Raw genomic sequence first — 54,715 nt, forward strand, 5'->3', positions numbered from 1 at the left:
ACAAACCGTAGCCGCTCGTCCATGATCCCAGTTTCTCGCCAAACCATCGCCGGTCCTCCCGGCGGACAAGAAAACTGTCACCCATGCTATCGGTCCATTCTGTTACCTATCTATCCGGTTCGGACACAGCCTCCTTCTCCCCGTCCCTATACGGGGAGAAGTGCCCGGCAGGGCGATGAGGGGCAGCACCGACCTCGGCAATCAATCGTCAATTCCCCGGCGGCCGTGGACGCGGCACCGGCACGCCTACTTCGGGTGTCGCGGTGAAGGCGTTCAACGCGCTTGGCAGGCCTTCCGTGCTGCTGGCCGTGGTGGCGGGCAGCGACGGCGCTTCGGGTTCGGGCGCCGCCACCGCGACCGGCACAGCGCTACCGTTATAGGTCGCCGCCTCGGCCGAGGCGGGCCCGGGCGCGTCGAGCACGGCGCGGCATTCCTTGGGCAGGTTGGCCATCGTCATCAGGTCGCGGGCCTTGGGCGCATCGGGGTTCTTGTTGGGCCGCCACGGCTCCTGCGTGAACCACCAGGCCAGCGGCTTGCCGCAACCGTCATCATCCGGCGTCGCTTCCTGCCCCTTGCAGGTGGGCGAACCGGGCTGGCAGCCGATGCGCATGTGGAAATGGTAGTCATGGCCCCAGAACGGCCGGATCTTGCGCAGCCAGGTACGGTCGCCCTTGACCGTGTCACAGAGCTTTTTCTTGATGCCCGGATTGACCAGGATGCGCTCGACTTGCGGGTAGCTCGCCGCGCGCTTCAGCATCGCCGTGTGCTGCGGCGTCCACAGCGCATCCTTCACCAGATGGGTCTTGTCGTCGACCATCAGCGTGGCGCTCATGGTCTCGCGCTGCGCCCTGGTCATCGTGCGGTCGGGCATCGGTGTCAGCCAGATGTCGGCGTCGAGCCCGATCTGGTGCGAGGCATGGCCGGTCAGCATCGGGCCGCCGCGCGGCTGCGCGATGTCGCCGATCAGCAGGCCCGGCCAGCCATCGGCGACGGCATCGCGCGACAGTTTCTCGATCAGCGCGATCAACGCCGGATGGCCCCAGCGGCGGTTGCGCGAAGGCCGCATCACCTGCCAGGTCGGGCCATCCATCGGAATGGCGACGCCGCCGGCAAAACAGCCCTTGGAATAGAAGCCGAAGGATTGCGGGGCGGTGGCCGTCGGCAGCTTCTCCGCACCGAACAGGTCTTTCGCCCGCTCCTCGGCCGCTGCCGGCTGCGCGAGACCGGTCAGGGCAAGCAAGCCAAGGGCGGCCGCCAGCAGTGATCTCTTGCCAAAAGACGACCGCGTCGCTGTCTTCATGAAATCGGATCCCACCAAACCCCAAGCCCGAATCATAGCACGCAACATGCGACGCTTCGATCGCTCTAACCTTTTGGCGCAATTCCGGACGAAAAACCGTTTCACACTTTTCCTGGAATTGCTTGTCCCTTCATCGGGCTGCGCGGCGCGCCGTCGCGCCAGTCGCCGCTTGCCCACATATGGTCGAGGGCGGCGCGGTAGTCGGGAAAGCGAAACCGATAGCCCGCCGCCTTGATCGCCGCGTTGGCGACCCGCTTGTTCTCGCCATAGAAGGACCGCGCCATGGGCGAAAGTTGGGCGGTCTCGAACGGAATTTCGGGCGGCGCCTCGATACCCATCAGCGATGCGGCATAGGCGACGACATCCTGCGGCGGTCCCGGCTCATCGTCGGTGACGTTGAAGATGCCACCCCTATTGCCGGCGATCAGATGCCAGAGCGCGCCTGATATGTCGTTACAATGGACGCGGTTGAACACCTGGTCCGGCTTGACCAGCCGCCTCGCGGTACCGTTCTCCAGATTGACCAGCGCGTTGCGGCCCGGACCGTAGATGCCGGAGAGCCGCAGGATCGCCACCGGCCGGTCGATTTCCCGGCCGAGCTTCTGCCAGGCTTGCTCGGCCTCGACCCGCATGACCGAACGCTTTGATACCGGCCGGCACACGGCCGTTTCATCGACCCAGGCACCACCATAGTCGCCATAGACGCCGACTGTAGAGAGATAGCCGATCCACTCCAGATCAGGCATCCCTGCGATTGCCTCGCGGGCGGCATTCAGCACAGGATCGCCGGCGTCTTCCGGGGCGACCGAGATCACCAGATGCGTGGTTTTCTCCAGCACTTCGCCGATGTCGCTCGTCAACTTACCGTCGAACAGCAGCGGGGCGATGCCGGCCTGGCGCAGCGCCTCCAATTTCTCCGCCGATCGCGTCGTGCCGATGATCTTGGCACCATCCGGGTTGGCGCGGGCAAAAGCCTTGCCCGAATAGCCGGCGCCAAAGATGAAGACCTGTTTTTCGCTCATGCATGCGTCCTGGTTGGCCGCGCCAGGCGCCATTCGTCGCGCACCACAGCGTCGTCCTCGGTTTCCAGGCCGTTCGCGGCCCGTTCGGCATATTCGGTTTCCGGCACCAGCCGCGCCAGCGCCCAAATTGCCGCGCCCCGCACCAGCGGCGAGGCGTCGCCGAGCAGATCCCGGACGATGCCGGCAAGCACGGCCTCGCCGGAATTGCCGGCGGCAATCAGCACGTTGCGGACAAAGCGGTCGCGGCCGATGCGTTTGATCGGCGAACCGGAAAAGAAGGCGCGGAAGGCAGCATCGTGGAGGGCCAAAAGGTCGGCGAGCGCAGGCTCGCGCAAATCGTCGCGCGCGGCGAGCTTGGCCTCGGACGCGGCGCTGGCGAACTTGTTCCACGGGCAAGCGGCGAGGCAGTCGTCGCAGCCATAGATGCGGTTGCCGATCGCCTCGCGGAATTCATGCGGGATCGGCCCCTTGTTCTCGATGGTGAGGTAGGAGATGCAGCGCCGCGCATCGAGCCTATAAGGCGCGGGGAACGCATCGGTCGGGCAGGCGTCGAGGCAGGCGCGGCAGGAGCCGCAATGGTCGATCTCGGCCCGGTCCGGTACGAGTTCTGCCGTGGTGAAGATGGTGCCGAGGAACAGCCAGGAGCCGTGCTGGCGGCTGACCAGATTGGTGTGCTTGCCCTGCCAGCCGAGGCCCGCCGCTTCGGCCAACGGCTTTTCCATGACGGGCGCCGTATCGACGAAGACTTTGACGTCGCCGCCGGCGCGCGCGACGATCTTGCCGGCGATCTCCTTCAGCCGGCCCTTCATCACCTCGTGATAGTCGCGGTTTTTCGCGTAGACCGAGATCGCGCCGCGATCGCGCCTGGCCAGCACGTCGCGCGGATCCTGGTCAGGCCCGTAATTCATGGCCAGCACGATGATCGCGCGCACGTCGGGCCAAAGCGTCGAAGGCTCGCTGCGGCGCGCGATCGTCTCGGCGATCCACGCCATGGAGCCATGAAACCCGTCGGCGACGAATTCGGCAAGCCGGGCCGGCGCCAGCGGGATCGCATCGGGAGCGGTGACGGCGACGGCATCGAAGCCGGCGCGCCGTGCCTCCGCGTCGATCAGCGCACGCAGTTTTGCCGCGTCAGAAGTCGAGGTCCGCATAGTGCGACACCGGCGACAGGCCGCGCACGCGGTCGGTCAAGAGCGGCCGGAACGAAGGCCGCGACTTCACCCGCGTGTACCATTCGCGCGCAGCGGGATGTTCGCGCCAGTCGATCTCGCCGAGATAGTCGAGCACCGACAGCGTCGCGGCGGCCGCGAGATCGGCATAGGTGACCCTGCCACCGGCCAGCCAGTGACGGGTGCCGGCCAGCCAGTTGGTGTATTTCATGTGCTGGCGGATGTTGGCGCGCGCGGCGCGGATGGCGCCCGAATCGGGCGAGCCGCCGCCCGCGGTTTCCGGCATCACCGGCTTCAGCACGCGCTCGCGCACCAGGTGGCGGGTGACCTCGCTTTCGGCCTTGTTGAGATACCAGTCGATCAGCCGGCGGATTTCGGCGCGCTGCATCGGATCCTCGGCGAACAGCCGCTTGTCGCGCTTCAGCACACCGCGCGTCTCGTCGAGATATTCCGAGATCACCGTCGCGCCGATGATCGGCACGTCGCCCTCGGCCAGCAGGATCGGCAGCGTGCCGGCCGGGTTCAGCGCCAGGAACTCCTTGCGCCGCGTCCACGGCTTTTCCTCGATCAGCGCCAGCTCCTCGCCATACTCGCCAAAGGCGAGGCGGACGAAGCGGCAGGTGGCGAACATGGGATGGTGGAAAAGCGTCAGCATGGTTCCGCGATGATAAAGCGCACGAGTGTGGACTGGCGAATCGCCGGGCGCACCGGTAAGTCTTGGCCGCCCGGTTTGCGGGCCGTCAGGGGTGTTGCGACCTATAGGGGCACTTCGGCGCCATGACAAGCAAGCCATTCCGTTAGCCATCACGCCAATGCCGAGGTAGAAATGGAAAGCCAGACCATCGTCGAAGCCCTGCTGCTCGGCCTGCTGGAGGGGTTGACCGAATTCATACCGGTGTCCTCGACCGGCCATATCCTGCTCGCCGGCCATTTCCTCGGCTTCCAGTCGACCGGCAAGGCCTTCGAGATCCTGATCCAGCTCGGCGCCATCCTGGCGATCCTGAGCGTCTATTTCCGGCGGCTGTGGCAGATGCTGCTCGACCTGCCGCATGACCGGCTGACGCGGCATTTCGTCATCGGCATCCTCATCGCCTTCCTGCCGGCCGCGATCATCGGCGCGCTGGCGCACGACTTCATCAAGACGGTGCTGTTCGAATCGCCACGACTGATCTGCATCATGCTGATCATCGGCGGCGTGGTGCTGCTGGTGGTCGACCGCATGAACCTCAAGCCCGTCTATCGCGACGTCGAGCGGTTTCCGACCCGGCTTTACCTGCAGATCGGCCTGTTCCAGTGCCTGTCGTTGATCCCCGGCACCTCGCGCTCGGGCTCGACCATCGTCGGCGCGCTGCTTCTGGGCGTCGACAAGCGGGCGGCGGCGGAATTTTCCTTCTTCCTTGCCATCCCGACCATGGTCGGCGCCTTCGCCTTCGACCTGTTCAAGAACCGCAACGTGCTGACCTCGGCCGACCTGCCGATCATCGCCATAGGCTTCGTCGCCGCCTTCGTCACGGCGCTGTTCGTGGTGCGCCTCCTGCTCGATTACGTCTCGCGCAACGGCTACTCGCTGTTCGGCTGGTGGCGGCTGGTGGTGGGTGTCGTCGGGCTGGTGGCGCTGATGATCTGGGGGTGATTGCAGCGACCGGTTCGGTTGGAGCCGCCGAACGTTAGCGCTGCCCCTCACCTGCCTGCCGGCATCCTCTCCCCGCACAGGGACGGGGAGAGGGGCGCTGTCATCGGCGATTTCGCCAACTACAACGATTGCAGGAAGGTCGCCGTCGCTGCGGCCATCTCCCTTCTCCCCGTCCCTATACGGGGAGAAGTGCCCGGCAGGGCGATGAGGGGCAGCACTAACTTCAACGAATGGATTGCCTCCGGCAACGAGCCTAGCTCCTCCCATAAAACGCATTCGGGACATGCACGGGCCAACGCCAGGGCAGCACGGCGACCATGTCGAAGCGCATCGACAGCCTGCCATAGTCCGGCTGGCGCGACAGCCAGATGTCGGCCGCGCCCTCGATGCGGCGCTCCGATTCGTGGCCGATTGCCTCCATGGCCTCGATCAGCGTGCGGCGTGCCTTGACCTCGACGAACAGCACCAGATCGCCGCGCCGGGCGATCAGGTCGATCTCGCCGAAGCGGGTGCGATGGCGGCGCGCCAGGATCCGGTAGCCTTTCAGCATCAGCGCTACAGCCGCCAGCCATTCGCCGCGATGGCCGCGCCGGTAGGCCTTTTGACGGCTGGCGCTCGGGCGCTCAACCATCGCGGCCTTCTCTAAGTTCGAGCAGCCGCCGGTAGAGCGCCTGCTTCTGGCCGCCGGTCATTTTCGCGGCTTCCGCCGCCGCCTTGGAGGCCGGCATTTCAGCGGCAAGCGACAAAAGCAGGCGGTCGATGTCTTCCGGTTCGTCGGCCTTGGCCTCGGCGGGGCCGATGCAGACGACGATCTCGCCCTTCGGCGTGTCCGCCGCCGCGTAATGATCGGCAAGCGCCCGCAGCGTGCCGGTGCGGATTTCCTCGAATGTCTTGGTCAGTTCCCGGCCGATGGCGGCTTTGCGCTCGCCGCCCAGCGCCTCGACCATGGCGCCGAGCGATTCGGCCAGCCGGCGCGGTGATTCGAAGAATATCAGCGTCGCCGGTACCGCCCTCAGCGCCTCCAGCCGCGACAGCCTCTGACCAACCTTGACCGGCAAAAAGCCGGCGAACAGGAAGGCGTCGGACGGCAGGCCCGACGCCGTCAGCGCGGCAAGCGGCGCCGACGGGCCGGGAATCGGTACGACGCGAATGCCCTGGTCGAGCGCCTCGCCGACCAGCCGGTAGCCGGGATCGGAAACCAGCGGCGTGCCGGCATCGGAAATCAGCGCCACGCTCTGTCCTGCCGCAAGTGCCGCGATCAACTTCGGCCCCGCCTCGCCGGCATTGTGCTCGTGATAGGCCGTGGTGCGTCGGCGGATGCCGTAGCGGTCGAGCAGCACCCGCGACACGCGCGTGTCCTCGCAGGCGACGATGTCGGCGGCGGCCAGCGTCTCCAGCGCGCGCAGCGTGATGTCGGCCAGATTGCCGATCGGCGTCGCCACCAGATAAAGCGCCGGATCGAGCGGGCGGGCCGCGATTTCGGTCTGCCCGACCACATAGCTGCGCTTGCCCGTCTCGCCAGTCACCGATGCCGTCTCCGTTCAAGCCTGTTTGGCCTGCCAAATCCTGTTTGGCCTGCCAAAACTTGTTTGGCCTGCCAAAACTTGTTTGGCATGGCTGGCGCCGGCTTGCAAAACTCACGCCGATGTAAGGTGGCCGCCATTCCTTCGCCACAGTAGGGAACGAAACCGGTTTTGGCAGATTTAGCCCCTGATTCCCTTGGGGAGGACAGGAATGGACAGCCTGACGATTCAGGACGCTTTCGCGCCCTACTATGCCGGTCGCAGCCGGATTGCCGCACGCCAGGACAAGCGGCTGCCAGCCCGGAACGACACCAGCCTGACCAAGCAGGCCGCGAGTGCCTTGCCGACCAATGTCAGACTTTCCGACAACAAACCCGACAGCACGACGGAGCACTGACCGGACGATGCCCAATCGCTTCGATATCTTCATCACCCGTCTTGAAACGAAAAACGCCCGCAACGGCGCACCCCTGCCCTCTTTGGGCGACCAGCACCGTGGCCGCCGCGACAAGGACAACGCAAAGCCAGTCCGGAACGGCGAGGCGCACGCCGAGAAAGAGCGCGGAAAGCACCGCCACAAACACGACGCCTGATCTGATTCAGATCGGCGAGGCGGCCGCCCAAGGTGGCGAACGCTGGGCCAGGCGCTCAGTCCAGATATCGTGAAACGCGCGCTTTCAGAAGCTCGATCAGCTCCGGGTCCATGAATTCGTAGTCGTCCGGAATATCGAGGCAGATCACCTTGGCCGCCTTCAGACTGGCCTTGAATTTCTTCTGCAGCTTCGTGCGGTGGGTTTTCTCCATGACAAAAATGATGTCGGCCCAGGCGACCAGTTCGTGCGTCAGCGGCGTATCGGCATCATGATTGGTGCCGGCCGAGGCGACTTCGATGTCGCGCCGCGTGGAATACACCTGCTCGGCGGTCGGGCTGCGCAAGCGGTTCTGACTGCAGACGAAGAGGATGTTTTTCAATGAGTGGTGCTTTTCAGTGTGAGCATGATCTTGTCGGAAAACCGGGTCCCACTTTTCGGGATCATGCTCAGCGCGCCAGGTCCGCCACCACGGCGTCGAGCACGATCATGCCGGCGGGCGTGGCGCGCAGCCGCGTGTTGCCGATCGGCGCCACCAGCCCCTCGCCTTGCAGCACCGACAGCCGCGCGCTCGACAGGCCGCGCCCGGAAAACGCTTCGTAGCGGGTGAGGTCGATGCCTTCGGCGAGCCTGAGCCCCATCAGCAGGAATTCGTCGGCCTCTTCGGAGCGAGTCAGGAGCTCGCCGCCGGTTATGCCATGGCCCTTGGCCTCGACCAGGTTGGCCCAGGTTTCCGGCATTCTCTCAGCAATCGTCACCACCCGATGGCCGTTCTCGACGAAGCGGCCATGCGCGCCGGGGCCGACGCCGACATATTCGCCGTAGCGCCAGTAAGTCAGATTGTGCCGGCTCTCGGCGCCTGGCCGCGCGTGATTGGAAATCTCATAAGCCGGCAAACCATGCGCCGACGTGATCTCCTGCGTCAGCGCATAGAGGTCGGCGGCGTGGTCGTTGTCGGGAATGGTGAATTTCTTCGCCGCGTGCAGCGCATGGAAAGGCGTGCCTTCCTCGATGGTCAGCTGGTAAAGCGACAGATGGTCGGCGGCATGGCCGATCGCCTGTTCGAGTTCCGCCTGCCAATCCTCGGGCGTCTGTCCCGGGCGCGCATAGATCAGGTCGAAGGACAGGCGCGGAAAGATTTCGCGCGCGAGCCCGATGGCGTGCAGGGCTTCCTCGACATTGTGCAGCCGGCCGAGGAAGCGCAGATCCTTGTCGTTCAGGGCCTGCACGCCGAGCGAGACGCGGTTGACCCCCGCGATCCGGTAACCACGAAACCGCTCCGCCTCGACCGAGGACGGGTTGGCCTCGAGCGTCACCTCGATACCGTCAGGCACCGTCCAGTTCTTGGCCACCGCGTCCAGAACCCTGGCCACCGTTTCCGGCTTCATCAGCGACGGCGTGCCGCCGCCGAGGAAGATGCTGGTCACTTCGCGCGGTCCGGTGCGCTGGCGCATCGTCGCAAGCTCGGCCTCGAATGCGGCGGCAAAGCGCTCCTGGTCGACCGGCTGGTGGCGGACATGGCTGTTGAAGTCGCAATAGGGGCATTTGGCTGCGCAGAACGGCCAATGCACGTAGACGCCGAAGCCGGGACTGTGGTCGAGCGCCATGGTGGTGCTGGACCCGATCATTCCGAACCGAGCCGAGCGCGCGCGAATTTCTGGAAGGCGCGGGCGCGGTGCGACAGCGCCGTCGCCTGGCCTGGCTTCCAGCCGTGCTTTTCCTCCGCATTCATCTCGCCGAAGGTTTTGTCGAAGCCATTGGGCATGAACACTGGATCGTAGCCGAAGCCGAGCTCGCCGCGCGGCGGCCAGACCAGAGTGCCCTCGGCCTCGCCGCGATAATATTCGGCCTCGCCGTCGGGAAAGGCGAGGCAGATGACGGCGACGAAACGGCCCGTGCGCCGTTCGGGCGTGGCCGCGCTGACTTCCTGCAGCGCCACTTCGGTGCGCTGCATGGCCATGGCGAAATCGCGCGATCCTTCCGGCGTCTCGGCCCAGTTGGCGGTGTAGACGCCTGGCGCGCCATCGAGCGCGTCGACGCAGAGGCCGGAATCGTCCGACAGCGCCGGCAGGCCGGTCGCCTTCGCGGCCGCGAAGGCCTTGATGTAGGCGTTTTCCTCGAAGGTGGTGCCGGTCTCGTCCGGTTCGGGCAGGCCATACTCCTTGGCCGACTTCGCCTCGAAGCCGAACGGACCCATCAGGTCGGCGAATTCGCGCAGCTTGCCTTCATTGTGGCTGGCGACGACGATCTTCTTGCCATGGAGTGAATGCATCAAAGGCCCCAGATTCTCGGCTCGGCGAATTCGATCGAATTGCCCGAGGGGTCGCGTATATAGATCGAACGGCCACCTTGCGGCCATTCGAATTCGCTTTCGATGGCGATTTTCTTCGCTTGAAGTTGGGCTTTCCAGCCGTCGATTTCAGCGGCGGTTGCGGCAAAGCACAGATGGCCTTCGCCAACCGCGCCGTGCGGCGGTACTTTCAGCTTCGCGTCCGGTGCGGGCGGAATTTTGGTCGCCTCGGCGTTGAAGATGAGCAGAACGCACGGGCCGCAGCGGAAGAAGAGGTGGCGGCCTTCGACCTTGCCGAGGAGGATGAGGCCGAGGATGTCGGTGTAGAAGCGCTCGGCGGCAGGCAGGTCGGTGACGTAGAGGGCCGATTCCAGGATTGCGGAAGGTGTCACGAGGCGCCCCCCTCTGCCCTGCCGGGCATCTCCCCCACGAGGGGGGAGATTGGCTGTATCAGTCGCTTTCGCCACTTTTCAACGTTGAAGGGCAGGCACGGCCAGCCAAACTGCCAATCTCCCCCCTCGTGGGGGAGATGGCCGGCAGGCCAGAGGGGGGCGCCCAGGCTCGGCATCAAAATCCTACGCCACCGCCATCTGCTGCAGGCTAACCAACCGGGAAATGCCCTTCTTGGCCAATCCCATCAAGTCCGCGAACTGCGCCTCGGAAAAGGGCTCGCCCTCGGCGGTGCCCTGGATCTCGACGATGCCGCCCTTGCCGGTCATGACGAAATTTGCGTCGGTGCCGGCCGAGGAATCCTCGATATAGTCGAGATCGATGACCGGCTGGCCGTCGTGAATGCCGCAGGAAATCGCCGCGACATGATCCTTCAGCACCTTCGAAACGCTGGCCATCTGCCGCGCTTCCATCCAGCGCAGGCAGTCATGGAGCGCCACCCAGCCGCCGGTGATCGAAGCGGTGCGGGTGCCGCCATCGGCCTGGATGACGTCGCAGTCGACGGTGATCTGCTGTTCACCCAGCGCCTGCAGGTCGACCACGGCGCGCAGGGAACGGCCGATGAGGCGCTGAATTTCCAGCGTGCGGCCGCCTTGCTTGCCGGCGGAAGCCTCGCGACGCATGCGCTCGCCGGTCGAGCGCGGCAGCATGCCGTATTCGGCCGTGACCCAGCCCTTGCCGGAATTGCGCATCCAGCCCGGCACCTTTTCCTCGAGGCTCGCGGTGCACAGGACATGCGTGTCGCCGAATTTCACCAGGCACGAGCCTTCGGCATGCTTGGAGACGCCGCGCTCGAAGGAGATGGCGCGCATTTCGTCGAATTGGCGTTTGGAGGGGCGCATTCAGGCTTCTTTCCAGTCATTTTTCGGAATCGTGGCCGGCTTGTAGCCCCACCAAGCCCATGGCGCAAAGGAAAATGGCCGAGCGATCCAGCACCGGGTGATCTGGCACAGGCACCGGGTGATCTGACACAGACACCGGGTTGCGCGCGGGTAACGGAAGTCTATATCCTTGAGCCGGAGGTTTTTGGCCGCAATGACCAAGGCAGTCGATCCCGCGTCGCGGTCGCCCGCGCTTCAATCGCTCGACATGCGCTCGCGCGACATCTTCCGGCGCATCGTCGATTCCTACCTCAGGGATGGCGAACCCGTGGGCTCGCGCAGCCTGTCGCGCATCCTGCCGTCCTCGCTGTCGCCGGCCACAATCCGCAACGTGATGAGCGACCTCGAGCATCTCGGGCTGATCTACGCGCCGCACATTTCGGCCGGGCGTCTGCCGACGCAGGCCGGCCTGCGTTTCTTCGTCGACGCCTTCATGGAACTCGGCGACCTTTCCGACGAGGAGCGCCGCACCATCGAGGCGCAGGTACGGGCCTCCGGCTCGGGCGCGACGCTGGAGCACATGCTGACCGAGGCCAGCCAGATGCTGTCGGGCATGTCGCGCGGCGCCGGCCTGGTGCTGGCCGCCAAGAACGAGGTGGCGCTGAAGCATATCGAATTCATCCAGCTGGAGCCGACCAAGGCGCTGGCCGTGCTGGTGTCGCAGAATGGCGATGTCGAAAACCGCGTCGTCGACCTGCCGGCCGGCATCACGGTCTCGCAACTGCACGAGGCCTCGAATTTCCTCAACGCCCATATTCGCGGCCGCACTTTGGCCGAGGCGCGCTCCGAGATCGCCCGCATCAAGGAAGAGACGAGGGCAGCGCTCGACACGCTGTCGCAGGACCTCGTCGAGAAGGGACTGGCGGTGTGGGCGGGCGCCGAAAGCGGCCTGCCGGCGCGGCTCATCGTGCGCGGCCGCGCCAATCTGCTCGAAAACGTCACCGCCCAGGCCGACATCGAATTGCTGCGCCATCTGTTCGAGGACATGGAGACGCAGGACGGGCTGATCCAGCTGCTCGACCTCGCCGAGGAGGGATCGGGCGTGCGCATCTTCATCGGTTCGGAAAACAAGCTGTTCTCGCTGTCGGGCTCATCGCTGGTGGTGGCGCCCTATCGCGACAAGGACGCGCGCGTCGTCGGCGCGCTCGGCGTCATCGGCCCGACCCGGCTCAACTATGCCCGCATCGTGCCGATGGTGGATTACACGGCGCAGCTGATTTCCCGCATGCTGCGCTAAGGTCCTAAAATCGAGACAGGCCGCAAAGGAGAAAAAGAATGGCGCTGGAATCATTAAAGGCCCAGATCAGTCTGCTGCTCGAAGAGATGGTCAACCAACCGGAGGACCAGCACGAAATTCAGGAACAGCTGCGCGAAAAACTGCGCGAAATGCGCGCCATGGGCCTGCCGTTGCCCGCCGATCTCGTTGCCCTGGAAAAACGCCTGGATGACGATTTTTACGCTGCCGGGACCTGATTCCTGACGTTTGCTTCGAACCATCGTGCGTGACGGAACCCAGGGACAGACCGATCGTTAATTTCCTTCACGATCGAGTGGAGGAAATGATGCGATTGGCCGGACTGGCGATGTCCGCACTGTTTCTCACGACCGCGGCTCTCGCCCAGCAGGCCGATCAGCCTGCGCTCAAAGGCGCGGCGGCTTTCGGCGACTGGCGGGCGGACAGGCCCGGTGTACGCCGGCTGATCAAGCCGGAAGACCTGCCTAAACCCTATGCCACCAAATCCGCCTCGAACGGCGCAGGCATTGTCGACATGCCGGCGAATGCGAAGCCACGCCTGCCGTCCGGGTTTTCGGCCGAGCTGATCGCCTCGGGGATCGACAATCCGCGCGTCGTGCGCGTCGCGCCGAACGGCGACCTGTTCGTCGCCGACAGCGAAGCCAACCAGATCCGCGTCTATCGCCTGACGAAGGACAGCGCGAAACCCGCCGAAAACGGCATCTTCGCCGGCGGCCTCAACCAGCCCTATGGCATTGCCTTCTATCCCTTGGGCAACGACCCGCAATGGGTCTATGTCGCCAACAGCGACAGCATCGTGCGCTTTGCCTATCGCAATGGCGACCTGAAGGCCTCGGGTGACCCGCAAACCATCGTCGACAACATTCCGGCGAATCACCACTGGACGCGCGACATCGCCTTCTCGCCCGACGGCAAGACACTTTACCTCTCCGTCGGCTCCGGCTCGAATGTCGCCGAGGATATGGGCAAAAGACCCAGAGGCGGGCTCGATGCCTGGGTCAAGTCGAAGCCGCTCGGCGCCAGTTGGGGTTCCGAAGCGGGCCGGGCCGAGGTGCGAGCCTTCGACCCCGACGGCAAGAACGGCCGCGTCGTCGCCACCGGGCTGCGTAACTGTTCGGGCATGACCGTGCAGCCGGCAACCGGCGCGCCGTGGTGCGTCGTCAACGAACGCGACGCACTCGGCGACAATGTGCCGGCCGAATACGCGACATCGGTCAGGGAAGGCGCCTTCTATGGCTGGCCCTGGTATTACATCGGCAACAATGAGGACCCGCGCCACAAGGGCGAGCGCCCCGACCTCGCCGGCAAGGCTGATATTCCCGACGTGCTGATGCAGGCGCATTCGGCGCCGCTCAACATCGCGTTCTATGATGGCAAAAGCTTTCCGCCGGAGTATCGAGGCGATGCCTTCGTGACCCTGCACGGCTCCTGGAACCGCGGCAACAGGACCGGCTACAAGATCGTCCGCCTCCTGTTCAAGGACGGCAAGCCGACCGGGGAATATGAGGATTTCATGACCGGCTTCGTCGCCTCCAATGGCGAGGTCTGGGGCCGGCCCGTGGGCGTGGCGGTGGCCGGCGACGGATCGTTGATCGTGAGCGAAGACGGCAACGGCACGATCTGGCGCGTGACTTATAGCGGCGGCCGATCCTGACCCGTCCTTGCGGCCGGACCATTGCCGTCTGGTGTAAGCGAATCCCGCGCGCAGGGCGTTCTCCCGGAGCCCGCCTCGTGCGACAAGGGCATACTCGCCCTTGGACGCCGACACCATGACCCTCACCGGGTTCCTTGCCTACAGCGCCGCTCTCGGCATCGCCGCCGCCATTCCCGGCCCCGGCATCACCGCCCTGGTCGCGCGTGCGCTGGGCTCGGGCTTTCGCTCTTCGCTGGCCATGTCCTTCGGCCTGATGCTCGGCGACCTCATCTATCTGACGGCCGTGGTGCTCGGCCTCGCCTTCGTCGCACAGGAATTCGGCATGGTTTTCCTGGCGATCAAATGGGCCGGCGTCGCCTATCTCGCCTTCCTCGGCTGGCGCTTCTGGACCGCCGGCATCACGCCCGAAACCATCGAAGCCAGGAAGGGCAAGGGCGGATTGCTGTCGAGCTTCGCCGCCGGGCTCACCGTGACGCTCGGCAATCCAAAGACGATGATCTTCTACCTCGCCATCACGCCGACCATCGTCGACCTGAAGACGATCACGCTTGCCGATTACGGCATTCTCGTCGCACTGACGGTGGTCGTCCTGTTCGTCGTGCTGGTGCCCTACCTGGCACTCGCCGCCAAGGCACGCTGGTTCCTGAAGTCGCCGCGCGCGCTCAAGGTGCTGAACCGCACCGCCGGCGCCTTCATGGTTGGCGCGGCGGCGGCGATCGCTGCTCGTCAGTAGGTCGTTTCGGCCAAACCATTCCGTGGCCCGGCTGTTTCGAGAAATGCCTTTCCGAGGGCTAGGCGTTTTCAGAACACGCCCCCCTCGGATATTTTCGAGCCGCAGCCTATCTTGCGCGGTTGAAAGCCCTATTCTGTCGGCTACTGCCAATTGCCTGAAATCCAGGGAGCGAAACCAATGAACAAGCCCGTCACTTCCGCCCGCGTGCCCGGCCGCGGCCGCATCTACAATTCCATCACCGACACGATCGGCGATACGCCATTGGTACGGCTAGACAAGTTCGCCAAGGAAAAGGGCATCGTCGCCAATCTGGTCGCCAAGCTCGAATTCTTCAATCCAATCGCCTCGGTCAAGGACCGTATCGGCGTGGCGATGATCGAGGCGCTGGAGGCAGCCGGCAAGATCACGCCCGGCAAGACCACGCTGATCGAACCGACATCGGGCAACACCGGCATCGCGCTGGCCTTCGCCGCCGCCGCCAAGGGCTACAAGCTGATCCTGACCATGCCGGAGACGATGTCGGTCGAGCGCCGCAAGATGCTGGCGCTGCTCGGCGCCGAACTGGTGCTGACCGAAGGCCCGAAAGGCATGAAGGGCGCCATCGCCAAGGCCGACGAACTGGCCGCGACGATCCCCAACGCCATCATTCCGCAGCAGTTCGAAAACCCGGCCAATCCGGAAATCCATCGCAAGACGACAGCGGAGGAAATCTGGAACGACACGCAGGGCGAGATCGACATCTTCGTCGCCGGCATCGGCACAGGCGGCACCATCACCGGCGTCGGCCAGGTGTTGAAGAAGCGCAAGCCCGCGCTGCATGTCGTCGCCGTCGAACCGGATGCCTCGCCGGTGCTGTCGGGCGGCCAGCCTGGCCCGCACAAGATCCAGGGCATCGGCGCCGGCTTCGCGCCCAAGATCCTCGACACCACGGTCTATGACGAGATCGTCAAGGTCTCGAACGAGGATTCCGTCGCCAATGCGCGCCTCATCGCCCGCCTCGAGGGCGTGCCGGTCGGCATCTCGTCGGGCGCGGCGCTGCAGGCAGCGATCGTCGTCGGTTCGCGGCCGGAGAACAAGGGCAAGACCCTGGTCGTGGTCATCCCCGATTTCGCCGAGCGCTATTTGTCGACGATCCTGTTCGAGGGGCTTGGGGCTTAGGGTTTCGAACTCCCGTCTTTCCTTCTCCCCTTGTGGGAGAAGGTGTCGCCGAAGGCGACGGATGAGGGGTGTTCCAGCGGAGTGAGACGTGGGTGTTCCCTGGAGCACCCCTCATCCGACCTCGCTTCGCGAGGCCACCTTCTCCCACAAGGGGAGAAGGAAAGGCCCCGTGAGCCTGGCCCGCAGAAAAACCTGCCGTGGCGCGCCGTACCCGACTTGAGCAGACCGCTGCTCCGGTGCAAACCTCCAGCGGCCCTGGTTCGGGCCGGGGGAGGATTTCATGTACAAGCTCTACACGCGCCCCGGCAGCGGCGGTTTCGTCGTCGAGGCGGCGCTGGCGCTGATCGATGCGCCTTTCGAACAGATCGACGTGCCGAAGAACGAGGCGCCCGATCCGGCCTTTCTCGCCATCAGCCCGTTGAACCAGGTGCCGGTGCTGACCTTGCCGGACGGGCGCTCGGTCACCGAATCGGCGGCGATCTGCATCCTGCTCGCCGAACGCCACCCACAGGCCGGCCTGGCGCCGGCGGCCGAGGAACCGGCGCGCGCGGAGTTCCTGCGCTGGATGGCGTTCATGTCCTCCGTGCTCTACCCGGCGGTGCTGCGGCTCTACTATGCCCATCGCTACACGGCGGATGCCGAGGGTACGAAGGCGGTGAAACAGGCTGCGGTCGCCGAGATGGACCGCGCTTTTACAGTCGTCGATGCCGCCTTGCGCGGCCGCGACTGGCTCGTCGGCGATCAGATGTCGCTGGCCGACATCTATCTCGTCATGCTGGTGGCCTGGCATCCCGACATCGACAGGGCGCGGGCGGCCTGGCCTGATATCGAACGCCTGTGGGCGCGGTTGCGCCAGCACCCGCTTATGAAGACGCTCAACACCTCGCACGAGATGTGGCCGGCCTGAACGGCCGAAAAGCCGCCCGCGCTCCGCGACCTCACTGTATAAGCGCGGTGCGTTTTGCCTGCAGGAAGCGGCGCACCGCCGGGTCGCGCTCGAGGCCGATCGCGCGATCATAGGCCTCGACCGCCTGGGGTCCCTGGCCGAGTCTGGCCAGGAGACCGGCACGCGCGGCCCAGTAGGGCTGATAGTCATTGAGCCGCTTGTCGTCACCCAGCACGTAAAGGGCGGCCAACCCCGCCACCGCGCCCTCGGTCTCGGCGATCGCCACCGCGCGGTTGATCGCCACCACCGGCGATCCCGCAATCGAAAACAGCGCGTCGTAGAGTTCGCGAATCGCGATCCAGTCGGTGCGACCGGTGAGCCGCCGCGCCGCATGGACGGACTGCACCGCCGCCTCCAGCTGGTAGCGGCCGATGACGCCCTTGGCGGCGGCGCCGCGAAGACATGCTTCGGCCTCGTCGACCAGGGCATGATCCCATAATGCATGGTCCTGCTCGGCGAGCGGCACATAGTCCCCGGCCGTGTCGCGACGCGCCGCGCGGCGCGCCTCGGCGAACAGCATCAGTGACAGCAGGCCCAGCGCCTCCGGCTCGTCCGGCAGCAGCGAGGCCACCAGCCGGCCGAGCCAGATGCCTTCGGTGGCGAGGTTGCGGTGCCGCGTCTCGGTACCGGTCGGATCTGACCAGCCCTCGGCGAAAGCGGCGTAGATCGCCTCCAGCACCGCATCCAGCCTTTCACCGAGTTCGGCCCGCTCCGGCACGCGGAACGGAATGCCGGTCTCGCGGATGCGGCTCTTGGCGCGCACCAGGCGCTGGCCCATCGTGGCCGGCGAGAGCAGGAAGGCGGAAGCGATCGTGGCGGCATCGAAGCCGAGGATGGTCTGCAGGATCAGCGGCGCCCGCACGCCGGGTTCGATCGCCGGATGGGCGCAGGCGAACATCAGCCGCAATCGTTCGTCGGGCAGGTCCTCGTCGGTCATGCGCGCCTCCGTCTCCTCGGCAATCAGCTTGAGATGGTCACGGCCGGCTTCGCTGGTCAGCCGCCGCCGCACCGCATCGACACGCCGCCGCCTGGCCACGGCGAGCAACCAGGCTTCCGGCTTTTCAGGCACGCCGGAGCGCGGCCAGCGTTCGAGCGCCGCGGCAAAGGCGTCGGCCAGCGCATCCTCGGCGGCGGCCACGTCGCGCGTGCGCGCGGCGAGCCAGGCGACCAGCTTGCCATAGCTCTGCCGGGCGGCGGCCTCGGCGACCGCCCGGGCGATCTCCGGGCGACTGTCCATCACGCCGTTACTTCTTGGGCATATAGTCGGCCATTTCCCAGATCGGCCGCAGCTCGACCGTGCCGGTGCTGGCCGCCGGACAGCGTGCCGCCCAGTCGATGGCGGTATCGATGTCGGCCGCCTCGATCATGTAGAAGCCGGCAAGCTGCTCCTTGGTGTCGGCATAGGGGCCGTCGATCACGTTGGTCTTGCCGTCGGCGATCCGCACCGAGGTGGTCGCCTGGGTCGGACGCAGCCTTTCGCCGGCCAGCCACGCGCCAGACTTCTTCAACGCCTCGGTATAGGCGGCATAGGCCGCGCTCATCTGCTGGGCTTTCTCGATCGGCGTGTTCGCCAGCACGGCTTCGTCGTTGTTGATCAAAAGCATGTATCGCATGGGTCTTCTCCCGTGGTTTCGAGGGCCGCGTCCTTGCGGGGCCAGACGTATGTCGCGCGGCGGTGGCCGATTTCGACAGGTTGCGGAAAAAACTTTCGTCTCCGGCCGCGCCTTGTGCAAGCGGGCATGCGTTTCAAAGGCTCGGGGGCCGGCATGGAGCCGCCGGAAGGTGCGGTGAGATGGCTGGTGGATTTATGCGCCCAAAATGGGCGCGCGGCGTCGCGTCATGCTCGCCGCCTCCGGCGCCACCGGCAATGGCTGGAAGCTGTACACGGATGGCTTGCATCAAAGGATGGGGAAGGCGGCTTGGGACGGTCGGTCACGCTGGCCTCGGCTGCTTATGTCCTGTGACACTAAGCCAGCCGATGGCGGTCTCAAAGACGCGGCGATGTCGCACGCTGTCTGCCGGCGAAGGCCGGACGTTCGGCGCGATAGGTCGTGGCGCGGGACGAGGCACCCGGCCTGCAGATGCGGCTGTTGTGGCGGCTCTCGAAAGTCATGGTCAGTGCGCGCCCAGCGAGGTGCCGCGACGGGCGCAGGCCGGACCGGGGCCGCGCATGTAGTAGCGCTCGGGCCGATAGGTCGGCGCGACGAATTCGCGGATGGCGGCGGCATAGCCGATGAGGTGCGTGAGGAAGTTCATTTTACCCGGTCCCTGTCCCGATTTTCGGATGTCCCTTCCGAATTGCGAGAACGATAGCATCAAGGCGTGAATACTCAGTGAACGCGATGTTAATTTTTGGTCGAAAACCCGTCGCTTCGTGGCCGGAATGCGGCTGATTCGGGGTGTTTCGGTGCTCCTTGTCGTCATTTCGGCTGGTGTGACTTTTGCATCACATATGTTTCGTTTGAATGTCGCCTTGGCGCGCTTTTGTTTCAACTTTCGAACCGTCGCTGGAATTTCCTTGCCGGATGGCCGGTGGGGTCGGAACCGGCCCGGGCAACGGACGTTGGGATCACGGCATTGCCGGCTCACAGGTGCTACCCGCCGGCAGGCCGGACTCCCGCCAAAAGCAAGAGCAATGGAAAGGCTGAAATCATGGGCTTCTTTTCGAAGGACATCAAAACACTGGACGATCTCTTCGTGCACACGCTGCGCGACATCTATTATGCCGAGAAGCAGATCGAGAAGGCGTTGCCGAAGATGATCGGCAAGGCAACCGATCCGCAATTGAAGGCCGGCTTCGAAAAACATCTCGAACAGACCAAGGGCCATATCGAACGCGTCGAGGAAGTGTTCGAGCTGCACGGTGTGAAGGCCAAGCCGGTGAACTGCCCGGCCATTGACGGCATTCTCGAGGAGGCCGACGACGTCAGCAGCGATGTCGACGACAAGGATGTTCTCGACGCCGCGCTGATCGCGTCCGCCCAGGCCGTCGAGCACTATGAGATGACCCGCTACGGCACCTTGATCGCCTGGGCCAAACAGCTCGGCCGCAGCGATTGCGCCAATGTGCTGGCCAAGAACCTCAGGGAAGAGCAGGCGACGGATCGCAAGCTGACCGAAATGGCGGAAAGCAAGATCAACCTGCAAGCCGCCGAATAGGGGCTGACAGCCGGGGCCGGCGGCAACCGCGCCGGCGCCGGCCGGATCGCGTTGGAACCGAGCGGGGTGGTCGCCCGTTCCAGCTGATCTTTCTCAAGGGGAAATCATCATGGCGCCGCGCCCGGCCTGGAAAGGCTATCTGAAGCTCTCGCTGGTCACGTGTGCCATCGAACTGACCAATGTCGTCACCCATGCCGAGAAGGTCTCGTTCCGTATCCTCAACCGCAAGACCGGCAATACGGTGAAGCGGATCTACGTCGATGCCGAGACCGGCAAGCCGATCGAGGATGGCGACGAGATCAAGGGCTACGAGATCGACAAGGGCGATTTCGTCCGTATAGAGGAGGACGAGATCGAGGCGGTGCAGATCGAATCCTCGCACACGATGAGCCTCGACGGCTTCGTCGACAAGGCCTCGATCGAGCAGATCTATCTCGACACGCCTTACTATGTCGCGCCGGCCGACACGGTTTCGGAAGAGGCCTTCGCCGTCATCCGCGACGCCATGGCGGGCAAGAAGATGGCGGGGCTTGCCCGCATCGTTCTGTACAGCCGCGAACGGCCCGTGGTCATCGAGCCGCTCGGCAAGGGCATGGTGCTGACGACGCTGCGCTACGACAACACGGTGCGCCAGCCGGAAAGCGTCTTCGGCGACATCAAGGCGGTGAAGACCGACCAGGAGATGACCTATCTCGCCGAACTCATCATCGACAAGAAGAAGGCGAAGTTCGATCCGTCGAAATTCGAGGACAAATATGAGGACGCCCTGCTCGAACTGATCCGCGCCAAGAAGGCAGGGCACAAGGCGCCGAAGGCCAAGGCCGCTCCCAAGCCCTCCAACGTCGTCAATCTGTTCGACGCGCTGAAGAAGAGCCTCTCGTCGGACTCCGGCCCGTCGAAACCATCATCCCAGGCGAAAGCCAAGCCGGCGACCAAAAGCGCCAAGGCGAAAAGCGTTGCGCCGAAGCGCAAATCGGCCTGAGGATACGAGATGGCAAGCCTCGAACAGTATCATTCGAAGCGCGACTTCAAGAAGACCGCGGAGCCGGCCGGCAAGGTTACGCGCGGGCAGAAGGGCGGCGGCATCTTCGTGATCCAGAAGCATGCCGCGACAAGGCTGCATTACGATTTTCGCCTCGAGCATGACGGCGTGCTGTGGAGCTGGGCGGTGACGCGCGGTCCTAGCCTCGACCCGCACGAAAAGCGGCTGGCCGTGCATGTCGAGGATCATCCCATCGACTATGCCGGCTTTGAAGGCACCATCCCCAAGGGCGAATATGGCGGCGGCTCGGTGCTCGTCTGGGACGAAGGAACCTGGACGCCCGAGGACGATCCCGCGAAGATGATGAAGAAGGGGCACATCAACTTCGAACTCGAGGGCCACAAGCTGCGTGGCAAATGGCATCTGGTGCGGCTGCGGCCGCGCCCGGGCGAAAAACGAGACAACTGGCTGCTGATCAAGTCCGACGATGCCGCCGCGCGCCCCGGCGAGGATATTCTCAACGACGAGCCGAAGTCGGTGAAATCAGGCCTGACGATCGAGGAGGTCGGCGAAGGCAAGGCGGCCAAGGGCGAGAAACCCAAAGTCTGGCACTCGAACAAGCCGGCCACCGGCAAGGCCAAGGCCGGGGCCAGGAAACTCGACTTCATCGAACCGCAGCTCGCCACGCTGGAGCGGGACGCACCGTCGGGCCAGGACTGGCTGCATGAGGTGAAGTTCGACGGCTATCGCATGCAGGCGCAGATCGCCGGCACCGACGTGCGGCTCTTGACCCGAACCGGCCTCGACTGGACGGAAAAATTCGGCGGCGAGATCGCGGCCGAACTCGCCGGGCTGAAATGCAGCGATGCTATCATCGACGGGGAGATCGTAGTGCTGGCCGACAGCGGCGTGTCGTCCTTCGCGCTGCTGCAGCAGGACCTGTCGGCGAAGCGGACGAACCGGTTCATCTACTATGTGTTCGACCTGATGCGGCTCGACGGCAAGGATTTGCGAAGGGAACCGCTGGTCGAGCGCAAGCAGGCCTTGCAGGACCTGCTCGGCGAGCAGGCCGACAATGCGGCGGTGCGTTTCTCCGACCATTTTGCCGAACCCGGCAAGATCATGCTGGAACATGCCTGCCGCATGGGGCTGGAAGGCGTCGTCTCAAAACGCTCCGATGCGCCCTACCGCGGCGGGCGCGGTCCGGCATGGGTCAAATCGAAGTGCACGGCGCGGCAGGAATTCGTCATCGGCGGCTATCTGCCATCTGACAAGACGGGACGCGGCCTGCGTTCGCTGCTGGTCGGCTATTACGAAGACGGCCGCCTGCACTATGCCGGCCGGGTCGGCACCGGCTTCTCCACCAAGGGCGCCAACGAGCTGAAAAAGAGGCTCGATGCGCTGACGTCGGACGCCTCGCCCTTCGATGCGGCGGTGCCGAAAGGCAAGGGCCTTGTCTGGGTCAGGCCGGAACTGGTCGGCGAAGTGGAGTTTCGCAGCTGGACCTCGGACCGTATAATACGCCATGCTTCGTTCCAGGGGCTGCGCGAGGACAAGCCGGCGGAGGAAGTCGTGCAGGAAAAGCCGAAGGCGGCGACAGGCAAGCCAGCGACAGGCCAGCCAGCGACAGGCAAGGGCCCGGCAAAGGCCAAGCCGGCGGCAAGCAGCGCCGGTAGGCCTGCCGGCGGGATGACGACCTCCGTAAAGCTCTCCCATCCCGACAAGCTTTTGTGGCCCGACGAGAAGATATCGAAGCAGGACCTGCTCGACCATTACGCGCTGGTCTGGCCGCGCATGGAACAGTTCGTCGTCAACCGGCCGCTAAGCCTGGTGCGCGCGCCGGACGGCGTTGGCGGGCAGCGCTTCTTCCAGAAACACGCCTCCCCCGGAATGAGCGACAAGATCGCCCGGATGAGGGACCCCGGGGATGGCGAGGAAATCCTGTTCATCCGGGATTTCGACGGGGTCGCGGCTCTCGTCCAGTATGGTGTGGTCGAGATCCACATCTGGGGCTGCACGATCGACAAGCTCGAACAGCCGGACCAGATCGTCTTCGACCTCGACCCCGATGAGGGCGTCGATGTGAAGGCGGTGCGCGAGGCGGCGCTCGACATCAGGGGCAAGCTCGACGAGCTGTCGCTGCCCAATTTCGTCAAGACATCGGGCGGCAAGGGCTTTCATGTCGTCGTGCCGCTGAAACCGTCGGCGGATTGGGCCGAAGTCAAAGACTTCGCCCATGATTTCGCCAGGGCGCTGGAGCAGGGTGCCCCCGACCGCTACACGGCGACGCTGTCGAAGAAGGCGCGTACGGGAAAAATCTTCGTCGACTATCTGCGCAATGGCAGCGGCGCGACCACCGTCGCACCTTACTCCTCACGGGCCAAGAAGGGCGCGACGGTGTCCATGCCGGTGACCTGGCCCGAGATCGAGGCCGGCCTGGCGCCGAATGCCTTCCCGATCGGCGACAAGACGACGTTGGCGAAGCTGGCGGAAGCCGATCCCTGGAAGGACTTTTTCAGGCAGGGGAAGGCTTTGAAGCGGGGGTAATTCGACACTTTCGACGCCGGGGCGCGCTGTCCCGCCGGCTTTGCGAAAATGAGCGCCGCCGACCTCTTATCCCAAAAACACCCTTTCGAACGCCTGCTTGCCCGGCGGCGAAAATACCACCGCGCGACTGTCCTTCTCGCGGCGCGCCCATTTCTCGGCAAGGATCTTGTCGAGGATCGCGGCGCCCAGCGTTCCAGCGAGGTGCGAGCGCCGCACGCTCCAGTCGAGGCAGGCGCGGCACACGGGCCGCCTAGGCTTGGTGTAGACATCGATGCCGATCGCCGCGAAGTGCGAGGCCGCGGACGGGCCGAGCCTGATCTCCTGGCCGTCGCGGACCAATATGTTCTTGTCGACAAGACGATCCAGCATCGCAACGGCCTGTTCGCCGGCAAGATGATCGTAGCAGACGCGCGCGATGCGCATCGCGCCGTCGCGGGGGCCCGGCCGCACGCGCTTTGGGCCGACGGCTTCGGCCACGCCGGTGATGGCTTCGATCATGCCGGCCACTTGCGGGCCGGCCAGACCGTAATAGCGATGCCGGCCCTGGCTGGCCACGGTCAGCAGTCCGCCCTCCATCAGTTTCGACAGATGCGAGGACGCGGTCGGCAACGACACGCCGGCCTCCAGCGCCAGTTCGCTCGCGGTCAATGCCGTGCCGCCCATCAGGGCGTTCAGCATGTTGGCGCGGGCCGGATCGCCGACCAGGCTGGCGATGCGGGCAATATCGGGTCCTTCGCGCATGGTTTGATCCTCATCGAAACATTCTTGTCAGATAACCAGTATTCTCGGCCCAGTTCAAGGAGCTGGCATGATGGCTCCTGACACCAGACTGACTAGCACAGAGATGCGCGTGACGTTTCGACCGCCCTCGAACCGTCGTTGCAAACCCCGAGGAGACCGAGATGACCATCACCTGCTTCATCCGCTATGAGATCGACCCGTTCGGCAAGGCCGCCTTCGAGGAATATGCCCGCAATTGGGGCCAGGCCATTCCGCGCTGCGGCGCCGATCTGATCGGCTATTTCGCGCCGCACGAGGGCTCGGCCACGACGGCCTATGCCGCCTACAACATCGAAAACCTGGCGGCCTACGAAGCCTATCGCGCCCGGCTTGCCGCCGACCCCGCCGGCAAGGCAAACTACGAGTTCGCCCGCCGCGAACGATTCATCCTCAAGGAGGACCGCATGTTCCTGAAACTGGCGTCCGGCCCGCACGCGCCGCTGGTGAAGGTATGATCGCCGTCATCTTCGAGGTGCAGCCCGCGGAAGGCCGGCGCGAGGCTTATCTCGGCATCGCCGCCGAGTTGCGTCCGCTGCTCGACGGCATCGATGGATTCATTTCCGTCGAGCGCTTCCAGAGCCTGGCCGACCAGAACCGGGTGCTGTCGCTGTCATTCTGGCGCGACGAGGAGGCGGTCAAGGCCTGGCGCAATACGGAAGAACACCGGCAGGCGCAGCAGGCCGGGCGCGGCGGTATCTTTGCCGGCTATAGATTGCGGATCGCCCATGTGGTGCGGGACTACGGGCTGGCCGCGAGGGACGAGGCGCCGGCGGACAGCCGGGCGGTGAATGGGTAGCGCCTTCCCTTCTCCCCTTGTGGGAGAAGGTGGATCGGCGCGTCAGCGCCGAGACGGATGAGGGGTGTTCCAGCGGAGTGAGACGTTGGTGTTCCCTGGAACACCCCTCATCCGACCTCGCTTCGCGAGGCCACCTTCCCCCACAAGGGGGGATGGAAGAGGCGCGCCTCACGCATTCCCGATCAGCACGCCGGCCGCGAACACCAGGGCGCCGCCCAGTACCACCTGGAAGGCGGCGCGCAGGAACGGGGTCTGCATATAGCGGTTCTGGACGAAGGCGATGGCCCACAATTCGAAGAACACCACCACGGCGGCAACGGCGGTGGCCGTCCAGAAATGCGGGATGAGGTAGGGCAGCGCGTGGCCGAGCCCGCCCGCGGACGTCATGACGCCGGTGGTGATGCCGCGTTTTACCGGCGAGCCCCTGCCCGACAATTTGCCGTCGTCGGACGCCACCTCGGTGAAGCCCATCGAAATGCCGGCGCCGATCGAGGCGGCCAGCCCGACCAGAAAGGTCTGCCAGGTATCATGGGTCGCAAAGGCGGCGGCGAAGATCGGCGCGAGCGTCGAAACCGATCCATCCATCAGACCAGCCAGCCCGGGCTGCACGTAGGTCAGGATGAACTGGCGCTGTTCGGCGGCGGCTTCTTCGTCCTTCACGTCGCCCGGTACGTGCGTCTGCTCCAGCGCATGAGCCGAGCTTTCATGGCCCTGTTCGGCCGCGGCCAGGTCGCCGAGGAGTTTGCGGGTCGAGGCGTCGGTGGTGCGCTTGGCCGCCTCGACATAAAACAGATAGGCCTGTCGCTCCATCGCCTCGGCCTGGCGGCGCACGGCCTCGACGCCGAGCGGCCGCACCAGCCAGTCGGGCTTGCGCTCATAATAGCCCTTCACATGTTCACGGCGGATCAACGGAATGCGCTCGCCGAAGCGCTTGCGGAAGAGTTCGATCAGCGAGTCGCGATGGCCGTCTTCCTCCTCGGCCATGGCTTCGAACAGTTTGGCCGACTGCGGGAAAGTCTCGGCCAGCCCGTCCGCATAGGCCCGGTAAATGCGCCCGTCATCTTCCTCCGATGAAATGGCCAGCGCCAAGATCTCCTGTTCGGAGAGCGATTCGAAGGGGCGGCGGCCGAAGCCGAAAACACGGGAAAGCATGAGAAAATCATCCTAGTTTAGAATGGTTCTAAACTAAGGTTTACGGCGTCCGTGGTCAATCGCGCGCTGGGCCGGCGGTTCAAGAATAGTTGAAGCCCCGGTCTGGGTATCGCTCTTCATTATCAGTGAATGTTCGCCTATATCTGGAGCCAAGCCAAAAAGGAAAAAGCTGATGACGGCAAAGACGCCTCCGCACGCCTATGATCCGAAACCGGTCCTCGATCTCATCGCCAGCATCGAGGCCGACCTGCAGCGCCTGAAGGGCCTGGTCGAGCAGCAGGTCGAGAAATTCGACCCCGCCAATCCACACAACAAGGCGCCGGACGGCAAGCTGACCGAGGAAGGCGTCGAGTGCTGCTACCGCATGTTCGACGAAGGCAAGTCACGCTATACGGTGGCCCAGCAGATGAAGATCTCGTTCGCCGCCGCCACGCATCGGTTCAACGGCTGGCGCAAGCTGGGCGGGAGCAAACGGCAGCGGACGTTGCTGGGTTAGGATTGGGCTAAGGGCCCTTGGGGCAGGACGCGGCCAATTGCCAAGGCTAGCGCCACCCCTCATTGCCCTGCCGGGCATTTCTCCCCGTATAGTGACGGGGAGAAAACAGCTGACCTCGGCGGCAAGCGCCCCTCTCCCTGTCACTATACGGGGAGAGGATGCCGGCAGGCAGGTGAGGGGCAGCACCGCCCGCCGTTCTGACTCACCAACTTTGTCCCTGTCACATTTTTTCGTTGGCATCGCGCAAGCCTTTCCGTGCACCATGACCGGATCGCATCACCAGGACCCGCCATGACCATCCCTCCCGGCATCGCCGACATCCACGCCGCCGCCGCTCGCCTCTATGGCCTGATCGTCGAGACCCCGTTGCTCGAATCGCAGGAGCTGAACCGGCGCTTCGGCGGCCGCATCCTGTTCAAGCCGGAGACGCTGCAGCGCACCGGGTCGTTCAAGTTCCGCGGCGCCTACAACAAGCTGTCGTCACTGAGCGAGGAAGAGCGGTCCCGTGGCGTCGTCGCCTTTTCCTCGGGCAACCATGCGCAAGGGGTGGCGGCTTCCGCCGCCATGTTCGGCGTCAAGGCGGTCATCGCCATGCCGGCGGATGCGCCCGACATGAAGATCGCCAATGTCCGCAAGATGGGAGCGGAGGTGGTGCCCTTCGACCGTTTCAAGGACGACCGCATGACGGTGGTCCGTCCCTATCTGGACAAGGGCATGGCGTTGGTGCCGCCCTTCGACGACCCGGCCATCATTGCCGGCCAGGGCACGATCGGACTGGAGCTGGTGAAGCAGGCGCGGGCGCTCGGCGTCAGGCTCGACGCGGTCGTCATTCCCTGCGGCGGTGGCGGCCTGACCAGCGGCATTTCCGTTGCGGTCAAGGATGCCTCGCCCGGCACCGCGATCTGGGCGGTCGAGCCCGAGCATTTCGACGACACGCGCCGCTCGCTGGCAGCGGGCGCCAGGGTCTCGAACGAGCCGGGTTACAGTTCGATCTGCGACGCCATCCTCACCGCCGAGCCGGGCGCCATCACCTTCGAGATCAACCGCCGCAACCTCGCCGGCGCCATTGCGGTTTCCGATAGAGCGACCGCGCAGGCGATGCGCGACGCCATGGCCCATCTCAAACTGGTGGTCGAGCCCGGCGGCTGCGTCGGGCTGGCGGCGCTGTCGTCGGGCGAGATAGACCTTGCCGGCAAATGCGTCGCCGTGGTGCTCTCCGGCGGCAATGTCGATTTCGGCACCTATGCCGAGATCATGGCGGCGGCTTAGAGGCGTCGGTCATTCGGTGGCCCCTAACCTCTAATCCAGCGTGCGGCGGAACCGGAGCAGAGCCGTGCCTGCAAACACCCCCACGAACAGCACCAGCCAGCCGACCTCGGCTCCTATCGCATGGAAGTCGGCACCCTTGAGCATCACCGCCCGGGTGACGCGCAGGAAATGCGTGAGCGGAAAGATCTCGCCCAGCACCTGCGCCCAACCGGGCATGCCGCGATAGGGGAACATGAAGCCCGACAGCAGCAGCGACGGCAGGAAGAAGAAGAAGGTGAGCTGCATCGCCTGCATCTGTGAGCCTGCCATGGTCGAGATCGTGTAGCCGAGCAGCACCAGCGCCAGCACAAAGACAAGCACCGCAGACAAAAGCAGCGTCAGCGAGCCGACGAACGGGATGCTGAACAGGAGCTTCGCCGCGGTCAACACCACCGCCACCTGCACCGCGCCGACGACGAGGAAGGGCAGCACCTTGCCGAGCATGATCTCGGCCGGGCTGGAAGGCATCGCCAAAAGGTTTTCCATCGTGCCGCGTTCGGTCTCACGGGTCAGCGCCATGGCGGTCATCATCACCATGGTCATCTGCAGGATCACGCCGAGCAGGCCAGGCACGATGTTGTATTGCGAGATGCCTTCGGGATTGTAGCGCTGGTGCACCACCACCTGCAGCTGCCCCCTGGCGCTTTCAGCGGCCGCCGCCTGCATGCCCTGCGCGCGCAGCAGCGCTTGGCTCGCCACCTTGCTCAATGTCGAAACGGCGCCGCTCGCCGCCGACGGGTCGGTTGCGTCGGCCTCGATCAGGATCTGCGGGTTGTCGCCGCGCTCGACCCGCCGGGCGAAATCGGCGGGGATCGTCACCACGAAAGAGACAGCGCCCTTGGCCATCAGTTCCTCGGCCTCCGCGGCGCTCTGCGCGACAAAGTCGAAGTGGTAGTAACCCGTCATCTGGAGGGCGGAGGCCATGGCGCGCGTATACTGGTCGTTGCTGATGGCAACGAGCGCCGTCGGCAGGCTCTTGGGATCGTTGTTGATGGCGAAGCCAAACAGCACCAGTTGCAACAGCGGCACGCCCAGCATCATGGCGAAGGTGATGCGGTCGCGCCGCATCTGGATGAACTCCTTGATCAGCAGCGCGCCGAGCCGGGCAAAGGAAAAGACGCTGTTCATGCCATGTTTCATGTCATGTTGTCCTTCGAACCGGACATGAACTGGATGAAGACGTCCTCGAGGCTGGTTTCGCCAGGCGTCACGGTCACGCCCTTGTGCTCTCTCTCGACATCGGCAAGCGCTGCTTCAAGCTTCTTGCGGTCGGAGCCGACGACATGCAGCGTGGCGCCGAACGGCGCCACCTGGTCGACGCCGGCGCGGCCCTCAAGCGCTTCGGCCACCTTGTCAAGCCGCGGACCCTGCACCACGAAAGTGGTCAGCCCTGCGTTCTTCACCACCTCGGCCACGGTGCCGGTGGCCAGCATCTTGCCGTAGGAGATGTAGCTGATGCGGTGGCAGCGCTCGGCCTCGTCCATATAGTGGGTGGAGACCAGCACGGTCAGCCCGCCGCTGGCCAGGCGATGGATCTCGTCCCAGAACTCGCGCCGCGCCTTCGGGTCGACGCCGGCCGTCGGCTCGTCGAGCAGAAGCAGCTTCGGCTTGTGCATGATGCAGGCGGCCAGCGCCAGCCGCTGCTTCCAGCCGCCGGACAAGGTGCCGGCCAGCTGGTTGCGGCGCGTCGCCAGGCCGAGCTCCTCCAATGTCCGGGCGACATACTCCTCGACCGGTCTCAGCCGGTAAAGCCGCGCCACGAATTCCAGATTCTCGCCGATCGTCAGATCCTCGTAGAACGAGAATTTCTGCGTCATGTAGCCGACTTCGCGCTTGATCCTGAGCGAGTCCGTGCGGATGTTGAAACCCAGCACCGTGCCTTCGCCCTCGTCCGGCGTCAGCAGGCCGCACATGATGCGGATGGTGGTGGTCTTGCCCGAGCCGTTGGGGCCGAGGAAGCCGACGATCTCGCCCTCGGCGACCGACATGGTCACATGGTCGACGACGGTCTTGTCGCCGAAGCGCTTGACCAGGCCGCGGACGTCGATGGCGTTCATTTTCCCATATCCGCGAGATCGACATCGACGATCTGGCCGGGCTGCAGCGGCCCCGCATCGCCCTCCGGCCGCGCCTCGACGAGGTAGACCAGCTTCTGCCGGTTTTCCAGGGAGTAGATCACCGGCGGGGTGAATTCGGGATCGGGCGAGATATAGCTGACGCGCGCCCTCACGTCCGGGCCGCAGCCGTCGCAATGGACGCTGAGCAGGCTGCCGACCTTGACCGAGGAGAAGGCCGCTTCCGGAATATAGACGCTGAGCTTCACCGCGCCGTCGGGGAGCACCGAGATGACAGGCGCGGTCGGGCCCGCCGTGTCGCCGGGATTGCGGATGACGTCGTTGACGCGGCCGGGCGAAGGGGCCGCGAGCGTGCGCTTGGAGAGGCGCCACACCGCCTGCTCCAGTTCGGCCTGCGCCTGCTTGACCTGGTTGTCGGCGGCCTTGATCGTCTCGGCGCGCGCCGGCAGGCCGCCGACGGCGAGATTGGCCTCGGCCTGGCCGACCTGGGCGTTGGCGGTTTCCAGCGTCGCCGAGGCGGTGTCATAGTCGGCCTGGGTGCCGGTGCCGCGCTTGAACAGATCGGCGGCGCGAGCGTATTTGCGTCTTGCGTCGTCTGCCTGCGCCTTGGCCATGTCGACTTGAGCCTTGAGTGCGGCGATTTCTTCGGGCCGCTTGCCGACCTGCAGGTCGGCCAACTGCGCCTGTGCTTGGGCGAGGCTTGCCTGCGCCTGCGCCACCGCGATCCTGGCATCGGCATTTTCGAGTGTCACCACGGTGGCTCCCGGCGTGACGCGATCGCCGCGCTTCACCGTCACCGTCTCGACCTGCGCCACCTCGATCGGCGCCAGCAGCACATAATCGCCCTCGACATAACCGACGGCGAGCGGTGCCGCCGGGGCGCAGGCACCGAACAGCTGGGCGGCGAGCGGCAGCGAACACAGGAAGCTCATTGTCTTGGTCCCTTCATCCCTACCCCTTTTCGGGCGGCCAGCATGGCGCCGAGGTTGTCCGTGGTGGCCGCCACCACCTTGGCGGCCTCGGCGGCACCGATGTCTTGCCAGCCCATGCGGCGCATCACCGCCTCGCGGCCGATGCGGAAATAGATGACCTGGCCGATCAGCGTGAACACGGTGAGCCGGGTCCGTTCGCTCTCGGCCGGCTCGCCGGTGGCTTGCTCCCAGAGCAGGCACAGGCGGCGATGCGCCGGCTCGAAGACGCCGTCATAGATGCGGTCGAGCGCCGCCGTCGGATGCGACAGTTCGCGCAGCACGAACTGCACGATCTCCCCGGCCTGCGGGCTGGCCACGACAAAGCCGACCATCCGTTCCAGGGCCGCGAACAGCTGCGCGCGCGCCGCCTCCGGGTCGCCAGCCGTCGCGGCCTGTTCATTGAGCGCCTGACCGGCGACGGCCTGAATGGTCTCGACGATGAAGTCGGCGGCAGCGGCGCGAAGACCTTCCTTGCCACCGAAATGATAGGCGATCGAGCCGATATTGGCCCCCGCCTCGGCGGCGATTTCACGCGTCGAGGTGCCGTCGAAGCCCTGCCGCCCGAACAGTTTCAGCGCCGCCCGCACGAGCGCGGCACGCGTTAGCTCAGCTGGGGATGTCGCGTGGCGGGGCGGCTTGGCGTCCGACAACTTGATCATGGCAAGCACTTTAATCAATCGATTGATTAAAGTCAACTTGTGTGCGGTGCCGTCTTGCCATCGCCTTCGGCAAACGCTTTAGTGCGCGGCCATGGGCAAGGAAGTCGAGCGTAAGTTCCTGGTCTCCAGCCCCGCGTGGCGGGACCTGGTGGAAGCGGATATCCGCATTCTCCAGTTCTATCTCGCCACGGCACCCGGACGAACCGTCCGCATCCGCATCAGTGATGGCGCCTCGGCCAAGCTGACGCTCAAATTCGGCAGCAGCGCGCGCGAGCGCGACGAATTCGAATATCCGATCCCGCTGGCGGAAGCGGTGGAGATGCTGGACTTCGCCATCGGACGTGTCATCGAGAAGACACGCTACCATGTTAGACATCGCGGCTATCTCTATGAAGCCGATGTCTTTGGCGGCGCACTGGCGGGACTTGTGGTGGCCGAACTCGAGACTCCGGAAGACGTTCCGGATGAAATGCTGCCGGACTGGCTCGGCCGTGAAGTCACCGGTGAACAGATGTTCTACAACGCGTCGCTCGCCCTCGGGGGGATACCGGAGATCGCCGCATGAGCTTTCGCATAGACCCGCGCCTGCCGCTGACCGGCGAGGTCAGACGCATCCTTGCCGAGGAAATCGGCAAGGCCCTGCAACATCTGGACGTGGCGCGCACACGGCCCGAACAGGGGCTACACAAATGCCGCAAGCGGCTGAAGAGCGCGCGCGCCTTGTTGCGCCTCGTTCGTTCCGGAGACGAAACGTTCTGTGCCACGGAAAACCAATGCTATCGCAATGTGGCGGCGCTGCTTGCCGGCCCGCGTGAAGCGACAGCTCTGATCGAAACCATCGATCGGCTGGCGGCGGCCTTTGCCAGGGAAAGCGCCGATGGCGGGCTCGATGCCGTGCGCGACCGGCTGATCGCACGCCAGCATGATTTGCACGAAGGCGCCGGGCTGAAGGCAGCGATCGGCGCGGCCGCCGCTGCCTGCGAAGACGGCATGAAGCGCATCGAAACCCTTACCCTGCCCGACCAGCCGGAACAGGCCGCCGACGTGCTTGCCGAAGGCGCCCGCGCCACCTTGCGCCGTGCAAGGAAGGCCCTCGACAAGGCCGGCTCGCACGGCGAGGCCGACGATTTCCACGACCTGCGCAAGGCGGCCAAGACGCATGGCATGCACCTGTCGCTGCTCGGCAGGCTGTGGCCGACCCCGATCAAGGCGCGGCGCAAGGCCGTCGACGCACTGGGCGAACGGCTCGGCGAACTGCATGATGTGTTCGTCATGCGTGCGTTGCTCGAGGCGGACGACGAGCCGCTGGGGCCGTCCGACGATACGAAACTTCTCGGCAAGCTGCTCAAGCGTTCGGAAAAGAGCCTGAAGAAGGCGTGCCTTGCCGAGGCGGCCGAACTGTTTGACGACAGCCCCAAGCGCTCGACGAAAAGACTTGCCCGCAAGGCCCGCGACGATCTTGCCGGCTCGGCCGAAGACGCCGGCGCACTTGCGGCCACCGGCTGATCCGGACCGAACATGCTTTGCCCTCGGGCACCGGCCTGTGGTAATCGCCATAGCCGATGACCGAGCCTGGCGACATGCTTCTGGATCGACTGGGCCGCTGGCTTGCCGGTCAGCTGCAGGAAGAATCCTCGGGATACGAGCCCTACACGCCTTCCGACGCCGAAACACTGCGCCGCACGCTGGAGCCGGGCGACGTCCTGCTGATCGAGGGCAACCAGAAGATCTCGGCGGCGATCAAGTATCTGACCCAGTCCACGTGGTCGCATGCGGCCTTCTATGTCGGCGACGCGTTGGCCGAACCGGATGACGGCTCGGAACGCAGGCGGCTGATCGAGGTCACGCTCGGCGAAGGCTGTGTCGCCGTACCCTTGTCGCGGTACCGGACCTACAATACCCGCATCTGCCGGGCGAGCGGCCTGGCACCCGAAGACCGCGACAAGGTCGTCGCCTTCATGATCAGCAAGCTCGGCCTGAGATACGACCTCAAGAACATCTTCGACATGCTGCGCTATTTCATGCCGACGCCGCCGGTGCCGGTGCGCTGGCGCCGCCGCATGCTGGCCTTCGGCTCCGGCGACCCGACGCGGGCGATCTGCTCGACGCTGATTGCCGAGGCTTACGGCCAGATCCGCTATCCGATCCTGCCCGAGATAACCCGCGCGCCCGGCCGCGCCTCGGCACAGTCGAACTATTCGCGCAGGGAAATCCTGCACATCCGCCATCACTCGCTCTACACGCCGCGCGATTTCGACCTGTCGCCGTTTTTCCGCATCGTCAAGCCGACGCTGGAATATGGTTTCGACTACCGGCAAATGGTCTGGGACGACAAGGCAAGCACGGACGCCGCAGCCGCAAAGGCTGGCGCAACCGCGACGGACACGTGATGGCTTTCCGCCTAGGTCAGGACATGCCTGGCGCGGCCTACCGCTGTCCTGCCGAGGTGCAGCGTTTCACATGGCGGCCTATGTCACGCCGGAACCGCAACAACACCCTGGTTTTCGGCTCTGCGTTCGACCCAGACATGGACCGGTTCGTCCCGGCCGCGGATGCTCATCGGTCCATGATCGCGCGCATTCAACGGTGTCGTGGGCGATTCCGCCTTCGCCGCCTCAATCAGTCGTGACCCAAAGCAAATATTCGCCTGAAGCTCACGGCAGAGCGACTGCAAACGGCTGGCGACGTTGACGGTGTCGCCCACCACCGCGAAGGACAGATTGCGCTCGCTGCCGACCGCGCCGATGACCACTGCGCCATATTGTACACCGATCCGAACGTCCAGCGGCGGGTATCCCCTGGACACACGCTGTACATTCCAGTCCTCGAGAGCGGCGACCATCGCTTCAGCGCACTGGATGGCCCGAGTCGCGTCGTCATGGCTAGCTTGCGGAACCCCGAATGTCGCCATGATGCAATCGCCGATATAGTTATCGACGGTGCCACGGTGGTCGAAAACGACTTGTTCCATGCGACGGTGGAACTGACGCAGGAGTTCGAACACTGCTTCGGCCGGATGATCCTCGGAATAGTGTGTGAAGCCGACGATGTCGGCGAACAGCACCGCGATATCCTGCCGGCGAACCGGGCCGAAGGGCTCGTCATCGGCGGCGAGCTGGTCGACGACATTGGGCGAAAAATGCCGGGCGAGATTGGCGCGGGCGCGCTCTGCCTTGACATAGTCTTCCGACAGATGTCGGGAACGAAAGACGACCAGCGCCATGATCGCGCCGATAATCAGCACGACCAACACGTTGGTCGCCTGCGCGAATGTATCGACGAAATTGGGGTTGAGATAGAGGTTCAGTCGCTCTGTTATTGGCAGCGAATAGAGGTTCGTCGCCGGAATTACGGTTCCCGGATGGGAAATCACCCATCCCACCCCGATCGCCCATGTCAGGGCCGCGAGCGCGCCGAGATAGAGTGCCAATCGTGTCGAAAGGGTCAGAGCGCCAAGGCATACGAAAATCAGCAGGTATTTAAAGCTGCCCTCGCGCAGTTGCATCGCGGCCGGCGCGACCTCGAGGGAAAACGGGTTGGGCGTTATCAGCAGAACGGTCAACAGAATGATGTCCAGCGTACCGGTGAGGTAACCGATCCACCATCGCGCCGTACGACGGCGAGCAAAGAGAAACTGGATCAGGCCGACCAGCTGGAACAGCACGAGGCCCGCCAGCACGAAGAGCAGCGAAGCATCCCAGCGGCTGGTCAATGAAAAGAAGCAGGAGATCACGGCGAGCGATGCCGTACGCGCCCAGAACTGTAATGCAGCACCCTGGCGTTCTGCGCGCGCCCGCAAATTTTTCAGGCGCGAATAGCGGCGAAGTTCAAGTGTTGGCGCGGTCGACATAGGATCACTTCGATTTCATGGGGACGTGTCACGCATTCGGCAAACCCGCCTTCTACAATCTGACAAATCAGTGCGCGAACTCTATCATGAATGTGATTTCGGTTTCTGTATCAGGCCGGTAACGGGCGGCGTCCCTTTGCAGGAGCGGCGGGCCGATCGAACGCCCCGGCGTCGCGCGGATGCGGGCCGATCGGCATGATCGCCTCGAACGGCGTGGCGCCGAAGGCGAACGTCCATTTGTAGCCGACCAACCCGTCCTCGGGCGTGGTGTGCTGGTCGTGATGGGCGAGCAGTTTCGCGCGGTCGGCCAGTTCCTCGGCCTCGCGCCGCACCATTTCCGCCGTCTCCGGGCGCATCCGCCTGGAGAAGCTGACGAAGGTCGCCTCCTTCTCGATATGGGTGATCGCCCAGCCGATGAAATTCTTGTTGGTCATCTCGAACAACGGCCTGAGCGGCCCCTCGAAATTCCATTGAATCGGCGTTTCGACCAGCAATTTCGCCGACAGGCCACGGCCGAGCGCGATCAGGCCGAGCTGCTCGAGGTCGCGCAGATAGAGGAACATCGAGGCTTCGCTCAGGCCCTGCGAGCGCATGATGCCTTCAGGCGTGAACTTTTCCGACAGCATGACGAAGACGAACAGCAGCGCCGGACGGCCGGCGAGCCGGCGCTCGATCTCCGGCGCGACGTGGTTGACCGGCCCCGGCCCCCTGCTCATCGAGCCGAGCACGTTTTCCAGTTCCACGCCGGCGGCGGCGCAGATCTCCACCAGCCGGTCGAGCTTGCAGTTCTTCTCATGGAAGATGCGCTTCACCGTCGGCTCGGAAACGCCCATGCGTTCGGCAAGCTCGCGATAGGTGACGCCCTTCGCCTTCAGCGTCCGCTTAAGCGCCTCGAAGACCAGACCGTTCATGGGATGCACCTCTTGCCTGCGGTTTCGTATCGGTATTCGATACTAGTGGCAATCTGGCTTCCCGAAAAGTATCGAAAAGCCTAGCTCTTCGCCGACATCAAAGGAGAGCAGTCATGAACATCTTCGTCACCTCAGCCTTTATCGCCACCATCGGCATAGCGGCCGCACCGCCGGCCCAGGCCGGAGAACTCTGGCGGGCAACGGGCCTCGAACAGCCGGAATCGGCGCTGTTCGACGCCGCCAATAACCGCATCATCGTTTCCAACATATCAGGCAATCCGGGCGACGCCGACGGCAATGGTTATCTCAGCGTGCTGTCCACGGACGGCAAGATCGTCACCCAGCACTGGACCGACGGCATGGACGCGCCCAAGGGCATGGCGATAGCGGGCGGCAAGCTCTATGTCGCCGACATCACCAAGGTCCGCGTCGTCGACCTCGCCAGCGGCAAGCTCATCGCCAGCATCGTGATCCCGAATGCCGTCTTCCTGAACGACATGACGTCGGACCAGTCAGGCAAGGTCTATGTCACCGACATGCTGGCCGACACGATCTACCGCATCGACGGCGACAGACCGGAGCTGTTTGTCAGGGGCGCCATGCTCGCTTCACCCAACGGCGCCTTCGCCGATGGCAGCAGGCTGATCGTCGCCTCGTGGGGCAAGGGCATCAAGCCCGACTTCAGCACGGCCGAGCCGGGCGGGCTGCTGGCGGTCGACCTCGCCAGCAAGACGGTGACACCGCTCGCGGGCGCGCAGAAATTCGCCGACCTCGACGGCGTCATCGCGCTGGGCGACACCATCTATGCCACCGCCTACATGACCGGCACGCTCTACCGATACAGGACCGGCGGCGCGCCGGAAGCGGTGGCGCATTTCAAGCCGGGCAGTGCCGACATCGGCACCGACGGCAAGTCGATCCTCTATGTGCCGCTGATGAACGAGGGGGAGGTGGCGGCGCTGAAGATCGATTGAGAGCCCATACCGAGCGCTCCAGAGCTGAGGGTGCGCGTCGACGGACAGCTGACTTTCAATTCGACGATCCCCATGATCGACGCCACCGTGAGCGGACTTGGGATCGCCTACGTGCCGGAGAATTTGGTGACCGACGAGCTTCGGTCGGGCCGGTTGGTGCTGATGCTCGACGAATGGTGCCCGCTGTTCCCGGGCTGTTGCCTCTACTATCCGACCCGCCGGCAGAACTCGCCCGCCTTCGCGGTGATCGCCAATGCCCTGCGCCATGCGGATGTCTAATGAAAAATGATCGATAGGCGCGGCCGGCGGCGCCTCGGCTGGCTTTGCGAACGCCGTTCCGCGCAATCTCGAAGGTCCGCTCCAGGCAGGCATATATGGTATGACGGCCCGCCATCGGCGGCCGAGGAGTTCGAGATGGAAGACCGAGAGATCAGAGCGGCCCTGGATCGTCACTGGGCCGCTTCCGACACCGGCGACTTCGAAGCTGAGCACGAGGTCTACCGGGAGGACGCAGTGCTCGACTATCCGCAATCGGGCGAGCGCATAAGCGGGCGGCGCAACATCCAGTCGTCCCGCGCCGCGCAGCCGAACCGCAAGCGCTTCACCGTGCGCCGCATCACCGGCACCGGTGACCTCTGGGTCACCGAATATATCCTGACCTATGACGGAAGGCCGTCCTACACGGTCAGCATCATGGAGTTCCTCGACGGCAAGGTGGCCCGCGAGACGCAGTATTTCGGCGATCCGTTCGAACCCGGACCTTCGCGCGCGCAATGGGTCGAACGGATCCCGTGAACCGCTCGACAAATCATCCACCGCTCGCGCGGGAAGAACTGCCGGACGATACGGCCGCCCTTGCCCGTTATCTCATCGGCAAGCTGGTGGTGCGCGACTTGCCCGACGGCAGGGTCAGCGGGCGGATCGTCGAGACGGAAGCCTATGTCGCCGGCGACGCCGCAGGGCATGGCTTTCGAGGGATGACGGAGCGCAACCGGTCGCTGTTTCTCGAGCGCGGGCACGCCTATGTCTATCTCGCCTATGGCATCTCGTTCATGCTGAACGTTTCGAGCGAGGCGCAAGGCATCGGGACCGGCGTGCTGATCCGGGCACTGGAGCCGCTGGAAGGCATCGCGATCATGCGGCTGAACCGTGGCGTCGAGCGCCTGCGCGACCTGGCGCGCGGGCCCGGAAGGCTGGCCGCGGCATTGCGGATCGATCGATCGCTCGACGGGCTCGACCTTTGCCGGGAAGGCCCGCTATGGCTCGCACACGATGAATTCGGGGCGGGCGCGATCGGACAGGGCATCAGGATCGGCATTTCGAAGGACGCGGACCGCCTGCTTCGCTTTTACCTGAAGGAAAGTCCTTTCGTCAGCGGCCCGGCATCGCTCAACCGTTGAGCGACGGTTGCTCCGCCTCTTGTTTTCCCGCCAGCTGCGCCCGCGCATCGCGGATCGACGCGGCATAGGTCACCAGCGGTCGCTTGACGCTTGCGGCACGTTAGCGTCTTCGCCTGATTGTCCATTTCTCGATACTTTCCGAGGATTTCAGCCTAAGGTGCCGCACATTCGGGGCAGGGGATAACGAGGTTGAACGTTTTCAAGATCTTGATGACATCAGCAGGCTTGCTACCGATGGCTTTGGCGCTGGCGGGTGGTGGGCACCTCATCAACAGGTTGATCTGACGGTGGGGTCAGGCATCGTCGCTCACCGCCTGGCGCCGTTGCAGAACCCTCGCCACCAACCAGCATAGCATCGCCCAGGCGAAGCCTGCACACCAGCCCGCCAGCACATCGGACGGCCAGTGGACGCCCAGATAGACGCGGCTGACGCCGACCAGCACCGTCGTCAGCACCGCCAGGAACAACACGTAGACCTTGGTGGTTCGGCCTGGCAGGAAGCGTGCCGCCAGCGAACCGAGCGTGAGATAGGTCACCGCCGACAGCATGGCATGGCCGCTCGGAAAGGAGAGCGAGGTCTCGTTGACCAGATGCGAAACCAGTTCCGGACGTGGCCGGTCGACGCCGACTTTCAGCAGGCTCGACAGAAGCTGGCCGCCCGCCACGGCAACGAAGATGAGAAGCGCAGTGCCTCGCCTGCGGATCAAAAGCAGATATGTGATCGTTGCCGTGGTGATCAGCACCAGCACGCTGGTACTGCCAAGGCTGGTGATGTCACGCATCGCCCCTTCCAGCCATGACGGACCGATGGGAACGCCGGGCTGGCCCGGCTGGCGGAAAGCGAGAAGTATCTCGGTATCGAAGGCGTGCGGCGTGGTGGCCCGCGCCACCTCCATCAATTCCTCGAACGCCCACAGCCCACCAGCGATGACCAGTCCGGCCAGCAGCACCGGGAATTCGACCCGGTTGAGCAGCGTTTTCGCAGCGTTTTTCATCGGCACGGTTATAACCGCCCTTGCAGATAGGGCCCAAGGGTGATCAGCGCCACGGCGGCGATCGCCAGCATGATGCCGGTCGCCTGCAGCGCGTTGACGCGCTCGCCGAAGAACACCAGCGCCACGACATTGACCGAGACCAGCTGGATGACCGCCGAAAGGCTGAACGACACCGACATGCCGAACTCGCGGATCAGCCGCAGCATGATCAGATTGCCCAGCGAATAGAGCGCCAGCGTCAGCAGGATCTTGCCCAGGCTCGGCGCCAGTCCCCATTGCTTGGCGGCGGTCGCCGCCAGCAGGAAGATCACCGTTGAAAAACCCAGCTGCAGCAATCCCGAAAAACTCAACGTCCGTCCCCCTCGAAGTGGCTTTCGCCTGATATCGCGGACCTTGTTTCCGAAGCGCGCCGAGACGTCAAGCGAGGTCGTTGCAACGAAGGTCTTGGCAACGGCGAGACTGAAGCTCAATGTGCTGGAATCGCCCAGCATATCGATAGAAGGGCGGTCAGGGGACCATGATTCGTATTCTTCAGAACTTGGCGCGGCGCTGGAGCGAGCTTTCCCTTGCCCTGCAATTCGTCGTTGCCGGCGGCTTTGGGCTGCTGGTCGTCATGCTGATCGTGGGGACTTGGGTGACGACGCAGATCCGGGACGGCGTCATTCGCAATTCGGCCGCCACGACGGCGCTTTATGTCGACAGTGTGATTGCGCCGCTGCTGCCCGACCTGCGCAAGAGCGAGGAGCTCAGCGAATCCGTCAAACAGGCGCTCGACGAGACACTCGGCCAGGGCGCGCTCGGCAAACGCCTGGCGTCGTTCAGGCTCTGGCGCCGCGACGGCACGGTGCTCTACGCGAAGGACGCGGATTTGATCGGCCGCCGCTTCGAGCTGAACAAAAATCTGCGTTCCGCCTTCCAGGGTAGCGTCATGGCCCAGTTCGATACGTTCGACGAGGACGAAGACAAGGAGCGGGCCGCGGGTGTGCCGTTGCTCGAAATCTACAATCCGGTGCGCGAACCCTGGTCCGGCGACGTGGTCGCCGTCACCGAATTCTACGAGCTCGCCGGCGATTTCAAGGCCACCCTGGCTTCCGCCCTGCTGTCGAGCTGGCTGATCGTGGCTGGCACCACCTTGACGGCATTCCTGCTTCTGTCGGGCATCGTCCTGCGCGCCAGCCGCACCATCGACGACCAGCGCGGGGCGCTGCGCCGCCAGGTGTCGGAACTGCAGGGCCTGGTGACGCAGAACAGCGCCTTGCGGCAGCGCGTGCAGCGGGCATCCCGCCGCGCCACGGCGCTCAACGAACGATACCTGCGCCGGATCGGCGCCGACCTGCATGACGGCCCTGCCCAGCTGGTGGCCCTGGCGGCGCTGCGCATGGACAGCCCGGTGTTTACCGGCGACGGCCATGGCAGCGAAGGCCGCTCGACCGAGGTCGCCATGATTCGCAAGACGCTGGAGGACGCGATGCGCGAGATACGCGGCATCTGCACCGGCCTGGTGCTGCCGCAGATAGAAACGGCGGCGGCGGCGGACGTGTTGCGGCTGGCCGTCGAGGAGCATGAGCGCCGGACGGGCACGTCGGTGACGCTTACGCTGCCCAAACATTTGCCCGAGCCCGGCGCTTCTGAAAAGATCAGCATCTATCGCTTCGTGCAGGAGGGGCTGAACAATGCCTACCGCCACGGGCGGGGCAAGGATCAGGCGGTGCGTGCGGGAATGAAAAATGGCCGGCTTTTCGTCGAAGTGTCGGATGGCGGGCCGGGCTTCGATCCGGCCCGGGCCGAAGGGTTGGGGCTGGCCGGCCTCAGGGAGCGGGTTGAAAGCATTGGCGGACAGTTCGAAACCCTGACGGGGCCGAAGGGCACGAAATTGATGATCCGTCTTTCGGTCGAGGAGCAAGCATGATGGGCGCCATCCGCATCGCCATTGTCGACGACCATCCTCTCTTCCGCGAGGGTGTGACACGCAGCCTTTCGGAGATCGGAGGCTTCGAGGTGGTCGGAGAAGGGGCTACCGCGCAGGACGCGGAACGCATCGCCTCGACCGTGCAGCCCGACATATTGCTGCTCGACATTTCCATGCCCGGCGGCGGCCTGGCCGCGGTTGCAAGCATCCTTGCCGACCATCCCGCCCAGAAGATCGTCATGCTGACCGTTTCGGAGGCCAATGCCGACGTGACCAAGGCCCTGAACGCGGGGGTGCACGGCTATATCCTCAAAGGAGTCGGATCGCGCTCGCTTGCCGATATCCTGCGCAACGTGGCGGCCGGCGAAAGCTATCTTTCGCCGATGTTGTCGGCCCGGCTGCTTTCCGATGTGCAGTCCCTGCAGCCCACCAACGGCGTGGCGGACCGGCTGCGGCAACTCACCGGCCGACAGACCGAAATCCTGCGGCTGGTGGCGGAAGGACTGAGCAACAAGGAAGTTGCCTTGCGCCTGGAGCTGCAGGAGAAGACCGTCAAGCACCACATGACGGGGGTGCTGTCGAAACTCAGCGTGCGGAACCGCACCGAGGCTGCCCTCATGATGCGCGAGTTTCGTGACCGCGAGAGGGACTTCTCATAAAGCGGTTTAGCGAAGCTACGCGCTTCTCCCGGGAAAACCGCTACGCACTTTTCATGGAATTGCTCCAAGTCATCGCAGCATTGGAACACAGCGCGAAAACGAGGTCACCTCCGCCGGGGGGCGGCGGAGGTGACGTGTGAAGCTGGTCGTTGCCTGTTGACCAGCTTCACAAGGCGGAGATTTCAGAAGGATTCAAAGGGCCTTGAGACGGCTGACGTCGGCCGGTGTGGCCGGGCGGTCGATGATCGTGCGGTCGAGCGCATCCTTCATCCTGAAACGGCCGTTCTCGATCTTTTCCGTTAAGCCGTCGGGGTGGTGAACCGTAATCTTGTTGCCGTCCACGTCGACCTCGTCGCCAGTGGTGGCGTTGACATGGCTGCTCTTCCCGCCCTGGCCCTTGCCGGACCCCGAATTTCCGCCACCGTTGTCAGCGCCATTTCCGTTGCCGTTTCCATTGTTGCCGCCGCCGTTGCCGTTTCCATTGCTGCCGCCGCCACCGCCTCCACCGCCACCGCCACCACCACCGCCGCCACCGCTACCCTTGGCGAGCGCGGTCGCGGCCTCGATTCCAGGCACGAAGCCATGAAAGGCAATTCCATAGGGAGCGATGGTCAGCGCCAGAAGCGCAGCCGATCCGAAAGCCAGCCGGCAACAACGGGCCGTTATCGATCCGTGCATCCCTGAACTCCGTCGATTGAGCCGGTGCACCCACCCCAACGTTGCAGTGCAACCAACATCGCCGAAACACGTGGTGACCGGAAGCGACCTCCGACCGTTGCGTTTGTCTCCCAGGACCTTTGCAGGCGCAAGACTGGACTAAAGTCCGAGGTCCGGCGTGAAAAATGGTGTCGTGAGGCCGCGGCAGCGCCGATACCTTGTCACGAAAATGTGATCGGCCGACTGTAAGGCGGTCGATCAGGCAACAAGCTCCAGCCAATCCAGCCAGAGGCTCTCATGACCGAACATTGCTCCCCCGACGCCCGATTCCGCACCAGCCTGCTCGAGGAAAACGAAGGCCCGGCCAACAATCCCAGCGAAAACCGCACGATGGGCGAGATCATCGCCGCGCGGTTTTCGCGCCGGGGCTTCCTCAAGGGTTCGCTTGCCGTCTCGGCGATCGCCGCCACCGTCAGCCCGCTGGCGATGATCGCCGCCGACGATGCCCGCGCCGCGGAAAGCTCGGCCTTCAAGTTCGACGAGTTGGAGGCCGGCATCGACGACAAGCACCATGTCGCGCCGGGCTACGACGCCGATGTGTTGCTTCGCTGGGGCGATCCGCTGTTTGCCGATTCGCCGGAATTCGATCCGACCAAGCAGTCGGCACAAGCCCAGGCCAGGCAGTTCGGCTACAACAACGACTATGTCGGCTACATCGCGATCGATGGCTCGGCGGAACATGGCCTGCTGGTGGTCAACCACGAATACACCAACCCGCATCTGATGTTCCCGGGCATCGTCAAGATCGTCGAGAAGGACGGCAAGATGGCGGCCGAGGTGGCGCCGCTCTCGAAGGAGCAGGTCGATGTCGAGATGGCCGCGCATGGCGGCACCATCGTCGAGATCCGCAAGGACGGCGGCAAATGGCAGGTTGTGCGTGACGGCAAGCTCAACCGCCGCATCACCTCCAGCACCGAGATGACGCTGTCCGGCCCGGTCGCGGGCCATGACCGCGTCAAGACCAATGCCGATCCGTCCGGAACGAAAGTCCTCGGCACGATCAACAACTGCGCCGGCGGCGTCACGCCCTGGGGCACCTATGTGATGGCCGAGGAGAACATCCATGGCTATTTCTCCGGCGAGCTGCCGGAAGGCCACAAGGAAGCCGCCAACTACAAGCGCCTCGGCATCCCGGAAGGCGCCTATGAATGGGGCGCGCATTACGACCGCTTCAACCTGGCCAAGGAGCCGAACGAGCCCAACCGCTTCGGCTGGATCGTCGAGGTCGATGTCAACGACCCGGATTCGGTGCCGCGCAAGCGCACCGCCATGGGCCGCTTCAAGCATGAGGGCGCCGAATCGATCGTCGCCAAGGACGGCCGCGTCGTCTTCTATCTCGGCGACGACGAGCGCTTCGACTATGTCTACAAATTCGTCACCAAGGGCATGTTCAATGCCGGAGACCGCGCGGCCAACAAGGACCTGCTCGACGACGGCACACTGCATGTCGCCAGATTCGCCGAGGACGGCTCGGTCGAATGGATGCCGATCGTGTTCGGCCAGGGTCCGCTGACGGCGGAAAACGGCTTTGCCGGCCAGGCCGACGTGCTGATCGAGACGCGCCGCGCCGCCGACCTGCTTGGCGCCACCAAGATGGACCGGCCCGAAGACATCCAGCCCAATGCCGGCAACGGCAAGGTCTATGTCATGCTGACCAACAATTCCAAGCGCAAGGCCGATCAGGCCGACGCCGCCAACCCGCGCGCCGGGAATACCTTCGGCCACATCATCGAGATCGTCGAGGACGGCGGCGATTTCGCCGCCACAAAGGGCAAGTGGGAAGTGCTGCTGAAATGCGGCGACCCGTCGGTGGCCGATGTCGGCGCCACCTTCTCCACCGCGACGACGGCCAATGGCTGGTTCGGCATGCCCGACAATTGCGCGATCGATTCGGCCGGGCGCCTGTGGGTCGCCACCGACGGCCAGGGCCCGAAGGCCACCGGCCGCACCGATGGCCTGTGGGCGGTGGACACGGAAGGATCGGCGCGGGCGACCTCGAAACTGTTCTTCCGGGTGCCGATCGGGGCCGAGATGTGCGGCCCGCTGTTTACGCCGGACGATCAGACCGCCTTCGTCGCCGTCCAGCATCCGGGCGACGGCGGCGAGGACTGGGACGCGTTTGGCCGGCCTTCCTATTATGAGGACCTGTCGACCCGCTGGCCCGATTTCAAGCCCGACATGCCGGTACGGCCTGCGGTCGTGGCGATCACCAAACAGGGCGGCGGCAAGATCGGCGTCTGACGTCGGGCGAGACAAAACGAGAGGGGCTTCGGCGATCCGCGGCCCCACTTTTTTGCGCGGCATTGCATTCAAGCCTCGGGAAAGATTGGCAATTTACACATGGCGCCCTAAATCGTGATCAGGAGATCATCGCCATGCCCAAGTCGATCTACGACCGTGGCCTGCTCAAACCTGACGAAGTGGCCACGTTGCAACGTGTCTTCGATGAGGCCTGCCGCCGACGGCAAGCGCATCCCGAATCCACGGAGGCGCGTGAATTGGCCCTCACCTTGCTTGCCCTCTACAATGCCGGCATGGTCGACGAGGAGATGCTGACCGAGGCCGTCGGTTTCCGGCGGCTGGAGCCGAAATCAGCGTGAGGTCCCCGGCTGGCCGGGACCGGCGATGCGCCTGGCTATCGCCTTGGCCAATATGCCGGCATTGGCGAAGCAGCCGCGGATGCTCGGCCGCATGCCGGTGAACCACAGGCCGGGCAGTTTCGGATCGGCCTGACCGCCGTTGAAGAGCGGAACGCCCTTTTCGTCGAGCACGCCGAGATTGCCGACCATGCGCTCCAAGCCGGTGCGGTAGCCCGTCGCGGCAATGACGATGTCGGGAGCGATCAGGCTGCCATTGGCCAGGATGACGCCATCGCGGGTGAACTCCCGTATCCCCGGCACCACCAGGATCCTGCCCGATTTGATGGCATTGACGGCGCCATCGTCGGCGGCGATCGCGGTGTAGTCCGAAGTCAGACGGCTGGCGCCGCCGGCAGGTGCCCGCGGGATGCCGAATTTGGTGAGATCGCCGAAAACCAGGCGCTGCGTCACCGCCATGACCGCGTCGGCGACGCGCAGCGGCAAGCGCGCCATGAGCGGCGAGAGGCGATGCACGGCGATCTTGCCGATACGCTTGGGCAAGAGGACGGGGCCGTTGCGGGCCGACAGCCAGACGGCGGCGGTATCGATGCCCGCCAGATGGTTGAGGGCATCGAAGCCCGAATTGCCGGCGCCGACAACCAGCACCTTCTTGCCCGCATAGGCCTGGGCGTCGCCAAAATCGGCCGAATGGACGATCCGGCCCCTGAACGCCTCCATGCCCTTCCATTGCGGCGTGTAGGGCTCCCTGTCGCGGCCGGTGGCGACGACGACATGACGCGCCAGGCGCGAGCCGGCGCTGGTGCGCACGATCCAGTGGTCGCCCCCGGACATGATGGCCTCGACGGAAACGCCAAACTCCACCGGCAAACGGTTCGCCTCATGGAAATCGTTCATATGGCGGATGACGACATCCCGGTGCGGAAAGGCAGGGGTACCCTTGGGATAGGCAAGGCCGGGCAGCGCCGAGAGATCGCGGTGGGTGTTGAGGTGCAGCTGATCGTGGCGCCGGCGCCAGGGCTCGGCCAGCCGGCTTTCCTTCTCCAGGACCACCGTCGCCACGCCGGCCTTCATCAAGGCCCGCGCGACAGCCAGCCCCGCGGCGCCGGCGCCAATGACGATCGCCGGCTCGACAGCCAGCAACTGCTCCATCATCGTCCCGGGTGTCGTGTCAGCCATTCACACTCGAATCCCATTCGCCCTTGCGGCAACCCCGAAGGCTCGCAGGCCGCTGTAACAGTTTGATCGCGCGCCGAGCCCGAACGGCAAATCGAAGCCGATTTTCAATGGGCCTGCGCCGAGCCGTGGTCTCGCCCCGGAGCATTCCGCCGCCGGGCGAAAACTACCGGATCGCGCAACTGCGGCCAAAACCACGACATGAAACGGTTGCCCGCTTCTGTCCGAATACATCCAGCCCTATATGGCATATCGGCGGCATCGGCGATAACCAGGTCGCGGCAAAGTGATTGATTCGAGGTCCGGGGGCTGGTGGACCTCTTCTGACGATGCAGGAATTCGAACCCGTAACCGACTCGGCTTCCCGCTAGAAATCAAGGCGCCACGGCGGTCTTGCGTGCCATTCAAGGCATGCGGCGCCGCAGACGGCACGCGGAATCTCGACCATGCCCTCCTTGCGGATCTATTTCGACAACATCCTCGAGGGCGCCTCGCCCAAGGTCGAGCGACTGGCGCTGACGCATGTCGAGCGGCTGGCGCTGGTGCGCCGCTATGGCGATTTCTCGCTCGCCTATTCCACCGCCGCGCAGCGCAAGCTTTCCTATTTTGGCGACGCCGACGGCTACATCGCCTTCGGCACCAAGATGAGGCATCATTTCGCGCTCGGCGATCCGGTGGCGGCGCCGGCGCAGCGGCCCGATTATATCAGACGCTTCGTCGAGCGTGCCGGCGGCCCATGGTTCGTGCAGATCGGCGAACAGACCGCCCAGGTCCTTGCCGGACTCGGCTACAAGGTCAACCGGCTGGGCATCGACACCCGCCTTGTCCTGCCCGACCATGATTTTTCCGGCAAGCGCAACGAGACCGTGCGCTATTCCGAGCGCTGGCTGCTGAAGAAAGGCTTTTCGTTCGAGGAGGACAAGCGCACGATCCATCTCGACGAGATCTCCCGGCTCTCCCAAAACTGGCGCGGCGACCGTATCGTCAAGCGCTGGGAGATGGGTTTTCTCAACCGTCCGTTTTACGAGCAGCTCGGCACCGACATGCGCCGTTTCGTCCTGCACGGTCCCGATGGCGACCTGGTCGCCCTGCTCGACTTCGATCCGCTGTTCGCCGACGGCAAGGTGATCGGCTACACCACCGCCTTCAAGCGCAAGCATATCGATGCCTCGCCGCATGCCGAGATCGGCCTGACCAAATTCGCCGTCGACCGCTTTCGCGAGGAAGGCGTTTCGGTGGTGACGCTCGGCCTGTCGCCGCTGGTCGATGTCGGCCCGAGCGGATTTGCCGAAAGCGAGTTCTGGCGCAACACCTTCCAGCGCGCCTACGACTCGCCCTGGATCAACCGCCGCAGGTTCAACCTGCAGGGACAGGCGGCATTCAAGCGCCGCTTCCATGGCGCCGAGGAGCCGGTCTATATCGCTTTTCGCGAGGGGGCCTACATCGAGATGCTGGGGCTGCTGCGGCTGGTCAAGGCCATCTGAGATCCGCCGATATTCAGGTGAGGCCGGCCTGCGCTGAATCTCACAAATCTCGGCTGCGGCTCAGGACGCCTTCAGCCGATCAGTTGCGCAGCCGGTAGCCGGTCCGGAAGATCCAGGCGACGATCGCGATGCAGGCGGCCAGGAACACCAGCGTCATGCCGAGGCTGATGCCGACCGAGACGTCGGCCTTGCCGTAGAAACTCCAGCGAAAGCCGCTGATCAGGTAAACCACGGGGTTGAACAGCGTAATCGTCTTCCAGATGCCTGGCAGCATGTGGATCGAATAGAAACTGCCGCCGAGGAAGGTCAGCGGGGTGACGATCAGCAGTGGCACCAACTGCAGCTGCTCGAAGCTTTTCGCCCAGATGCCGATGATGAAGCCGAACAGGCTGAAGGTGACCGCCGTCAGGATCAGGAAGGCGAGCATCCAGAACGGATGCTCGATCTGTAGCGGCACGAACAGCGAAGCCGTCGCCAGGATGATCAGGCCGAGGATGATCGACTTGGTCGCTGCCCCACCGACATAGGCGATGACGATCTCCAGATAGGAGACCGGAGCTGACAAAAGTTCGTAGATCGAGCCGACGAATTTCGGGAAATAGATGGCGAAGGAGGCGTTGGAGATCGACTGCGTCAAGAGCGACAGCATTATCAGTCCCGGCACGATGAAGGCGCCGTAGCTGATGCCGTCGATCTCGGTGATGCGCGAGCCGATGGCCGAGCCGAAGACGACGAAATAGAGCGATGTCGAGATGACCGGCGAGATGATGCTCTGCAGCACGGTGCGGAACGCACGCGCCATCTCGACCCGGTAGATCGCCCATACCGCGCGAAAATTAGGGGCCGCACGCAGGTTCATGGCTCTTGCCTCAGGAGATTGACGAAGATCTCTTCGAGCGAGCTGTTCTTGGTGTCGAGATCGCGGAACTGGATGCCGGCCGCCTCGAGATCCCTGATCAGCGAGGCGACGCCCGGCCGGTCGCTCTGGTTGTCATAGGTGTAGGTGAGTTGGGTGCCGTCCGGCGACAGTTCGAGCGCGTAGTGCGAGAGCCCGTCGGGCACGCTGGCGAGCGGCGCGCGCAGCTCCGCCGTCATCTGCTTGCGGCCGAGCTTGCGCATCAGTTCGGCCTTGCCCTCGACCAGGATGATTTCGCCGCGGTTGATGACGCCGACGCGGTCGGCCATGGCCTCGGCTTCCTCGATATAGTGCGTGGTGAGGATGATGGTGACGCCGTCCTCGCGCAACCGGCGCACCATCTCCCACATGTCCTGGCGCAGCTCGACGTCGACGCCGGCGGTCGGCTCGTCGAGGAACAGGATGCGCGGCTCGTGCGACAGCGCCTTGGCGATCATCAGCCGCCGCTTCATGCCGCCCGACAGGGTGATGGCCTTGGCGTCCTTCTTGTCCCAGAGCGACAGATCGCGCAGCACCTTCTCGACAAAGGCCGGATTGGCCGGCTTGCCGAACAGGCCGCGGCTGTAATTGACCGTTGCCCAGACGCTCTCGAAGGCGTCGATGGTGAGTTCCTGCGGCACCAACCCGATCAGGCTGCGCGCGGCGCGATAGTCCTTGTTGATGTCGTGGCCGTCGACGCGGACGGTACCCGACGAGCGGTTGACGATGCCGCAGACGATCGAGATCAGCGTCGTCTTGCCGGCGCCGTTGGGGCCGAGCAGGGCGAAAATCTCGCCGCGCTGGATATCGAGATTGACTTCCTTGAGCGCGGTGAAGCCGGTGGCGTAGGTCTTGGAGACCCCGGAAATGGACAGAATGGAGGGCATGGTTGAAAACGGCTGCCTGAAAGAGGTGACTTCATATAGGCCTGTTGTCGCCCGGTGCAACCGCAAGTCAATGCCGCTGCTGCCAGTTCTCGACACCGGGGCGCGGGCAGCCTGAAGACAGATCGCCTGCATCCGGTAAAATTGTCCTGTGGCGTTCAGCCTCGCGGCAGGACGCCGCTTTGACCTGCCCCCGCTTCGGGCCTATCCTTCGCCAGTATTGGAGCAATTCCAGGAAAAGTGTAAAGAGGTTTTCTGCCCGGAGTTGCGTCGAAATAATAAGCAGCCGGAGCCCGCCATGGACCCGCTTATTCTCTCGCGCATGCAGTTCGGCGCGAATATCTCGTTTCATATCCTGTTTCCGACGATCACCATTGCCCTTGGCTGGGTGCTGCTGTTCTTCAAGCTGCGTTATAACGCGACCAATGATTCCGCCTGGATGCGCGCATATTTCACCTGGGTGAAGGTGTTCGCGCTGTCCTTTGCCATGGGCGTGGTTTCGGGCGTCACCATGAGCTTCCAGTTCGGCACCAACTGGCCGGGCTACATGGAGCATGTCGGCAACATCGCCGGACCGCTGCTCGCCTACGAGATCCTCACCGCCTTCTTCCTCGAAGCGGCCTTCCTCGGCATCATGCTGTTCGGGTTCCGTCGCGTTTCCAACCGCGTCCACACGCTGGCGACGGTGCTGGTCGCCGGCGGCACCACGCTGTCGGCCTTCTGGATCATCGCGCTCAATTCCTGGATGCAGACCCCGGCCGGCTTCGAGATGCGCGATGGCGTGGCACATGCCGTCGACTGGTGGGCCATCGTCTTCAACCCGTCCATGCCCTACCGGCTGGTGCACATGCTGCTCGCCTCGGGGCTTACGGTCTCGTTCCTGATCGCTGGCCTGTCGGCGCTGCGCTACCTCAGGGGCGACCGTTCGGAATCGATGTGGAAGGCGCTGCGCACCGGCGTCTTCACCGCCGCCATCCTGATCCCGATCCAGATCCTGGCCGGCGACCAGCATGGGCTCAACACGCTGGAACACCAGCCGCAGAAGATCGCGGCCATGGAGGCCAACTGGAACACCGGCCCCAACGTGCCGCTGGTGCTGTTCGCGCTGCCCGACGAGGCGGCCAAGGAAAACAGATTCGAGGTCGCGATTCCGGATGGGGCCAGCCTTATCCTGCGGCACGGCACCGACGGCGTGGTGCCAGGGCTGAACGACTACCCCGGCAACCACCCGCCGGTCTTTCCGCTCTTCTGGAGCTTCCGCATCATGGTCGGCACCGGGCTTTTGATGCTCGCCGTCTCGTGGTCGGCCGCCTTCTTCCTCAAGCGCCGGCATTCGCTGCCCAGGCCGCTCGCCCTGCTGATGGTGCCGATGGCGCTGTCGGGCTGGCTGGCGACACTGGCCGGCTGGTACACGACCGAGATCGGCCGCCAGCCCTGGCTGGTGACCGGCGTGCTGAAGACAGCCGACGCCGTCGGTCCGGTGGCCGGCAGCCATGTCGCGCTGACGCTCGCCATCTATCTCCTGCTCTACCTGCTTTTGCTGATCGCCTATCTCGGCGTGCTGGTGCACCTGGCGCTGAAGGCGCCCAAGGATGGCGATTCATCGCCGCTGCCGGGCGTGATGAAGACGGCCATGTCGCAACCGGCGGCGGGGGAGTGAGCATGCTTTCATCGCAGGTCCGCGCCGCCCCTCACCCGCCTGTCGGCATCCTCTCCCCGTATAGTGACGGGGAGAGGGGCGCTGTCGTCGCCGATTTCGCTTCTCGTCAGCGTTGCTGGAGGGGTGCCGGCGGTGCGGCCAGCCCACTTCTCCCCGCCACTATACGGGAAGTGCCCGGCAGGGCGATGAGGGGCGGCGCCAACCCCGACAATCGATTTGAAACGATCGCTTCAAGCGGTAAGGCCGTGCACCCGGCCCATCGCGGCTGGGAGATATCCCGATGACCTATGACTGGCCAACCCTGCTCCCCCTCATCTTCGCCGGCCTGATGGGCCTCGCCATCCTGATCTATGTCATTCTCGACGGGTTCGACCTCGGGATCGGCATCCTGTTCGCCGCCGCCGAGGACACCGAGCAGGACACGATGATTGCGGCAATCGGCCCGTTCTGGGACGCCAACGAGACCTGGCTGGTGCTGGCCGTCGGCCTGCTTCTGGTCGCCTTTCCGCTGGCGCATGGCGTCATCCTCACCGCGCTCTACATTCCCGTCTTCGTGCTTTTGGTCGGGCTGATCCTGCGCGGCGTCGCCTTCGATTTCCGCGCCAAGGTGCCGGCGGGGAAAAAACATCGCTGGAACCGTATTTTCTTCCTGGGTTCGGTCATCGCCTCGCTGGCGCAGGGCTACATGCTGGGCGTCTACGTGCTCGGCCTCGATGTCGGGCCGGGCGGCATGGCGTTCGGCGTGCTGGTGGCGTTCTGCCTGGCGGCCGCCTACGCGGCGATGGGCGCTGCCTGGGTGATCTACAAGACCGAAGGCGAGCTGCAGAAGAAGGCTGTGCGCTGGCTGCGCACGGCACTGGTGCTGACCGCGCTCGGCATGGCCGCGGTGTCGCTGGCGACGCCCTTCGCCAGCCCGCGCATCTTCGACAAATGGTTCGTCTGGCCACAGATGCTCTATCTGTCGCCGCTGCCGATCCTGTCGGCGCTGCTGTTCCTCTGGCTGTGGCGGCAGACCTTCCACCTGCCGAGGCCCGATGACCGCCATGCGCTGACGCCGTTCCTGACGCTCGCCGCCATCTTCGCGCTCGGTTTTGCCGGGCTGGCCTGGTCGTTTTATCCGTTCGTGGTGCCCGATCGCCTGACCATCTGGCAGGCGGCGTCGGCGCCCGAAAGCCTGGCGATCATCCTGGCCGGCACCGTGGTGGTGCTGCCGGTGATCATCTTCTATTCGTTCTATGCCTACCGCGTGTTCGGCGGCAAGGCGACGGATCTGACTTACGATTGAGGCTCTGCCTGCGAGCAGGGCGGGCGGCGGATCAAGCGTGCCGGCTCAGATCAGCCCGCTGTCGCGCGCGGCGGCGGTGGCCTCGCCGCGCGACACGGCTTCCAGCTTGCCCAGCACCGCCGAGACATGGTGGTCGACCGTTTTGGGCGAAATGGCGAGATGCTCGGCGATGCGCTTGTTGGACAAGCCGCGCTCGATCAGCTGCAGCACTTCCATCTGGCGCTCGGTCAGGCCGGCGCGGTTGGCGCGCGTGGAGCGGCGCGGGCCACGGGCGATGTGAATGACACCGCTTCGGCGCATGATGTCGCGCACGTGCTGGGCGACCGGCCGGGCGCCAAGCGCCTCGAATATCTCCAGCGCCACCCGCTGTGCGGCTTCGTCGCCCTGGGCAAGCGCCAATGCGCGTTCGTAAGGCGCGTCGAGCTCGACCCAGGCCGAGGCCGCGCCACGCCAGTCCCCGGTGAGCAGCATCCTGTAGGGCAAGGCCATGCCGGCCGTGTATCCGGGATCGACATCCGGTACCAGCATTCGCCGCCAGACGGCCAGTTCGGCAAAGACAGCCCGTGTCGGTGACAGGCCTTCGGCAAGCCCGATGAGCCGTAGCGCCTCGTCCTTGTCCGCCTGCCCAAGCCAGGCCTGTTCGGCAACCACCGCCGCGTAGGGCAGCAGCCGCTGCAGCTCGATGCCCTTTTCCAGAAACCGCTTCATCTCCGCCAAAAGCGGCTCGGCCGATGGGTCGCCGCGCCGAAGGCGCAGTTTCACCAGCGCCACCAAGGCGGGATAGCGCACCAGGGCCGTGGCCTGATCGTTGCCAATCACATCCAGCGCCTCGGAAGCCGCCTCGTCCCAGCATCCCTGACGCAGCCGCAACTGCGCGCGCACGCCGTGCATGTAGTCGCGCCATGTCGCCAGATCGTTCTCGACGCAGTAGTCGATGCCGCGATCGAGGAAGGATTGAGCCTCGCGGTAGTCGAGCTGGTTCATGCCGCCACAAGCGCAGTTGGTGAAGGCGCGTGCCGCGTGCTCCTGAAAATTCTCCTGCAGCGCGATTTCGAGGCTGCGGGCAAGATGCCGCCGGCTGCTGGCCAGATCCAGCCACTGCTCGGCGGCGCCGACATTGTTGAGGGCGTGGCAAACGACATCCGGCCGGTCCAGCCGTTCGGCGAGCTCTATCGCCCTCGAGCCCAGCGACAACGCCTCGTCCAGTCTTTCGGCCAGCATCGCCAGCTGCGAAAGGTTCGAATAGGCCATGGCAAGCTCGGCACTGGGCCCAACGCTCTCCAGCAACGCGACCGCCTGGGCGCCGAACCGGTCGGCGGCCTGCCGGTCGCCCAGGAGATAGGCGAAGCGGGACAGCCATCTGAGGCTGTCGCCTTCTTTCAGACCGTTGCCGAGCGCCTGCTGCAATGCGCGCGCCTTCTCCTGCGCCTCGATGGCGTCGTCGATGCGCGCGATCAAATGGCACTCGAAGGCATATTGCTCGTAAAGCCCGGCGCGCTCTTGCGCGGGCAAGGTGTCGGCCTGGCGCAAGGCGACCTCATAATAGCCGGTGGCGTCGCGATGGGCGCCAACGCGGGAGGCCTCGCGCGCCGCGACCGGCGCCAGTTCGCGCACCGTCTCCAGATTGTGCGCCTCCACCGCGTGATGGACCAGCCGCGCGGTGGCGACGTCGCCCCTTTCGAGCAGCGCCGACAGCGCGCGCTGGTTGAACGCCCGTCGGTGGCTGGTCGTCAGCATCGTCTCGATGGCGTGGCGGGCGATCTCGTGGCGAAACGCATAGGCGTCGCCCA

Annotated in this window: 59 protein-coding genes (1 of these 59 cut by a window edge); 30 read left to right on the plus strand and 29 right to left on the minus strand. The window is 64.7% G+C overall.

The features are described from left to right. Positions 1 to 208 precede the first annotated feature (208 nt). From mepA to EN808_RS32060, 4 genes are all read right to left on the minus strand, one after another. Complete coding sequence (gene mepA, locus EN808_RS32045) at positions 209 to 1,300, minus strand: penicillin-insensitive murein endopeptidase (RefSeq protein ID WP_135917984.1); 1,092 nt, start codon at positions 1,298 to 1,300, stop codon at positions 209 to 211. 101 nt (positions 1,301 to 1,401) lie between these two features. Then, entirely contained in the window at positions 1,402 to 2,322 is a 921-nt protein-coding gene (locus EN808_RS32050; protein WP_135917985.1) for an SDR family NAD(P)-dependent oxidoreductase, read from the minus strand. Further along, complete coding sequence (gene queG, locus EN808_RS32055) at positions 2,319 to 3,473, minus strand: tRNA epoxyqueuosine(34) reductase QueG (RefSeq protein ID WP_135862876.1); 1,155 nt, start codon at positions 3,471 to 3,473, stop codon at positions 2,319 to 2,321. The genes EN808_RS32050 and queG overlap by 4 nt, the downstream gene beginning before the upstream one ends. Further along, positions 3,454 to 4,146, minus strand: coding sequence for a glutathione S-transferase family protein (locus EN808_RS32060; RefSeq protein WP_015314714.1), 693 nt, complete (start codon positions 4,144 to 4,146; stop codon positions 3,454 to 3,456). Before EN808_RS32060 ends, queG begins: the two co-directional genes overlap by 20 nt. Positions 4,147 to 4,317: 171 nt before the next feature. On the opposite strand from EN808_RS32060, the gene EN808_RS32065 reads away from it, so the two are divergent. Next, a complete protein-coding gene (locus EN808_RS32065) occupies positions 4,318 to 5,124 on the plus strand; it encodes an undecaprenyl-diphosphate phosphatase (protein WP_135862880.1) in 807 nt (268 codons plus the stop codon). Between the two features lie 253 nt (positions 5,125 to 5,377). Here EN808_RS32065 and EN808_RS32075 read toward each other — a convergent pair whose 3' ends face one another. Continuing rightward, positions 5,378 to 5,755, minus strand: a complete 378-nt coding sequence (locus EN808_RS32075; RefSeq protein ID WP_135862882.1) for a YraN family protein — start codon at positions 5,753 to 5,755, stop codon at positions 5,378 to 5,380. Further along, the gene (gene rsmI, locus EN808_RS32080; protein WP_135862885.1) at positions 5,748 to 6,650 is read right to left on the minus strand and encodes a 16S rRNA (cytidine(1402)-2'-O)-methyltransferase; all 903 of its coding nucleotides are present in this window, start codon (positions 6,648 to 6,650) and stop codon (positions 5,748 to 5,750) included. Before rsmI ends, EN808_RS32075 begins: the two co-directional genes overlap by 8 nt. A gap of 208 nt (positions 6,651 to 6,858) precedes the next feature. Between rsmI and EN808_RS32085 the strand changes: the two genes are divergently transcribed. Together EN808_RS32085 and EN808_RS32090 are read left to right on the plus strand one after the other, a co-directional pair. Continuing rightward, positions 6,859 to 7,044, plus strand: a complete 186-nt coding sequence (locus tag EN808_RS32085; RefSeq protein ID WP_127871091.1) for a hypothetical protein — start codon at positions 6,859 to 6,861, stop codon at positions 7,042 to 7,044. A gap of 7 nt (positions 7,045 to 7,051) precedes the next feature. Next, positions 7,052 to 7,240 carry a hypothetical protein gene (locus EN808_RS32090; RefSeq protein WP_127871090.1) on the plus strand — a complete coding sequence of 63 codons (189 nt, stop codon included), beginning with the start codon at positions 7,052 to 7,054 and terminating at the stop codon, positions 7,238 to 7,240. A 55-nt stretch (positions 7,241 to 7,295) separates the two neighbouring features. Here EN808_RS32090 and EN808_RS32095 read toward each other — a convergent pair whose 3' ends face one another. The 5 genes from EN808_RS32095 to rph form a co-directional block, all read right to left on the minus strand. Further along, complete coding sequence (locus EN808_RS32095; RefSeq protein WP_135862887.1) at positions 7,296 to 7,619, minus strand: low molecular weight protein tyrosine phosphatase family protein; 324 nt, start codon at positions 7,617 to 7,619, stop codon at positions 7,296 to 7,298. Positions 7,620 to 7,686: 67 nt separating this feature from the next. Next, entirely contained in the window at positions 7,687 to 8,865 is a 1,179-nt protein-coding gene (hemW, locus tag EN808_RS32100; protein ID WP_135917986.1) for a radical SAM family heme chaperone HemW, read from the minus strand. After that, positions 8,862 to 9,509 carry an RdgB/HAM1 family non-canonical purine NTP pyrophosphatase gene (gene rdgB, locus EN808_RS32105; RefSeq protein WP_135917987.1) on the minus strand — a complete coding sequence of 216 codons (648 nt, stop codon included), beginning with the start codon at positions 9,507 to 9,509 and terminating at the stop codon, positions 8,862 to 8,864. The genes hemW and rdgB overlap by 4 nt, the downstream gene beginning before the upstream one ends. Next, positions 9,509 to 9,919 (minus strand): VOC family protein, encoded by a 411-nt coding sequence (locus tag EN808_RS32110; protein WP_135917988.1) that lies wholly within the window; start codon positions 9,917 to 9,919, stop codon positions 9,509 to 9,511. Before EN808_RS32110 ends, rdgB begins: the two co-directional genes overlap by 1 nt. 183 nt (positions 9,920 to 10,102) lie before the next feature. Continuing rightward, the gene (gene rph, locus EN808_RS32120; RefSeq protein WP_127277911.1) at positions 10,103 to 10,819 is read right to left on the minus strand and encodes a ribonuclease PH; all 717 of its coding nucleotides are present in this window, start codon (positions 10,817 to 10,819) and stop codon (positions 10,103 to 10,105) included. A 193-nt stretch (positions 10,820 to 11,012) separates the two neighbouring features. Between rph and hrcA the strand changes: the two genes are divergently transcribed. The 6 genes from hrcA to EN808_RS32150 all read left to right on the plus strand — a co-directional run bounded on the left by hrcA (position 11,013) and on the right by EN808_RS32150 (position 16,565). Continuing rightward, a complete protein-coding gene (hrcA, locus tag EN808_RS32125; RefSeq protein WP_135917989.1) occupies positions 11,013 to 12,095 on the plus strand; it encodes a heat-inducible transcriptional repressor HrcA in 1,083 nt (360 codons plus the stop codon). Between the two features lie 38 nt (positions 12,096 to 12,133). Then, the gene (locus tag EN808_RS32130; RefSeq protein WP_135917990.1) at positions 12,134 to 12,331 is read left to right on the plus strand and encodes a hypothetical protein; all 198 of its coding nucleotides are present in this window, start codon (positions 12,134 to 12,136) and stop codon (positions 12,329 to 12,331) included. Between the two features lie 86 nt (positions 12,332 to 12,417). Beyond that, a complete protein-coding gene (locus EN808_RS32135) occupies positions 12,418 to 13,767 on the plus strand; it encodes a sorbosone dehydrogenase family protein (protein ID WP_135862892.1) in 1,350 nt (449 codons plus the stop codon). A gap of 115 nt (positions 13,768 to 13,882) precedes the next feature. Beyond that, entirely contained in the window at positions 13,883 to 14,500 is a 618-nt protein-coding gene (locus EN808_RS32140; protein ID WP_135917991.1) for a LysE family translocator, read from the plus strand. A 177-nt stretch (positions 14,501 to 14,677) separates the two neighbouring features. Then, positions 14,678 to 15,658, plus strand: coding sequence for a cysteine synthase A (gene cysK, locus EN808_RS32145; protein ID WP_127871084.1), 981 nt, complete (start codon positions 14,678 to 14,680; stop codon positions 15,656 to 15,658). 280 nt (positions 15,659 to 15,938) lie between these two features. After that, positions 15,939 to 16,565: a glutathione S-transferase family protein gene (locus tag EN808_RS32150; RefSeq protein WP_135917992.1), complete on the plus strand. Its 627-nt coding sequence runs from the start codon at positions 15,939 to 15,941 to the stop codon at positions 16,563 to 16,565. A 31-nt stretch (positions 16,566 to 16,596) separates the two neighbouring features. Here EN808_RS32150 and EN808_RS32155 read toward each other — a convergent pair whose 3' ends face one another. The 3 genes from EN808_RS32155 to EN808_RS32170 form a co-directional block, all read right to left on the minus strand. Next, positions 16,597 to 17,841: an RNA polymerase sigma factor gene (locus EN808_RS32155; protein ID WP_135918018.1), complete on the minus strand. Its 1,245-nt coding sequence runs from the start codon at positions 17,839 to 17,841 to the stop codon at positions 16,597 to 16,599. Between the two features lie 7 nt (positions 17,842 to 17,848). After that, positions 17,849 to 18,217, minus strand: a complete 369-nt coding sequence (locus EN808_RS32160) for a YciI family protein (protein WP_135884249.1) — start codon at positions 18,215 to 18,217, stop codon at positions 17,849 to 17,851. A 502-nt stretch (positions 18,218 to 18,719) separates the two neighbouring features. Beyond that, the gene (locus EN808_RS32170; RefSeq protein WP_013892047.1) at positions 18,720 to 18,860 is read right to left on the minus strand and encodes a hypothetical protein; all 141 of its coding nucleotides are present in this window, start codon (positions 18,858 to 18,860) and stop codon (positions 18,720 to 18,722) included. 396 nt (positions 18,861 to 19,256) lie between these two features. Between EN808_RS32170 and EN808_RS32175 the strand changes: the two genes are divergently transcribed. The 3 genes from EN808_RS32175 (at position 19,257) to ligD (ending at position 23,292) form a co-directional block, all read left to right on the plus strand. After that, positions 19,257 to 19,763 carry a ferritin-like domain-containing protein gene (locus EN808_RS32175; protein ID WP_135884251.1) on the plus strand — a complete coding sequence of 169 codons (507 nt, stop codon included), beginning with the start codon at positions 19,257 to 19,259 and terminating at the stop codon, positions 19,761 to 19,763. Between the two features lie 109 nt (positions 19,764 to 19,872). Then, the gene (locus tag EN808_RS32180; protein WP_135917993.1) at positions 19,873 to 20,745 is read left to right on the plus strand and encodes a Ku protein; all 873 of its coding nucleotides are present in this window, start codon (positions 19,873 to 19,875) and stop codon (positions 20,743 to 20,745) included. 9 nt (positions 20,746 to 20,754) lie between these two features. After that, positions 20,755 to 23,292, plus strand: a complete 2,538-nt coding sequence (gene ligD, locus EN808_RS32185; protein WP_135917994.1) for a DNA ligase D — start codon at positions 20,755 to 20,757, stop codon at positions 23,290 to 23,292. A 66-nt stretch (positions 23,293 to 23,358) separates the two neighbouring features. Here the strand turns inward: ligD and EN808_RS32190 are convergent, their stop codons facing one another. Next, a complete protein-coding gene (locus EN808_RS32190) occupies positions 23,359 to 24,033 on the minus strand; it encodes a winged helix-turn-helix domain-containing protein (protein WP_127871080.1) in 675 nt (224 codons plus the stop codon). Between the two features lie 161 nt (positions 24,034 to 24,194). Between EN808_RS32190 and EN808_RS32195 the strand changes: the two genes are divergently transcribed. Both EN808_RS32195 and EN808_RS32200 read left to right on the plus strand, forming a co-directional pair. After that, positions 24,195 to 24,527: an NIPSNAP family protein gene (locus EN808_RS32195; RefSeq protein WP_127279421.1), complete on the plus strand. Its 333-nt coding sequence runs from the start codon at positions 24,195 to 24,197 to the stop codon at positions 24,525 to 24,527. Beyond that, complete coding sequence (locus EN808_RS32200) at positions 24,524 to 24,868, plus strand: antibiotic biosynthesis monooxygenase (RefSeq protein WP_135917995.1); 345 nt, start codon at positions 24,524 to 24,526, stop codon at positions 24,866 to 24,868. The genes EN808_RS32195 and EN808_RS32200 overlap by 4 nt, the downstream gene beginning before the upstream one ends. Positions 24,869 to 25,036: 168 nt before the next feature. Here the strand turns inward: EN808_RS32200 and mbfA are convergent, their stop codons facing one another. After that, the gene (gene mbfA, locus EN808_RS32205; protein ID WP_127280439.1) at positions 25,037 to 26,020 is read right to left on the minus strand and encodes an iron exporter MbfA; all 984 of its coding nucleotides are present in this window, start codon (positions 26,018 to 26,020) and stop codon (positions 25,037 to 25,039) included. A gap of 172 nt (positions 26,021 to 26,192) precedes the next feature. Between mbfA and EN808_RS32210 the strand changes: the two genes are divergently transcribed. Together EN808_RS32210 and EN808_RS32215 are read left to right on the plus strand one after the other, a co-directional pair. After that, the gene (locus EN808_RS32210) at positions 26,193 to 26,516 is read left to right on the plus strand and encodes a hypothetical protein (protein WP_127280438.1); all 324 of its coding nucleotides are present in this window, start codon (positions 26,193 to 26,195) and stop codon (positions 26,514 to 26,516) included. A gap of 291 nt (positions 26,517 to 26,807) precedes the next feature. Then, entirely contained in the window at positions 26,808 to 27,785 is a 978-nt protein-coding gene (locus tag EN808_RS32215) for a threonine/serine dehydratase (RefSeq protein WP_135862910.1), read from the plus strand. A gap of 30 nt (positions 27,786 to 27,815) precedes the next feature. On the opposite strand, the gene EN808_RS32220 is transcribed toward EN808_RS32215, so the two are convergent. From EN808_RS32220 to EN808_RS32235, 4 genes are read right to left on the minus strand one after another with little or no spacing between them, the layout of a single operon-like run. After that, a complete protein-coding gene (locus EN808_RS32220; protein ID WP_135863014.1) occupies positions 27,816 to 28,952 on the minus strand; it encodes an ABC transporter permease in 1,137 nt (378 codons plus the stop codon). An 8-nt stretch (positions 28,953 to 28,960) separates the two neighbouring features. Further along, entirely contained in the window at positions 28,961 to 29,881 is a 921-nt protein-coding gene (locus EN808_RS32225; protein ID WP_135862912.1) for an ABC transporter ATP-binding protein, read from the minus strand. Continuing rightward, complete coding sequence (locus EN808_RS32230) at positions 29,878 to 30,831, minus strand: HlyD family efflux transporter periplasmic adaptor subunit (protein ID WP_135862914.1); 954 nt, start codon at positions 30,829 to 30,831, stop codon at positions 29,878 to 29,880. The genes EN808_RS32225 and EN808_RS32230 overlap by 4 nt, the downstream gene beginning before the upstream one ends. After that, the gene (locus EN808_RS32235; protein ID WP_135862916.1) at positions 30,828 to 31,529 is read right to left on the minus strand and encodes a CerR family C-terminal domain-containing protein; all 702 of its coding nucleotides are present in this window, start codon (positions 31,527 to 31,529) and stop codon (positions 30,828 to 30,830) included. Before EN808_RS32235 ends, EN808_RS32230 begins: the two co-directional genes overlap by 4 nt. 91 nt (positions 31,530 to 31,620) lie before the next feature. Between EN808_RS32235 and EN808_RS32240 the strand changes: the two genes are divergently transcribed. From EN808_RS32240 to EN808_RS32250, 3 genes are read left to right on the plus strand one after another with little or no spacing between them, the layout of a single operon-like run. Then, complete coding sequence (locus EN808_RS32240) at positions 31,621 to 32,094, plus strand: CYTH domain-containing protein (RefSeq protein ID WP_135917996.1); 474 nt, start codon at positions 31,621 to 31,623, stop codon at positions 32,092 to 32,094. Next, a complete protein-coding gene (locus EN808_RS32245; protein ID WP_135917997.1) occupies positions 32,091 to 33,035 on the plus strand; it encodes a CHAD domain-containing protein in 945 nt (314 codons plus the stop codon). Before EN808_RS32240 ends, EN808_RS32245 begins: the two co-directional genes overlap by 4 nt. A gap of 56 nt (positions 33,036 to 33,091) precedes the next feature. After that, on the plus strand, positions 33,092 to 33,919 hold the full coding sequence (locus EN808_RS32250) for a lipo-like protein (RefSeq protein WP_135917998.1): 828 nt from the start codon (positions 33,092 to 33,094) through the stop codon (positions 33,917 to 33,919). An 83-nt stretch (positions 33,920 to 34,002) separates the two neighbouring features. On the opposite strand, the gene EN808_RS32255 is transcribed toward EN808_RS32250, so the two are convergent. Continuing rightward, the gene (locus EN808_RS32255; RefSeq protein ID WP_135917999.1) at positions 34,003 to 35,379 is read right to left on the minus strand and encodes an adenylate/guanylate cyclase domain-containing protein; all 1,377 of its coding nucleotides are present in this window, start codon (positions 35,377 to 35,379) and stop codon (positions 34,003 to 34,005) included. A 110-nt stretch (positions 35,380 to 35,489) separates the two neighbouring features. Then, positions 35,490 to 36,290, minus strand: a complete 801-nt coding sequence (locus tag EN808_RS32260) for a helix-turn-helix transcriptional regulator (RefSeq protein ID WP_135862925.1) — start codon at positions 36,288 to 36,290, stop codon at positions 35,490 to 35,492. Positions 36,291 to 36,403: 113 nt separating this feature from the next. Between EN808_RS32260 and EN808_RS32265 the strand changes: the two genes are divergently transcribed. From EN808_RS32265 to EN808_RS32280, 4 genes are all read left to right on the plus strand, one after another. Then, on the plus strand, positions 36,404 to 37,264 hold the full coding sequence (locus EN808_RS32265) for an ATP/GTP-binding protein (protein ID WP_135918000.1): 861 nt from the start codon (positions 36,404 to 36,406) through the stop codon (positions 37,262 to 37,264). 30 nt (positions 37,265 to 37,294) lie between these two features. Continuing rightward, positions 37,295 to 37,543, plus strand: coding sequence for a LysR substrate-binding domain-containing protein (locus EN808_RS32270; RefSeq protein WP_348630952.1), 249 nt, complete (start codon positions 37,295 to 37,297; stop codon positions 37,541 to 37,543). Positions 37,544 to 37,678: 135 nt separating this feature from the next. Continuing rightward, positions 37,679 to 38,059: a nuclear transport factor 2 family protein gene (locus EN808_RS32275; protein ID WP_135918002.1), complete on the plus strand. Its 381-nt coding sequence runs from the start codon at positions 37,679 to 37,681 to the stop codon at positions 38,057 to 38,059. After that, a complete protein-coding gene (locus EN808_RS32280; protein ID WP_135918003.1) occupies positions 38,038 to 38,664 on the plus strand; it encodes a DNA-3-methyladenine glycosylase in 627 nt (208 codons plus the stop codon). Before EN808_RS32275 ends, EN808_RS32280 begins: the two co-directional genes overlap by 22 nt. Positions 38,665 to 38,957: 293 nt before the next feature. Here EN808_RS32280 and EN808_RS32285 read toward each other — a convergent pair whose 3' ends face one another. Both EN808_RS32285 and EN808_RS32290 read right to left on the minus strand, forming a co-directional pair. Beyond that, complete coding sequence (locus EN808_RS32285; protein WP_135918004.1) at positions 38,958 to 39,659, minus strand: phosphatase PAP2 family protein; 702 nt, start codon at positions 39,657 to 39,659, stop codon at positions 38,958 to 38,960. Between the two features lie 8 nt (positions 39,660 to 39,667). Further along, positions 39,668 to 40,009, minus strand: a complete 342-nt coding sequence (locus EN808_RS32290) for a hypothetical protein (protein ID WP_056585458.1) — start codon at positions 40,007 to 40,009, stop codon at positions 39,668 to 39,670. A 167-nt stretch (positions 40,010 to 40,176) separates the two neighbouring features. Between EN808_RS32290 and EN808_RS32295 the strand changes: the two genes are divergently transcribed. Continuing rightward, positions 40,177 to 41,568, plus strand: coding sequence for a sensor histidine kinase (locus EN808_RS32295; protein ID WP_127278299.1), 1,392 nt, complete (start codon positions 40,177 to 40,179; stop codon positions 41,566 to 41,568). Beyond that, a complete protein-coding gene (locus EN808_RS32300; protein ID WP_127871064.1) occupies positions 41,565 to 42,227 on the plus strand; it encodes a response regulator transcription factor in 663 nt (220 codons plus the stop codon). The genes EN808_RS32295 and EN808_RS32300 overlap by 4 nt, the downstream gene beginning before the upstream one ends. Positions 42,228 to 42,419: 192 nt before the next feature. Here EN808_RS32300 and EN808_RS36575 read toward each other — a convergent pair whose 3' ends face one another. Next, positions 42,420 to 42,905 (minus strand): hypothetical protein, encoded by a 486-nt coding sequence (locus EN808_RS36575; RefSeq protein WP_189524220.1) that lies wholly within the window; start codon positions 42,903 to 42,905, stop codon positions 42,420 to 42,422. Positions 42,906 to 43,181: 276 nt separating this feature from the next. On the opposite strand from EN808_RS36575, the gene EN808_RS32305 reads away from it, so the two are divergent. Together EN808_RS32305 and EN808_RS32310 are read left to right on the plus strand one after the other, a co-directional pair. Next, complete coding sequence (locus tag EN808_RS32305; protein ID WP_135918005.1) at positions 43,182 to 45,185, plus strand: PhoX family phosphatase; 2,004 nt, start codon at positions 43,182 to 43,184, stop codon at positions 45,183 to 45,185. A 134-nt stretch (positions 45,186 to 45,319) separates the two neighbouring features. After that, a complete protein-coding gene (locus EN808_RS32310; RefSeq protein WP_127276434.1) occupies positions 45,320 to 45,544 on the plus strand; it encodes a hypothetical protein in 225 nt (74 codons plus the stop codon). On the opposite strand, the gene EN808_RS32315 is transcribed toward EN808_RS32310, so the two are convergent. Then, positions 45,536 to 46,720, minus strand: a complete 1,185-nt coding sequence (locus tag EN808_RS32315; RefSeq protein WP_135918006.1) for an NAD(P)/FAD-dependent oxidoreductase — start codon at positions 46,718 to 46,720, stop codon at positions 45,536 to 45,538. The two genes, EN808_RS32310 and EN808_RS32315, sit on opposite strands and share 9 nt — an antisense overlap. A gap of 443 nt (positions 46,721 to 47,163) precedes the next feature. On the opposite strand from EN808_RS32315, the gene EN808_RS32320 reads away from it, so the two are divergent. Further along, positions 47,164 to 48,201, plus strand: a complete 1,038-nt coding sequence (locus EN808_RS32320) for a phosphatidylglycerol lysyltransferase domain-containing protein (RefSeq protein WP_127276438.1) — start codon at positions 47,164 to 47,166, stop codon at positions 48,199 to 48,201. Positions 48,202 to 48,280: 79 nt separating this feature from the next. Here EN808_RS32320 and EN808_RS32325 read toward each other — a convergent pair whose 3' ends face one another. After that, positions 48,281 to 49,060, minus strand: coding sequence for an ABC transporter permease (locus EN808_RS32325; protein ID WP_127276440.1), 780 nt, complete (start codon positions 49,058 to 49,060; stop codon positions 48,281 to 48,283). Further along, positions 49,057 to 49,983, minus strand: a complete 927-nt coding sequence (locus tag EN808_RS32330; protein WP_135883984.1) for an ABC transporter ATP-binding protein — start codon at positions 49,981 to 49,983, stop codon at positions 49,057 to 49,059. The genes EN808_RS32325 and EN808_RS32330 overlap by 4 nt, the downstream gene beginning before the upstream one ends. Positions 49,984 to 50,278: 295 nt before the next feature. Here EN808_RS32330 and EN808_RS32335 point away from each other — a divergent pair, with 295 nt between their 5' ends. Together EN808_RS32335 and EN808_RS32345 are read left to right on the plus strand one after the other, a co-directional pair. Continuing rightward, complete coding sequence (locus EN808_RS32335) at positions 50,279 to 51,640, plus strand: cytochrome ubiquinol oxidase subunit I (RefSeq protein WP_135918007.1); 1,362 nt, start codon at positions 50,279 to 50,281, stop codon at positions 51,638 to 51,640. A gap of 280 nt (positions 51,641 to 51,920) precedes the next feature. Then, on the plus strand, positions 51,921 to 52,925 hold the full coding sequence (locus EN808_RS32345; RefSeq protein WP_135918008.1) for a cytochrome d ubiquinol oxidase subunit II: 1,005 nt from the start codon (positions 51,921 to 51,923) through the stop codon (positions 52,923 to 52,925). Positions 52,926 to 52,970: 45 nt separating this feature from the next. Here the strand turns inward: EN808_RS32345 and EN808_RS32350 are convergent, their stop codons facing one another. Next, positions 52,971 to 54,715 carry the 3' portion of an AAA family ATPase gene (locus tag EN808_RS32350; protein ID WP_135918019.1) on the minus strand. 844 nt of this gene lie beyond the right edge of the window, so 1,745 of the gene's 2,589 nt are visible here — the last part of the coding sequence; the start codon falls outside the window, past its right edge; the stop codon is at positions 52,971 to 52,973.

Source organism: Mesorhizobium sp. M8A.F.Ca.ET.165.01.1.1, assembly GCF_004792065.1.
In the GTDB taxonomy this organism is placed as follows: Bacteria; Pseudomonadota; Alphaproteobacteria; order Rhizobiales; family Rhizobiaceae; genus Mesorhizobium.

Coding starts and splice junctions, on each gene's coding strand:
- mepA (WP_135917984.1), bottom strand. CDS start 1,300: ATGAAGACAGCGACGCGGTCGTCTTTTGGCAAGAGATCACTGCTGGCG.
- EN808_RS32050 (WP_135917985.1), bottom strand. CDS start 2,322: ATGAGCGAAAAACAGGTCTTCATCTTTGGCGCCGGCTATTCGGGCAAG.
- queG (WP_135862876.1), bottom strand. CDS start 3,473: ATGCGGACCTCGACTTCTGACGCGGCAAAACTGCGTGCGCTGATCGAC.
- EN808_RS32060 (WP_015314714.1), bottom strand. CDS start 4,146: ATGCTGACGCTTTTCCACCATCCCATGTTCGCCACCTGCCGCTTCGTC.
- EN808_RS32065 (WP_135862880.1), top strand. CDS start 4,318: ATGGAAAGCCAGACCATCGTCGAAGCCCTGCTGCTCGGCCTGCTGGAG.
- EN808_RS32075 (WP_135862882.1), bottom strand. CDS start 5,755: ATGGTTGAGCGCCCGAGCGCCAGCCGTCAAAAGGCCTACCGGCGCGGC.
- EN808_RS32085 (WP_127871091.1), top strand. CDS start 6,859: ATGGACAGCCTGACGATTCAGGACGCTTTCGCGCCCTACTATGCCGGT.
- EN808_RS32090 (WP_127871090.1), top strand. CDS start 7,052: ATGCCCAATCGCTTCGATATCTTCATCACCCGTCTTGAAACGAAAAAC.
- hemW (WP_135917986.1), bottom strand. CDS start 8,865: ATGATCGGGTCCAGCACCACCATGGCGCTCGACCACAGTCCCGGCTTC.
- rdgB (WP_135917987.1), bottom strand. CDS start 9,509: ATGCATTCACTCCATGGCAAGAAGATCGTCGTCGCCAGCCACAATGAA.
- rph (WP_127277911.1), bottom strand. CDS start 10,819: ATGCGCCCCTCCAAACGCCAATTCGACGAAATGCGCGCCATCTCCTTC.
- hrcA (WP_135917989.1), top strand. CDS start 11,013: ATGACCAAGGCAGTCGATCCCGCGTCGCGGTCGCCCGCGCTTCAATCG.
- EN808_RS32130 (WP_135917990.1), top strand. CDS start 12,134: ATGGCGCTGGAATCATTAAAGGCCCAGATCAGTCTGCTGCTCGAAGAG.
- EN808_RS32135 (WP_135862892.1), top strand. CDS start 12,418: ATGATGCGATTGGCCGGACTGGCGATGTCCGCACTGTTTCTCACGACC.
- EN808_RS32140 (WP_135917991.1), top strand. CDS start 13,883: ATGACCCTCACCGGGTTCCTTGCCTACAGCGCCGCTCTCGGCATCGCC.
- cysK (WP_127871084.1), top strand. CDS start 14,678: ATGAACAAGCCCGTCACTTCCGCCCGCGTGCCCGGCCGCGGCCGCATC.
- EN808_RS32150 (WP_135917992.1), top strand. CDS start 15,939: ATGTACAAGCTCTACACGCGCCCCGGCAGCGGCGGTTTCGTCGTCGAG.
- EN808_RS32155 (WP_135918018.1), bottom strand. CDS start 17,841: ATGGACAGTCGCCCGGAGATCGCCCGGGCGGTCGCCGAGGCCGCCGCC.
- EN808_RS32160 (WP_135884249.1), bottom strand. CDS start 18,217: ATGCGATACATGCTTTTGATCAACAACGACGAAGCCGTGCTGGCGAAC.
- EN808_RS32170 (WP_013892047.1), bottom strand. CDS start 18,860: ATGAACTTCCTCACGCACCTCATCGGCTATGCCGCCGCCATCCGCGAA.
- EN808_RS32175 (WP_135884251.1), top strand. CDS start 19,257: ATGGGCTTCTTTTCGAAGGACATCAAAACACTGGACGATCTCTTCGTG.
- EN808_RS32180 (WP_135917993.1), top strand. CDS start 19,873: ATGGCGCCGCGCCCGGCCTGGAAAGGCTATCTGAAGCTCTCGCTGGTC.
- ligD (WP_135917994.1), top strand. CDS start 20,755: ATGGCAAGCCTCGAACAGTATCATTCGAAGCGCGACTTCAAGAAGACC.
- EN808_RS32190 (WP_127871080.1), bottom strand. CDS start 24,033: ATGCGCGAAGGACCCGATATTGCCCGCATCGCCAGCCTGGTCGGCGAT.
- EN808_RS32195 (WP_127279421.1), top strand. CDS start 24,195: ATGACCATCACCTGCTTCATCCGCTATGAGATCGACCCGTTCGGCAAG.
- EN808_RS32200 (WP_135917995.1), top strand. CDS start 24,524: ATGATCGCCGTCATCTTCGAGGTGCAGCCCGCGGAAGGCCGGCGCGAG.
- mbfA (WP_127280439.1), bottom strand. CDS start 26,020: ATGCTTTCCCGTGTTTTCGGCTTCGGCCGCCGCCCCTTCGAATCGCTC.
- EN808_RS32210 (WP_127280438.1), top strand. CDS start 26,193: ATGACGGCAAAGACGCCTCCGCACGCCTATGATCCGAAACCGGTCCTC.
- EN808_RS32215 (WP_135862910.1), top strand. CDS start 26,808: ATGACCATCCCTCCCGGCATCGCCGACATCCACGCCGCCGCCGCTCGC.
- EN808_RS32220 (WP_135863014.1), bottom strand. CDS start 28,952: ATGAACAGCGTCTTTTCCTTTGCCCGGCTCGGCGCGCTGCTGATCAAG.
- EN808_RS32225 (WP_135862912.1), bottom strand. CDS start 29,881: ATGAACGCCATCGACGTCCGCGGCCTGGTCAAGCGCTTCGGCGACAAG.
- EN808_RS32230 (WP_135862914.1), bottom strand. CDS start 30,831: ATGAGCTTCCTGTGTTCGCTGCCGCTCGCCGCCCAGCTGTTCGGTGCC.
- EN808_RS32235 (WP_135862916.1), bottom strand. CDS start 31,529: ATGATCAAGTTGTCGGACGCCAAGCCGCCCCGCCACGCGACATCCCCA.
- EN808_RS32240 (WP_135917996.1), top strand. CDS start 31,621: ATGGGCAAGGAAGTCGAGCGTAAGTTCCTGGTCTCCAGCCCCGCGTGG.
- EN808_RS32245 (WP_135917997.1), top strand. CDS start 32,091: ATGAGCTTTCGCATAGACCCGCGCCTGCCGCTGACCGGCGAGGTCAGA.
- EN808_RS32250 (WP_135917998.1), top strand. CDS start 33,092: ATGACCGAGCCTGGCGACATGCTTCTGGATCGACTGGGCCGCTGGCTT.
- EN808_RS32255 (WP_135917999.1), bottom strand. CDS start 35,379: ATGTCGACCGCGCCAACACTTGAACTTCGCCGCTATTCGCGCCTGAAA.
- EN808_RS32260 (WP_135862925.1), bottom strand. CDS start 36,290: ATGAACGGTCTGGTCTTCGAGGCGCTTAAGCGGACGCTGAAGGCGAAG.
- EN808_RS32265 (WP_135918000.1), top strand. CDS start 36,404: ATGAACATCTTCGTCACCTCAGCCTTTATCGCCACCATCGGCATAGCG.
- EN808_RS32275 (WP_135918002.1), top strand. CDS start 37,679: ATGGAAGACCGAGAGATCAGAGCGGCCCTGGATCGTCACTGGGCCGCT.
- EN808_RS32280 (WP_135918003.1), top strand. CDS start 38,038: ATGGGTCGAACGGATCCCGTGAACCGCTCGACAAATCATCCACCGCTC.
- EN808_RS32285 (WP_135918004.1), bottom strand. CDS start 39,659: ATGAAAAACGCTGCGAAAACGCTGCTCAACCGGGTCGAATTCCCGGTG.
- EN808_RS32295 (WP_127278299.1), top strand. CDS start 40,177: ATGATTCGTATTCTTCAGAACTTGGCGCGGCGCTGGAGCGAGCTTTCC.
- EN808_RS32300 (WP_127871064.1), top strand. CDS start 41,565: ATGATGGGCGCCATCCGCATCGCCATTGTCGACGACCATCCTCTCTTC.
- EN808_RS36575 (WP_189524220.1), bottom strand. CDS start 42,905: ATGCACGGATCGATAACGGCCCGTTGTTGCCGGCTGGCTTTCGGATCG.
- EN808_RS32305 (WP_135918005.1), top strand. CDS start 43,182: ATGACCGAACATTGCTCCCCCGACGCCCGATTCCGCACCAGCCTGCTC.
- EN808_RS32310 (WP_127276434.1), top strand. CDS start 45,320: ATGCCCAAGTCGATCTACGACCGTGGCCTGCTCAAACCTGACGAAGTG.
- EN808_RS32315 (WP_135918006.1), bottom strand. CDS start 46,720: ATGGCTGACACGACACCCGGGACGATGATGGAGCAGTTGCTGGCTGTC.
- EN808_RS32320 (WP_127276438.1), top strand. CDS start 47,164: ATGCCCTCCTTGCGGATCTATTTCGACAACATCCTCGAGGGCGCCTCG.
- EN808_RS32325 (WP_127276440.1), bottom strand. CDS start 49,060: ATGAACCTGCGTGCGGCCCCTAATTTTCGCGCGGTATGGGCGATCTAC.
- EN808_RS32330 (WP_135883984.1), bottom strand. CDS start 49,983: ATGCCCTCCATTCTGTCCATTTCCGGGGTCTCCAAGACCTACGCCACC.
- EN808_RS32335 (WP_135918007.1), top strand. CDS start 50,279: ATGGACCCGCTTATTCTCTCGCGCATGCAGTTCGGCGCGAATATCTCG.
- EN808_RS32345 (WP_135918008.1), top strand. CDS start 51,921: ATGACCTATGACTGGCCAACCCTGCTCCCCCTCATCTTCGCCGGCCTG.